At 36.6% G+C, this 41389-nt stretch carries 43 protein-coding genes and 2 pseudogenes; 6 read left to right on the forward strand and 39 right to left on the reverse strand.

Features of this window, described 5'->3' with window-relative positions; all coding sequences use genetic code 11:
- Window positions 1-166: 166 nt before the first annotated feature.
- From IV81_RS09630 to IV81_RS07055, 4 genes and pseudogenes are all read left to right on the forward strand, one after another.
- Window positions 167-274: pseudogene (locus IV81_RS09630) on the forward strand (hypothetical protein); the annotation flags it as partial.
- A 33-nt stretch (window positions 275-307) separates the two neighbouring features.
- The gene (locus IV81_RS07045) at window positions 308-1051 is read left to right on the forward strand and encodes a tyrosine-type recombinase/integrase (protein WP_057803691.1); all 744 of its coding nucleotides are present in this window, start codon (window positions 308-310) and stop codon (window positions 1049-1051) included.
- 1087 nt (window positions 1052-2138) lie between these two features.
- A complete protein-coding gene (locus IV81_RS07050; RefSeq protein WP_057803692.1) occupies window positions 2139-3533 on the forward strand; it encodes an SNIPE associated domain-containing protein in 1395 nt (464 codons plus the stop codon).
- A 179-nt stretch (window positions 3534-3712) separates the two neighbouring features.
- Entirely contained in the window at window positions 3713-4864 is a 1152-nt protein-coding gene (locus IV81_RS07055) for a DNA/RNA non-specific endonuclease (protein WP_057803694.1), read from the forward strand.
- Between the two features lie 310 nt (window positions 4865-5174).
- On the opposite strand, the gene IV81_RS07060 is transcribed toward IV81_RS07055, so the two are convergent.
- Complete coding sequence (locus IV81_RS07060; protein WP_057803696.1) at window positions 5175-5669, reverse strand: phosphatidylglycerophosphatase A family protein; 495 nt, start codon at window positions 5667-5669, stop codon at window positions 5175-5177.
- Window positions 5670-5756: 87 nt separating this feature from the next.
- Window positions 5757-6185 carry a MarR family winged helix-turn-helix transcriptional regulator gene (locus IV81_RS07065; protein WP_057803698.1) on the reverse strand — a complete coding sequence of 143 codons (429 nt, stop codon included), beginning with the start codon at window positions 6183-6185 and terminating at the stop codon, window positions 5757-5759.
- Between the two features lie 138 nt (window positions 6186-6323).
- Here IV81_RS07065 and IV81_RS07070 point away from each other — a divergent pair, with 138 nt between their 5' ends.
- On the forward strand, window positions 6324-7775 hold the full coding sequence (locus IV81_RS07070) for an MFS transporter (RefSeq protein WP_057803699.1): 1452 nt from the start codon (window positions 6324-6326) through the stop codon (window positions 7773-7775).
- Window positions 7776-7904: 129 nt separating this feature from the next.
- Here IV81_RS07070 and IV81_RS09595 read toward each other — a convergent pair whose 3' ends face one another.
- From IV81_RS09595 to IV81_RS07155, 20 genes and pseudogenes are all read right to left on the reverse strand, one after another.
- Complete coding sequence (locus IV81_RS09595) at window positions 7905-8036, reverse strand: hypothetical protein (RefSeq protein ID WP_269083942.1); 132 nt, start codon at window positions 8034-8036, stop codon at window positions 7905-7907.
- A gap of 204 nt (window positions 8037-8240) precedes the next feature.
- Window positions 8241-9533 (reverse strand): hypothetical protein, encoded by a 1293-nt coding sequence (locus IV81_RS07075; protein WP_157059760.1) that lies wholly within the window; start codon window positions 9531-9533, stop codon window positions 8241-8243.
- A 212-nt stretch (window positions 9534-9745) separates the two neighbouring features.
- A complete protein-coding gene (locus tag IV81_RS07080; RefSeq protein WP_269083943.1) occupies window positions 9746-10618 on the reverse strand; it encodes a WxLIP family cell surface protein in 873 nt (290 codons plus the stop codon).
- Window positions 10619-10793: 175 nt separating this feature from the next.
- On the reverse strand, window positions 10794-11048 hold the full coding sequence (locus IV81_RS09545; protein ID WP_236696844.1) for a hypothetical protein: 255 nt from the start codon (window positions 11046-11048) through the stop codon (window positions 10794-10796).
- Between the two features lie 117 nt (window positions 11049-11165).
- Entirely contained in the window at window positions 11166-11381 is a 216-nt protein-coding gene (locus IV81_RS09550) for a hypothetical protein (protein WP_236696845.1), read from the reverse strand.
- Window positions 11382-11536: 155 nt separating this feature from the next.
- Complete coding sequence (locus IV81_RS07090) at window positions 11537-12967, reverse strand: helix-turn-helix domain-containing protein (protein ID WP_057803704.1); 1431 nt, start codon at window positions 12965-12967, stop codon at window positions 11537-11539.
- 204 nt (window positions 12968-13171) lie between these two features.
- Window positions 13172-13327 (reverse strand): hypothetical protein, encoded by a 156-nt coding sequence (locus IV81_RS09635; protein ID WP_420848348.1) that lies wholly within the window; start codon window positions 13325-13327, stop codon window positions 13172-13174.
- Window positions 13328-13391: 64 nt separating this feature from the next.
- Window positions 13392-13622 (reverse strand): annotated as a pseudogene (locus tag IV81_RS09640) (pyridoxamine 5'-phosphate oxidase); the annotation flags it as partial.
- A 7-nt stretch (window positions 13623-13629) separates the two neighbouring features.
- Window positions 13630-14967 (reverse strand): Na+/H+ antiporter NhaC family protein, encoded by a 1338-nt coding sequence (locus IV81_RS07100; protein WP_236696847.1) that lies wholly within the window; start codon window positions 14965-14967, stop codon window positions 13630-13632.
- 106 nt (window positions 14968-15073) lie between these two features.
- On the reverse strand, window positions 15074-16489 hold the full coding sequence (locus IV81_RS07105) for a S41 family peptidase (protein ID WP_057803706.1): 1416 nt from the start codon (window positions 16487-16489) through the stop codon (window positions 15074-15076).
- Complete coding sequence (locus IV81_RS07110; protein WP_057803708.1) at window positions 16489-16713, reverse strand: YozE family protein; 225 nt, start codon at window positions 16711-16713, stop codon at window positions 16489-16491. Before IV81_RS07110 ends, IV81_RS07105 begins: the two co-directional genes overlap by 1 nt.
- A 13-nt stretch (window positions 16714-16726) precedes the next feature.
- Window positions 16727-17317 (reverse strand): YpmS family protein, encoded by a 591-nt coding sequence (locus IV81_RS07115; protein ID WP_057803711.1) that lies wholly within the window; start codon window positions 17315-17317, stop codon window positions 16727-16729.
- Between the two features lie 8 nt (window positions 17318-17325).
- Complete coding sequence (locus IV81_RS07120; protein ID WP_057803712.1) at window positions 17326-18249, reverse strand: SGNH/GDSL hydrolase family protein; 924 nt, start codon at window positions 18247-18249, stop codon at window positions 17326-17328.
- A gap of 59 nt (window positions 18250-18308) precedes the next feature.
- Entirely contained in the window at window positions 18309-19154 is an 846-nt protein-coding gene (locus tag IV81_RS07125) for a DegV family protein (protein ID WP_057803714.1), read from the reverse strand.
- A gap of 294 nt (window positions 19155-19448) precedes the next feature.
- A complete protein-coding gene (locus IV81_RS07130; protein ID WP_057803716.1) occupies window positions 19449-20186 on the reverse strand; it encodes an amino acid ABC transporter ATP-binding protein in 738 nt (245 codons plus the stop codon).
- The gene (locus IV81_RS07135; RefSeq protein WP_236696849.1) at window positions 20183-21580 is read right to left on the reverse strand and encodes an amino acid ABC transporter substrate-binding protein/permease; all 1398 of its coding nucleotides are present in this window, start codon (window positions 21578-21580) and stop codon (window positions 20183-20185) included. The genes IV81_RS07130 and IV81_RS07135 overlap by 4 nt, the downstream gene beginning before the upstream one ends.
- Before the next feature lie 210 nt (window positions 21581-21790).
- Complete coding sequence (locus tag IV81_RS07140; protein WP_057803758.1) at window positions 21791-22273, reverse strand: dihydrofolate reductase; 483 nt, start codon at window positions 22271-22273, stop codon at window positions 21791-21793.
- Between the two features lie 28 nt (window positions 22274-22301).
- Entirely contained in the window at window positions 22302-23252 is a 951-nt protein-coding gene (locus IV81_RS07145) for a thymidylate synthase (RefSeq protein ID WP_057803719.1), read from the reverse strand.
- 10 nt (window positions 23253-23262) lie between these two features.
- Window positions 23263-25140 carry a ribosomal protection-like ABC-F family protein gene (gene abc-f, locus IV81_RS07150; protein WP_057803721.1) on the reverse strand — a complete coding sequence of 626 codons (1878 nt, stop codon included), beginning with the start codon at window positions 25138-25140 and terminating at the stop codon, window positions 23263-23265.
- A complete protein-coding gene (locus IV81_RS07155) occupies window positions 25137-26351 on the reverse strand; it encodes a CCA tRNA nucleotidyltransferase (protein WP_057803723.1) in 1215 nt (404 codons plus the stop codon). The genes abc-f and IV81_RS07155 overlap by 4 nt, the downstream gene beginning before the upstream one ends.
- A 113-nt stretch (window positions 26352-26464) precedes the next feature.
- On the opposite strand from IV81_RS07155, the gene IV81_RS07160 reads away from it, so the two are divergent.
- Window positions 26465-27346, forward strand: a complete 882-nt coding sequence (locus IV81_RS07160; protein WP_057803725.1) for a YitT family protein — start codon at window positions 26465-26467, stop codon at window positions 27344-27346.
- 63 nt (window positions 27347-27409) lie between these two features.
- Here the strand turns inward: IV81_RS07160 and IV81_RS07165 are convergent, their stop codons facing one another.
- The 17 genes from IV81_RS07165 to IV81_RS07245 all read right to left on the reverse strand — a co-directional run bounded on the left by IV81_RS07165 (window position 27410) and on the right by IV81_RS07245 (window position 41234).
- Window positions 27410-27880 (reverse strand): nucleoside 2-deoxyribosyltransferase, encoded by a 471-nt coding sequence (locus tag IV81_RS07165; protein WP_057803726.1) that lies wholly within the window; start codon window positions 27878-27880, stop codon window positions 27410-27412.
- Window positions 27881-27938: 58 nt separating this feature from the next.
- A complete protein-coding gene (locus IV81_RS07170; protein ID WP_236696848.1) occupies window positions 27939-28190 on the reverse strand; it encodes a hypothetical protein in 252 nt (83 codons plus the stop codon).
- Between the two features lie 67 nt (window positions 28191-28257).
- Window positions 28258-29514: a tetratricopeptide repeat protein gene (locus IV81_RS07175; protein WP_338045634.1), complete on the reverse strand. Its 1257-nt coding sequence runs from the start codon at window positions 29512-29514 to the stop codon at window positions 28258-28260.
- Between the two features lie 82 nt (window positions 29515-29596).
- Window positions 29597-29872 carry an HU family DNA-binding protein gene (locus IV81_RS07180; protein ID WP_057803732.1) on the reverse strand — a complete coding sequence of 92 codons (276 nt, stop codon included), beginning with the start codon at window positions 29870-29872 and terminating at the stop codon, window positions 29597-29599.
- 172 nt (window positions 29873-30044) lie between these two features.
- Window positions 30045-31352, reverse strand: a complete 1308-nt coding sequence (der, locus tag IV81_RS07185) for a ribosome biogenesis GTPase Der (protein ID WP_057803734.1) — start codon at window positions 31350-31352, stop codon at window positions 30045-30047.
- Between the two features lie 132 nt (window positions 31353-31484).
- Window positions 31485-32693 (reverse strand): 30S ribosomal protein S1, encoded by a 1209-nt coding sequence (rpsA, locus tag IV81_RS07190; protein ID WP_057803736.1) that lies wholly within the window; start codon window positions 32691-32693, stop codon window positions 31485-31487.
- A gap of 74 nt (window positions 32694-32767) precedes the next feature.
- On the reverse strand, window positions 32768-33448 hold the full coding sequence (gene cmk / locus IV81_RS07195; RefSeq protein ID WP_057803738.1) for a (d)CMP kinase: 681 nt from the start codon (window positions 33446-33448) through the stop codon (window positions 32768-32770).
- A gap of 23 nt (window positions 33449-33471) precedes the next feature.
- Window positions 33472-34083, reverse strand: coding sequence for a LysM peptidoglycan-binding domain-containing protein (locus tag IV81_RS07200; protein WP_057803740.1), 612 nt, complete (start codon window positions 34081-34083; stop codon window positions 33472-33474).
- Window positions 34084-34157: 74 nt separating this feature from the next.
- Window positions 34158-35591 carry a RecQ family ATP-dependent DNA helicase gene (locus IV81_RS07205; protein WP_083484700.1) on the reverse strand — a complete coding sequence of 478 codons (1434 nt, stop codon included), beginning with the start codon at window positions 35589-35591 and terminating at the stop codon, window positions 34158-34160.
- On the reverse strand, window positions 35572-36540 hold the full coding sequence (locus IV81_RS07210) for a helix-turn-helix domain-containing protein (protein WP_162257322.1): 969 nt from the start codon (window positions 36538-36540) through the stop codon (window positions 35572-35574). The genes IV81_RS07205 and IV81_RS07210 overlap by 20 nt, the downstream gene beginning before the upstream one ends.
- Window positions 36541-36596: 56 nt before the next feature.
- Complete coding sequence (locus IV81_RS07215) at window positions 36597-37322, reverse strand: pseudouridine synthase (RefSeq protein ID WP_057803744.1); 726 nt, start codon at window positions 37320-37322, stop codon at window positions 36597-36599.
- Complete coding sequence (gene scpB, locus IV81_RS07220; RefSeq protein WP_057803746.1) at window positions 37322-37912, reverse strand: SMC-Scp complex subunit ScpB; 591 nt, start codon at window positions 37910-37912, stop codon at window positions 37322-37324. Before scpB ends, IV81_RS07215 begins: the two co-directional genes overlap by 1 nt.
- Complete coding sequence (locus IV81_RS07225) at window positions 37912-38640, reverse strand: segregation and condensation protein A (RefSeq protein ID WP_057803748.1); 729 nt, start codon at window positions 38638-38640, stop codon at window positions 37912-37914. The genes scpB and IV81_RS07225 overlap by 1 nt, the downstream gene beginning before the upstream one ends.
- Entirely contained in the window at window positions 38630-38989 is a 360-nt protein-coding gene (locus IV81_RS07230; RefSeq protein ID WP_057803749.1) for a hypothetical protein, read from the reverse strand. Before IV81_RS07230 ends, IV81_RS07225 begins: the two co-directional genes overlap by 11 nt.
- A gap of 16 nt (window positions 38990-39005) precedes the next feature.
- Entirely contained in the window at window positions 39006-39893 is an 888-nt protein-coding gene (xerD, locus tag IV81_RS07235; RefSeq protein ID WP_057803751.1) for a site-specific tyrosine recombinase XerD, read from the reverse strand.
- A 3-nt stretch (window positions 39894-39896) separates the two neighbouring features.
- Window positions 39897-40763, reverse strand: coding sequence for a CvfB family protein (locus IV81_RS07240; protein ID WP_057803752.1), 867 nt, complete (start codon window positions 40761-40763; stop codon window positions 39897-39899).
- Window positions 40764-40775: 12 nt separating this feature from the next.
- Window positions 40776-41234 (reverse strand): DUF441 domain-containing protein, encoded by a 459-nt coding sequence (locus IV81_RS07245; RefSeq protein ID WP_057803754.1) that lies wholly within the window; start codon window positions 41232-41234, stop codon window positions 40776-40778.
- Window positions 41235-41389 lie beyond the last annotated feature (155 nt).

Raw genomic sequence — 41389 nt, forward strand, 5'->3', positions numbered from 1 at the left:
ATCACACCAAATATTGTACAGCCATAATTAGAACGTATGCCGATTGGCTTATTTTTTTGAAATCAAAAAGAACACACGTTCGTAATGGATAATCAAGTACTAATTATGAAAGGATGATTTTTAATATGGAAGGATCAGTTAGAAAAAAGGTGAACGGTGGTATTATCAATTTGATACCGCTCGGATTGATGGTAAAAGGCACAAGATAGAAAGATACGGCGGACAATCAAAAAGTGAAGCACAAAACTCTCTTCGCGAGGCGTTGAATAGATATCACAATGGTCAGTCGGTGGGATTAGAATCGACTATGAGTCTACATGACTATTTAGAATTTTGGTTTACTAACTACGTTGAAGCCAAATTAAAATTTAATACTCAAGAAAATTACCGTAATGTTTTAAACAAATACTTAAGCCCCAAGATTGGGTACTATCCTCTAAAATCTCTTACAACTAGGATTCTGGAAGATTTTTCGCAATCGCTGCTTACAGACTATAATCTTAGCAATCATTCAATGACCATCATTATCGGTGTATTGAAAAAAGCATTACGTATGGCGGTCTTTCCTTATGAATTATTATCATCTAATCCAGCTCAACTTGTTTCCTACCCCAAACGACAAATGTCTGTTGACGAATTAATTGCCAACAAACATGACGATCTAAAAATCATATCCATTGATCAATATGAAAAGTTATTAAGTTTTATGGCAGAAGATGATGCTTTCTTTATTCCAGCACAACTATCGTTTTGGACTGGATTAAGGCGCGGCGAAGTTTGTGGATTAGAATGGAAAAACGTTGATTTGGTGGGTAAATCAATCAAGGTAACTCAACAGATGATTCAAATCTCCGCTAAAACTGTACAAATCACTACACCCAAAACAAAGAATAGTTATCGCACAATTCATATTAGTGATACTTTGGTTAGATTATTACATCGCCAAAAAACATTGCAGCAAAAAAGAAAATTAGCACTAGGAAACAAATATACTGACTCCGATTTTGTTTGTACTAAAATAAATGGTAAACCTGTCTCCTACATCAAATAGATGGTTAAACGGTGAGAAGATGAACTTCGCTTGCTTATCTGAATAGCGAACATTTTTAATAAACGTTTGCATTATTCATCTTCCTCCTCTGGTATAAGTTTCTTAGCCTTTTCTGTCATTGCAACAAGAATTAGGCTAAGTTCACACCCCTACCTTGCAATTCATTTAATTTAAATTGAGCAATTTAAGTATCGGTTTCGGCACGTTTAAAAAGTAAAGTCTAATTTTAGCCTATTTTGTTTCACCCTCAATTTCAATAGCATCTACTAAGCCTGCGTTGGTGTAGATTCGTAAATATTCTTGAATCGTTTCAAATACTTATTTTAATTCTTTTATGATAATTGAATGATCACCGGAAAAGCGAACTTGATGACACCCATATCCCCACGTTGAGTTATTAAAACATTGCAACGTAATCCCTACTTCAAACTAAGAAAAATTTCTTTCCCTCTTTTAACATCTTATGTGATAATAAGTTATAACTAACAATTATTCCTTTATTTTTCTGATTGAATTTTAAATAATAGCGAATATCGCGATGCGTGAGTATACAATCGCGACTATAAAAAGAATATTACAGAGTTACCTCAGGACAAAACCTTCGCATTTACGAGACCAACATTAGCTAAAGGACTAAGCATCTTCGTGCACGGAGAACGAATAAGCAAAAATGAAAACCACGGGCAATTAATCGATTTTGATGCGATATTTTAAAAAGAAAAAACCAAAAAAGATGTTAAAAGTTAGAACTCACAGCTGATCCATCATTTTATAATAGTCACCGTTAAATATTTCTAACACATGATCACTCATCATATCAATGATTTAACGCTTCCATTTCAGAGAATTGATAGAATTTTATTTTTAATAACAACATCCACTTATGTCGATAAATACAATTACGCATTATGTTATAGAAAATGATTAAAATTTTTTGTTATCTCACTATAAATTTTAGAATCAACCGATCTTAGATGATCTAATTTAAATCAGTAGTAATGATCTCGCTTCAGATATTTAGAGATTTCAACATAAATATTGTCCAAATACCGAAGACATTAAAAGCTGTATATTTTGGAGGGGACAAATGGGATTAACTGATATTTTTAAAACCAAAAAATTAAAAGACGAGCTTACTAAATTACAGGAAACAAATACGAAGCTTTCAAATAAAATTTTAAATTTAGAAAGCGAACTTACAACAGCAAATAAAAAAGCTGCAGAAAAACTATCAATAAAAGAAATGGTACCATTTGAGTTAGATGCATTAATTGAAGAAAAACACGTTGCTTTTTTAAAACAAGAATCTACTTTAAATGAACAATTATCCAATTTGCAAGAAAAAATTGAGGCGGTAAACAAAATTAAACGCTTGGCCAATCAAGAAATCGATAACCTTGAAACAAAAAAAGCGTCTTTAAAAAATGAAATAATTGACTTGAGTGAACAGATCGAAATAGAAAGTTTTGGTATCTATAAGCCTCGGTATGAGTTTACAACATCTTTAAATTATAAAGAAAAACTTGACGATGTACGTAAAAGTCAAAAAAAGGAAATCAAAAATAAAGTTGCTTTTAATATTACATTTCCAATGACCTTTAATAATTCTCAGGCAAAAGGTCGTACTATGCAAAATAAAAATGGAAAACAACTACTCCGCACATTTAATGGAGAATGCGAGGCCGCAATTAGTAAAGTTACCTATTCTAATTTTGACGGCGTTGAAAAACGTATAAATAAATCATTCGAGCAATTAAATAAATTAAATGAAAAAAATGGTGTTGAACTATCTTACTCATACCTTGAATTAAAACTTTCAGAGTTGCACCTAGCATTTGAATATGCGGAAAAGAAACAACAAGAAAAAGAAGAGCTTCGTGAACAACGTCAAAGAGAACGTGAAGAAAAAGCCCTTCAAAAAGAAATCAGTATTAAACGTAAAAAGATCGATAAGGACCTTTCACACTTTGAAAAAATGTATGCCGAACTTGAAGAAAAATTACAACTTACTCAAGATGAAAATGATCAATTAAAATTAAAAAACGACTTGGAAGGATTACAACAAAAAATTGACAGTGCTTCTTCTGAAAAAAGCGATTTAGATTATCGTGAAGCTAACGCAACGGCTGGATATGTTTACATAATTTCTAATATAGGATCATTTGGCAAAGATGTTTTTAAAATTGGTGTAACTCGGCGATTAGAACCTATGGATAGAATCGATGAACTTGGCAGCGCATCCGTTCCATTTAAATTTGACGTACATGCATTAATTTTTAGTTACGATGCATATAAATTAGAAAGCGAACTACATGAAAGATTCGCTAAAAATAGAATCAACAAGGTAAACAGTAGAAAAGAATACTTTAAAATCACAATTGATGATGTTAAAGAAGCATTAAAAAAATATTCTGATGTAACTATTGATTTTAAAGAGGTACCGGAAGCAATCGAATACAGAGATAGTTTGAAAGTTAATTAAATTATTGATCCGATCCAGACACTAAAGATTTAAACTGTGTTTATTGCAAACCAAAGCTCTAATATAGGTCGAATACAATATATAAAAACATACACGAACGTTGATGTAACAGTGCTTTCGAAGTAAGTCCAAACACTGAGGACTAAAAAAGCTGTAAATATGAAATGGGAGCCGTGGAAATGAAAAAAATTTCTACTTTAGGGTTAATTGCATTATCTGCATTTACTATAGCGACAGGTGGTTCAGCCGTATTTTCGCATATTCATACCGTCACGCCTGTAAATGCATCAACGAAGGTCATCAAAAAGGATACCGTCAAAGAAAGGCATAAAGCAATTCTCAAAAAGTTAGTAACATATACTACCAAAGAATCAGCAGGTCCTACTGGTGATTACTATTGGGATAATGGAAAAGCCGAACTTGTTGGATTTAAACATATGAAGGCTGGCGATTATCATTTTTCATCTGATAAAAAGGGTCGTTCGGCGAAGGCCAAAGCAGTTCTTACATATACCCAATATAAAGAATCCAAAGGAAGTCGGCAAGGTGAGCCCCTAGATCCACCGGCTTGGCCTGATATCAATGATAAAGTTGCCATTCAATATAAATTAACTGGTCGCATCTATCATGGGTACCTTTATAACCGTAGTCATTCGATCGGAGACAGTCTCTTAGGTAAGGATTCTTATGATTCAAAATATAACTTTACCACTGGTACGCGTCCGCAAAACGTTGGGGCAACCCAAAATGGTGGTATGCGACACGCCGAAGAGACCGTTGAAAAATATTGGGAAAGCCACGCAAATACCAAAAGTACTGTCTCGTATGAAACTACCCCGCTTTACAAAAGTAACGAAAAAATTCCTCGTGGATCAGTTGTAGATATTAAATCTTCTGATGGTAGTTTGAATAAAGAAATTGTTGTAATTAATTCTGTTGAAGGTACTAAAATTAAATATCTGACGGGATCTATAATATCAACCTTGAACTCTACTAAATTAGATCAATCCAGTGAGTCCAACACGCAAAAAGAAACTGGAAATAACGTTGCTAGTGAATCATCAGCGTCTGCAAAAGAAAGCTCGGAAACTCAGAGCACCGCAGAAAACTCAGTAGCACAGAGTAGCTCAACTGAAGATTCAACTGCCACCCCTACTTCTGATGCAAGTGGCTGGACTACTGCTCCGGCCGGAAAAGTTTTTGTTTCAAATAGTCAAAAGTATTATACAAGGGTTAAAAATCCCGGTAACTACGAATTAACCACCCTCTCAAATGCGCAAGCTGAAGGTGCTACGCAAGCAATTCGTGGTAACCAGTACGCTCAACCTTAAAATTAGCATCTCCCACTCCGGTGACTAGTTACAGTTCGACTCTGTATGTGGGAATTAATTCAACATTTGAAACTAATGGTAGCGAAAAAATGTAACTTTAAGAATTAACTAAAAACGAACCGATTTGTATATCAAACATAGTATAATTACGACCATCCAAAGTACGGATGTACGATGATTTGCTCATAACCAGAAAAAGTGAAAAATCGTTGTAAAACTAAGCCAAACAAAAAGACCAACTTTTTAAAGAAACCTGAACAGGTTCCTAAAAGCTGGTCTTTTTTGCAGAATTAATTCACTAACGATTATATTAACTGTATTTATGCGCAATCTTACCTGCAACCGCCGCCGCAATACCACCTACAATATCGTCAATAAAGGTATTGACCGACTTTTTTGAAGTATCCAAACGACTAATAACACCAGGTTTAATTCGATCCAGGTAGCCATAATTTGTGACGCCGATTGATCCATACATATTTGCAATTTGAAGTGCAAGCGTTTCATCCACACCAAAGACGCCAACGTCATGCGCGACAATTGACTGCAACGGTTCGTCCAGTTTCCCTTCTGTTGCCATTTTATCAAGATATAAACCAACCATCACATTGTTTAGAAGTTCTCGTTTATGCATTACATCAATCGTTGCTGCTTCGTATTCTTGAACATCCACCTCTGGTAAAAATCCTTTTTGAATTTCATAGGTAATTTGGGCAATATCATGCAAAGTAACGCCCTTCTTACGGAGTTCCGCTTCGACGTACTTAAACGCTTCTGTATCCGGATATTTAAAGTTATCCAACATCTATAATGCACCTTCCCTTTCCAGATAATTCTTATTATCAAATTACCACTAATCCAGTGATCACACAACAATCTTAGCGACGGAAAATTAATTGTTTTCTTTTTTGGTCGACAAATACATTTCGCTCATAATTTGAAAAAAATCTTCGGTTGGTATATCCAAAAACTTACCTAAATTATCCTTCCACCATTTTGTCAGCTTATCCCTTAAAACTGAAACAATTTTGATTCCTTCTTGTGAGAGAATTAAAACCCTAGAGCGCGAGTCTTGCGGATCGATTCTTCTTCGAACTAAATTTTTATCTTCCAGCTTGGAAATATCGCGGCCTATTAGGCTAGGATCTAATACCATGGCGGTCGCAAGTTGCTTTTGGTTTAATTCGGGATTATCTGCCAGATACAATAACATATCTGCCTGAGTAGAACTGAGTCCAAAATTGTGAACGGTCTTAGAGAGATTTCTCCGAGCTAGGCGATAAGTGACTGATAAAAATTTATTTAGCATATATAGTTCCATTTAATTTTTCACCCTTGTTTTAATTATTAAAATTATTTTTAGCTAAAATAATAGACTTGTCAAGTATTATTCAAAATGATATGCTCTCATCATGTAATATTACTAATAGCTTATAAAAACAATTGGAGGGATATAGTAATGATCAATGATAAAAATACAGATATAAAGACAAAACTGCTATGCGTTGCCATCTTTCTCGCAACGTTCATAACTGCGGTTGAGGCGACTATCGTGACGACTGCACTCCCAACAATTGCTTCCACTTTACATGGTGTAAATTCAATGAGCTGGATTTTATCAATTTATTTACTATCCAGCGCAGTTGTAACCCCCTTGTATGGAAAATTAACCGATCAGTTTGGCGTTAAACAGGTCTTTTTAGCAAGTTTAATTATTTTTTTGGTTGGATCAATTCTCTGCAGTATTTCGAATGATTTAAATTTACTAATTGCAAGTCGTTTTATTCAAGGTATTGGTGCTGGTGGCATTCAGCCCATTACATACATTCTAATCAACGAAATTTTTGAATATTCTAAGCGAGCCACCATTATTGCATGGAACAATACTGCATGGGCGCTGTCAGCAGTGACCGCCCCGACTTTAGGCGGTCTAATTGTTGATAAATTTTCATGGCGTTGGATTTTTATTATCAATGTTCCGGTGGTTATAATCATTCTTATCATTGTAATAACCAGTTTGAGCATCACGTCCAAAAAATCATTTCCTCGTATTAACGTTAGCTCCAACATCTTATTACTGCTAAGTTTATCAGTAATTATGTTCGGGTTCCAAAAAATGGGTGAACTAAAAAATATTGCGCTATCCTTTTTAATTTTGTTATTCGGATTGGGAATCTTAATTTTATTTTTCAAACATGAACGACAAGATCCAGACCCAGTCGTGCCTTTTGAAATATTTAAAAACACAACATACTTGTCGCAGTTTGTTTGTCTATCTTGCCTAAGCGGCGTCTTAATCTGTTATTCAGTCTACTTTCCAATTTGGCTACAAGGGCTTTACGCGATGCCCGTGTCGCAATCCGGAACCGTTATTATCCCAAGCGCCCTTACGTGGATTATCGGTTCCTCATTAGCGGCACATTTACTAAAAAAATACTCGGCTCGTCGTACTCTAATGCTCTTCATTGCACTAACATTTATATTATATGTAACTTTACCCTTACTTCCGTTATCAACTCCGACGTTGTTCTTTTATTTTTTCACCGCCATTTCTGGTTTATTGTTAGGAACCGTTGTGACAATTAATATGGTTGTTGGTCCACGTATGCTATCTGAAAATCAGAAAGGAGTTGGAACCGCCCTACTAACTTTGGGAAGATCTTTAAGTCAGTCAACAATGGTATCCGTTTATGGTTTAATTTTTAATTTAACGACTCAAAATATGCCAAAAAAAGATTTGAACTTAGTTTTAAATCATAAAAATGCCAATCAGATTCCAGCAAAAATGCTAAGCAAAATTAGATTCGACGTACTAACCGCAATTCATACGGTATTTATTTTTGCACTATGTCTAATAGTGATCGCCTTTATTTTTAACTACAGAGATAAGCTTCGTAAAATGCTCGATTAACTTAAAATAAAAAGGACGACTCTTTGTTGAAATTTCTAACAAAGAGTCGTTCTTTTGTATAATTTTACTTGAATTAATATTTTAATTTTAGCATTTTCTTAAAAAAAACTTTTTAACGTAAATTAGTGTTTACATTCCATTCACTACTGTCCAATCCACCACACCACTGTATTTACCAGCAGTTGCACGATTATTCGCACGGATTACTAGTCCAGCATCGTTACCAAAATCACTGGTGTATACTCCATTCTGTGCATGCATTTGGCTACCGTCCATGATGGTTTGCTCATTTGAATTTAATTGGGTAACTTTAGACACGTCTTCGGATGCACTATGCTTAAACCACATGGAATACGTTTGATTTTGATTAGGTTTGTACGCAGCAGTAATTCGAAATTTTGGTTTCGTATCTCGCGTATCGTTAACTTGGAAACGAATTTTATCTCCAGATGTTCTCGTTAAAAACTAATCTTTGTCAGGTGGTTGATCAATATCATAATTCCAATCATAGTTACCGTCTCCAATCAAGACCGGTGTTAATGTGGATGAAATCAAGACGCCTGAATCAAATGGATTGGTGATCGAGTTCGAGCTCACTTGGCTACCATTTTGAAGTAGTTTAGAATCATTTGGTATCAAAGAATCATAATCATCGGTATTTTTAGGAATCTTCGGGATGTTTGAGCGATTATAACCCTGAACCAAACTTGAACCTAAATAAGACAGTGGAATATCATGGTTAGGTGCATCGGTGATTCCACCACGCCCTGGTCCGCCACCATATGTGAGTAATTTAGCGCCAATAATTATTTGAATAATGCTACTTGGCCAACTTTTAGAATTGTTGAACGCTGCGGAATTAGTTGAGATGATGGCTGTTTTGGAGTTTGGCATTAGTGTTGCATTTACTCCAGCACTACTTACCATCTTGGTGCCATCAAATACTGGTCCCATAGCCTTTAAATTCGTTGTGGCTCCGATCTGTGCGTTTAAACTAATGCCTGTCTTTCCGCTTCCAAATAGCGGTGCATTAACCATGTTCGAAGTCATATTTAACACACCAGAATTATTGATTGCAATGGCATTACTAGTTCCATAGAATTGAAACATTGTAGCCGATCGATCATTATCAATAATGGATAGGGTTGATCCCGCGGCAACATCTATCTGGAATGTTTTATTGTTGAGTTGATTAAAATATGGTAAAAACATCCCCAGAGCTAACATTGAACTCTGCCCGTTGCCACCAATTATCGTCGTGTTACCAGAACTAACTTTAATATTTGGAATTTCACCCACCTGCCGCCCAGTCACGGCCGTGTTAATGTAATTTTCTCCTGTAAAGTTAATTGGAACATAGTAACTACAAAGGGGCTGATTAAATCCTAAATTATTTGGAACATTATAGTAAACGTTGTTATAGGTGATTTCTGCAGCACAATCTTTAACAAGGATGGCTGGCCCAAAGTCAGCTGAGAAAAGCATACCGAAGTACGTTGTATAATAACCACTTCCCGTTCCTGTCCCCGCCGTATTTGGAATTCCAGTTACATAATTACTTGTTGCATTAGTTTCAATATGAAGATTTGATACTTTAACTTTCGCTGTACTACTCGATGGAATCCGGATTATCGAACCGCCCTGATCAGCAACGTAAAATCCATGCCCCTCAAAATCAACCTCTACATTTTTAATTTTAGAATTAATATTATAAAGTCCAAAAGGTAAAGTTATTGCCTGGTTTACATTGATTTTCAAATCTGCAGGCGGACCTCCTCTTGAATTCCAGTACCCGCTAATACTATCAAGTAATTGAAACAGATCATTGCCACTGGTAACCGTATAGGTATTATAATTTTGCTGAATGATTGATGCCTTAATTTTGGTCTCATTGATAATAAAAAATCCCATTATAATCGAAAAAAAACATCAGTAAATGAACTATAAATTTTTTTAAAAATACTCCTCCGCTAATGTTTATTCTCATACCGACGCCACTTTCTCCACCATAAATACAGAGCTAAAACTATCACTAGCGCTAAAGCAATAAGTAATATCCATATCCACAAGTGATTATTATGCTGTATTGTAACGTCCTGCACGTTTTTACTGGTAATTACAAAGGATCTTTTCCAATGCCATATTTGATCAGGATTTTTTGAAATAAACTTTAAATCTAAAATATACTTTCCAGGCTTCAACTTTTGATTTTTCAAAGGAAGCTGATAATTAAAACTACTGTTGGGAGCAATCGATCGGTTGTCCAACTTTTGTCGAATAACAATCTTTTTTGGATTCTTAACAGGATAAATTTTAGCAGCAGTTTTGACATGTGAAAGATATGTTTTTGAAACATTTTGCGTGCTGGTTTCAACAGTCCTAGTCCAATTTAGATTATTGATTCGAACCTTGTTCAAATTCAACTCGGGCTTCACTTGCCGATTGTTTTGCCGGATTACAATCGCGGTTGCAAAATTAAACCGATTCGTAAATCCCGATTTAACCGATTTCTCGATTTGTTTTCGAACATAAATTCCACCTAATAACCGCCCATTGAATTGTTGATCCGGCATTTTTAATTTAAAAGCAATCTTTTTAGTGCCATTGGCCGGAACCTGGATGTTCTGAACTTTGGGAGAGATCATTTTATAAATATTTAGTGTACTAGGTAAATTCGGAGATTTTGTTATTTTTCTTGCCGAATAATCGATTATCATATTATTATTTGTAATTGCCTTATTCGCCCAAACAGTAAATTTGGCGGCCTTCTTGGATCGATTATAAATATTCAACGATAAATTTGTCCCACTGTTGGGTTGCATATTTAAATTAAAATATGGCAGCTGAGGATCTTATCTGTTGAGAATTATTATTAATCGAAACGCTGAATTTTGCCCCAGAATCTGCCTGGATTGCCCTGGGAGATATCACTCCAGCTATCACAAAAAAGATTGCTAACACTAAAATCAGCTCTAACCTGTTTCTTTTTTTATTACACATCTACCAACACCTTGTCCACTAAGGCTGGATGTTGGCAGCAATTGTATAATCAATCGTTCCGTTATATGTTGCACTTTTTACACCGGCCGGTCCTAGAGTTAATGAAGCACTAGTTTTCCCAGAAGTTAAGCGGCCGTTGGCGTTATTGTTACCCGTCGCGACCACGTTACTTTTTTTGTAGATGTTAAGATCCGTAGAACCTGTAATTTGGCCACCCGTAAGTTCATCCGGTGTACCATCAAGCGTCGTTGTTGTGAGCGACTTTATTGGCAAATCGGGAGCGTCCTTAGTAGTCATCGTGCTAGCCGAAGCAGTAATCGTATAACCCCATTACTATTTCCAGTCAGATTGGTGACATCATACGATGAGCTTCCATCTGCACTTAAGGGCTCATTTACTAGCAGACAAATCTTTATTACCAAAATCAAAACTTGGTACCGCATTTAAAATTAATTGGTCACCCTTGGGCGCGTTGAACGTCACGGTTGTCGTCCCCTGTCCAGTTCCCGCTGGGGTATCGTCAGCAAAAACACTCAATGGTAATATACTCATTGCCAATGTCGCCGCAAAAGCTATACCAATCGTTTTATTTCTTCCCTTACTCATAAAAAAATTCCTTTCCATTTGTAGTTGGATTAAGCATCCTCAATAATTCTACCATGTCCAATCTGCTTTAAATTCCCAATAAAAAGCATCTAGCATTCTAAATTCAGAGACTTTTCAATGTAATGATAAAACCTGAATATTAATATAGACCAATTTTATTGTTCTCGAGATAAAATACTAACATATTTTTTTAGAGCTAAACGATTAAGTAAAGTTGGCAAATCAGCTAAATCAGAATAAGAACCATGAAATGCCATAAATGAAGCAGAATTTTCAATAAGATGAAAATCATTTTGTTCTGAAATCACCAAGTCAACATTCTGCAAATCAGATGGCTCATTTAAAGCTTTAATTTGAACCTTATTATCCGTAAACAGTTTAACCGTTGCATGGATGTATTTAGATAACTTTCCCGCAGATTTAACATCTAAACCAATCGTTAAAGTCAATTGTGATTTAGGAAATAGCGTTAAAAGCATCCGGACGTATAAATAAATTAGAATTTGTTTTGCCGGATATGATAATTGATGTAAATGAAGTTGAGTTAATGATAAACGCTTTTTCAAAATTTCAACAACTCGTTTAATGAGCAAATCATTTTCAACGTCGAGATGTTTAAGCGTCATTGGACAGACACCACCCGGATTAAAATAATAAAAAGTATTTACCTTTAAAAAGTTATTTTCAATTTGAGATGTTAAATCAAAATGTTCTAGTAGCTGATGTTCCCACCACTGAATTCCTTCGTATAAATCGGGTAAATCCTTTTTTACAAATACATCCCAGTCTTGAATTAACTTCCCAGATGGGCTGGCAACGTGGCTAATAATAAAAATAAAGAGCATGTCATACACTTTGTGCTTCTTCTTTGCATCGTTAATATTTAAAACCGCCTGTAAAGTCGCCAGATATTTTGAAATTGGTTCTTGCCAATGAATCTCTTGATGTTCTCTTGATGGTGATGCTATTTGCTGTTTTACAATCCGATCTAAAACATAAATGTAAGTACTCAATTTTAACGTTTTTTTGTCGGTTAACGGCTCTCCGAAACGTTGTAAAATCGTTTTTGCATTTGAAATCGACGCCTCATCGGTTTCATTTATTAAAGAATAAAGTTCATCAAACAGAATAACCTTTTGACAATCCTGTCCCTCTAACCTTCCTTTCCGAATTTCAAGCTGAAGTAACTTCAAAATGTCATTTAGTTCTTTTGTTTGTCTGTAATATTCCGTTTTACTAATAAATAGTTGCGAGCATCCCGGCAAACTAAATACTTTATCCTTAAAAGCGAAGTCTAAAATCCGAAATTTTGTCGATCGTTTCGAATAGTGTGCAACCATTATTTGAAATTCAAATGCACTCGGATGGTCAAAAAAGACCTTTTTATGCGCAACTTGAATTGAAACATTATATTCTCCAAAAAAAGAATCTTGTTTAACATTTTTAATTAAAGTGTCCAGTGCTCGCGGTGTACAGTTAAGCCTGTCACATAATTCATATTTCGTAATGGTGGACTTATCTAGTAATATTTCAACAAATGCAACCACTTTTTGGTCACGGGGGGACAAAAGATTAATTATTTTCATCCACTTTTCACCTCCAACTCACAATTACTATTTATATCGGATTATGCATAACTTACGCAACCAATAACAAGTACCTTAATTAAGTTATAAGCCAACATTTTTGGGGACAAAAAAAGCAGAGAATCAGTATGCTTTATCCAGCATTTATCAGATACTCTGCTTTTTTAATAAAAATTATTAAATTTTAATTGTTTTAAAAAAATACTAAAATTGCAATATTTCCTTCTTTTGGCCTAACCCTGCATCAACATAAATCTGTTCTGGTATAAGCTCAAAAACCGTTAAAGTTGGTCCAATTGCGTCCCATACCTGCTGATAGTTTGGAACCGTCTGGAGGTAGAGTGGCAGCAATTCCGGCATCGTTTTGGGCGACTTTTTTTATTTTCACGTGGGTAGCTTTCAGATATGGATTACCTGACGCCCCATCATCTGGAATCGTAATAAATGCTACATCCGGATTTTTTGCATAAACTTTTAATGCAGGACCAGTTTTTACGGAAGAAAAATATAGCTTCCCTGGCGTTTCTTCTTGCCATACAAAATTTACAATGCGAACGTCCGCTTGGTCATTATATGATGTACTCAGTGCTAATTTATTTGTTTTTTGAATGATTTCCTTCATGAGTGTCAAATCCATCACTTTTCTTCCCTTCATTTTTTAATTAATAGCTACTATCGGTTGTCTTTTTTGATGAAATGAAATTAACAATAAAAGTTATACCGATCAAAAATACCGGGTAAACCATATATCGTATTAAATCTAAGTAGTTGGTTCCCTTCCCCGCAAGTTGTAAAGTCATCATCATTGCCGAATCTTGTGGGATTACCATTGATGCAGAAACCGCAAAAATTGAAATAATACCAGCTAATACTCTTTTTTCAACTTTATATTGTTCACCTAAATCTCTGGCAATTGGCGCCGTAATCAAAACTGAAATGTTGTTATTCACGATTGATCCCGTGACACAAAAACTTAAAATTCCAATTAATGCTTCGCAACTAGCCTTGCTTCGAATTCTTTTAGTAAAGATTCCAACCAGCCAGTCAATTCCACCGTAGTATCGCATTAAAGCAACCATTCCATTAACCATAATAGCAAAAATTGCTAACCAAAACATGCTTTCCATTCCGCTACCAACGGCTTTCGCACAAGCAAAAATGGTTACTTTTCCTAGGACCATTCCAATTGCTCCCGCTAATACAGTTCCAATGGCCAGTACCAAAACCACATCCATCCCTAATGCAGCTAATACCAATACCACAATGTACGGTAGAATCGTAATCACATTATAGCCTCCAGCAGCAACGGCGTGCGCGTTGTTGTTATGTAAACTCATTAACATATATGAAATAATTGTTAGAATTGCAGCTGGTGTAGCAATTTTTATCTGCCATAAAAATTTATCTTTCATCGGTGATCCAACGCCAGCTGCAGCAGAAATCGTTGTCCCGCCAATCATTGATAATCCGTCACCAAAATATGATCCTGTAATCACTGCCGCGCCTGCCATTCCGGCATTTAAATGTGCCGCCGCCACTAGAGAAAAGGTTACTGGAGCCATGGTAACGATTGTTCCAGTTGATGTCCCAATACATAGCGATATAATCGCCGAAATCAAGAAAATCCCTGGGACCAAAAATTGACTTGGAATCATTGAAATTCCAAGGTTAACAATTGAAGACTCACCACCAGAAATTGCTACGGCTGATGAAAATCCTCCGGCCATCATGACAATTAATGCAAGATTCATTACTCCAGCATTACCGGCGTTATTAAGATAAATATTCATCTTTTTGCTAAACTTGCCACGAGGCTCAAAAAAGATTAACGCAAACAAGAGCGCTATCAAAATTGCAACCTGACGCGGCATATATGACGAAGGATCTTTTGCCCCCTTAATTGTAAATGCGACCAAACAACCAACATATAACATTAAAAAAACCAATAGTGGAAGTAATCCAGCGGCTTTATAGTCTCGTGGTTTCTCTTTTTCCATCATCTTAAACACCCATCTTTTTCTATAATTTAATTCAAAGTACAATCTTTCCCATCATAAAAGCCCTTATAAAAGGGCTTTACTTTTAACATAATTCCGATAAAGATTCTTATCTTTTTGCTACTGAAACTTTTTCTGCCATTTTTAGAGCTGGATCATTCTTCGAAAGCTCTTCAATAACCTTTTGCTCAATTGAACGCATTGTTTTGGCATCAACCTGGCCATTAGCTGTAAGCTTATTCTCACTTTGGTAACGTTTGACCGCCGTCGCAAACTGATCAGTAAAGTCGGATGTTGGCGTACCGTCATAATAACCCAAATCTTTCAAAGCAATTTGTAAATTTTTAATATCGGTATTGCTTTGCCCTACGGTGTACGTCTTTTTCTCATCAAATGATGTGATATACGCCATTGCAGGGTAATCCGCCTTATAGTCGGGAATGATTCCCTTTTTATGAATCCACGTGCCATTTGGAGTTAACCATTTGGCGATGGTTAATTTCAATTCATCGCTGTCTGTATACTGCGTAATGTTTTGAACGGTTCCCTTTCCGTAGCTCTTAGAACCAACCAATGGAACATTGGCGGATTGATGGAGCGCAGCCGCAAAGATTTCTGCTGCACTGGCACTCTCACCATTAATCATAACCACAACCGGCTTTTTCACCTTGTATCCACCGTCTAACTTTTTAGAAGCTTTATAGCTCTCCTTATCACCATTACGATCTTCCACCTGCATAATCGTTTTACCGTTCTTTAAAAACATTGATGACATTTTCAAAGCTTGATCCATTAATCCACCCGGATTATTGCGAACATCAATAATGTATGATTTAGCCCCTGCCTTGTCTAAACGTTTTAAAGCGGCTTTTAGCTCTTTAGACGTTTTTTCCGCCACGGAAGAAATGGCAATGTAACCAACTTTTTGGCTCAACATTTTACTAGTTACCGTTTCGACTGGGATTTTAGCACGGGTAATGCTCTTAGTAAAAGTTGTGTTGCCTCGTTGGAGTCCCAGCTTAACTTTAGTTCCAACTTTTCCACGCATCAGCGTCATTGCTTTCGATAATGACTTCCCACTTAAAGATTTCCCGTCGACCGTATTGATTACGTCACCAGCCTTCAAACCGGCCTTTTGTGCCGGAGTACCATCAATTGTCGACATAACTTCAATTTTATTGTCTTTTTTAACAACTTGAATCCCAACTCCACCAAAAGACCCTGAAACGCTATCATTTAAATCGGTTGCATCATTATCGGTTAAGTAGTTTGAAAATGGATCATCCAAAGTTGAAAGCATTCCATCAATGGCACCAGTTGCTAGCTTAGAAGAATCGACTTTTCGATAATAATCATTATTAATCTGGTTAAATACACTAGCAACCCGATTAAAATTATTATTTGTTCCATCTCCTCGTAAAAAATTAAAAAAGAAAATCAAGCCGACTGCGATCGTAATCAAAATACCGGTGATGATTGAAAGAATCACCGTCCAATAGGGATGTTTATTAATTATTTTTTTCATCAAAATTGTTCACTTTCTAAATATCTTTGCCATGCAGCATCAAAAATCGACATGCTTTGCAAGTATCCGCCATTTAATTCTAAGTATTTACTAATTTGGTCAAAATCATGAGATTGTTTTGGAAACGACTGATCAAAAAAAGCTTGATTGGCAAATTCCTCTACTTCGTCATTTGGTTGTGGATTACGTTGTGTCATTAGAAATTGGAAAAACGTTCTTTTCATTTTTTCACTCCCATTAGTTGCCAGCCTTAGGGACATTAATAATAAACTGAAAATTATTATTAACGACGTCAATTTGAGCAGCCTCAAAGCTAACTTTATTTGTTGTCTTAATTTGATCCAGTCTCAAAAGTGCTTCATCACCATCGATGCTAACCCAATTGGGCAATTTATAGTTTCTCGAAATATATTTCAAAATAATTTTAGCCGATAATTTTAACGTTCCGACCGTTAACCCATGTGCTTTTAATTTGATATTGCCACTCTTAGTGACGGAAGGCACCATTGTGAGTGCGAACTGAATGTTTTTACCCAGCACCTCCGTTTGACCACTGAGAATCGCATAACGTTCTCCAATTCTAAAATCGTAAGAAAAATCAGTATTTTTTTGAAATTGTGATAAATATGCGGCACTGAGGTCGTTAATTTGGTTTTTCTTTAATTTAATTGGAATCTTATCATAGTTACGGATCGTTTTAACATTTTGATTGTCAACCTGATGAATTGGTTGGGAAGCTTTGAAAGTTACGTAAATTCCGCCAGCCAAAAAGATTGATAATAAGAGCAAGAAACCCCATTTCCAGAAACGATATAGATACTTGTTCATTCTACCACCTACTTTAAAAATCCGGCCTTATTAAGTCCTTTATATATTTTATCTGTCATCATATCATACCCCTTGTTGTTTGGATGAAAGTGATCCGCATCTGACAAATAGTTATTCTTTTCTTTAGTATCAAATTGTTTTTGTTCTAATTGGCTTTTTTCAACAACGGCAATATCATCTTCCGTGCTTTCCTTAGCTAATTTTGACTGTTGGCTACTTGTCTTATATTGGCCGACCGATAGCGCATTGATGTCCACGAATACTGCGTTTGTAAAATAATCAGTCGTTGCCTGTGCCGTTGCGTTAAATGTTGTAATCGCATTTGTAATTGCCGTCACGTTTGGAAAATACACGAAAAATGGATTATAAACACCCACCATCGCAATTTTTATTTTAGGATTTATTCTTCGCGCAATTTTAAAGATCTCCTGTAAATTCTTTTGGTACTCAAGACTGGCTTTATTTACGTTTACGGTAATTTGACTGGTGGAATCAGTAGCATCTTTTTGAAGTTTTTGAAAAAGGTCGTTACCACCGGCGGTCACAATTAAAATTTCACTTTTAGAAACTTCCTTTTGAATTTTAGATGACTTTTTTAGCCTTGCTAGAATTTGATCGCTTCTCTCACCACTAATTCCTTCATTATAAACCTGAACTTTTTTAATTTCAGACTTTTTACGGATATTCTTTGCTAACCGTTGTTGATAGCCATTTTGGTCCTTTAGATCGCCCACTCCTTGCGTCAATGAGTCTCCTAAAGCGAGAATATCGACCCTTTTTTGAACTTTTGTCGTTGGCGAACTTGAGGTGTTTTTTGCATCATTTGGCTCAGAGCTAGGGTTATTTTTAAAGAATCCCATTCCAGCTAAAATTAATACCGTAATGACCAAAATTCCAATAATGCTAAGTCCAACTTCTTTAATTATCTTCATTTTCTCCCACCTAAAAATAAATAGGGCTAAAACCGCGCTCGCCGATTTCAGCCCTAACACTAATCTTCAGTATAATATAGCAGACAAAATGCTCCCATACCAGTATGGGTTGCAATGATTGGTACCGTTTCTCGAACTACGATTTTATCCTCTGGGAAAAATTTTCCAACGTGCTCTTTCATTTCGTTTACCATGTCAAAAGCCTCGACATGTGAAATTCCAACGGCTCCGATTTGCTTGCTTTCCTGCATTTTTTGATAAATATCCAGCCAGATTTTTTTCATGGCTTTCATTCCCCGAACCTTATTAACCACGTTCAGTTTACCATCTTTCACCTGTAGCAGTAATTTTATATTTAATAAGCCACCAAGCATTCCGCTAATTTTACTTAAGCGACCACCTTTAACCAGATTTTCTAGATTAACAACACTTAAATACAAAGTCGTATGATCTCGGATATGCTCGGCTCTAGCTAAGATTTCTGCTTTACTAGCCCCGTTTAAAGCCATTTTTGCTGCCTCTAAAACTTGAAATGCTAGTGCACGATCAGTAAATTGACTGTCGACTACCGTTACATCACTCTTGCTTAACTTAGCCGCTTGTTCTGCCGTATGGACCGTACCACTAATTGCCTCCAGCATGTTAAAACTGATGACTTGGCTACCATCTTCACCTAGTTTATCGAACACTTCTACAAACTTGCCTAATGGTGGTTGACTGGTTTTAGGCAATGATTTCGAGGTTGCCATTTTTTTAATAAACTGATCATTGCTGATTGTTTCTCCTTCAACGTAAACTGTATCATCAATCATCACGCTTAAAGGAACAATTGAAATGTTATACTTTTTAATTTCCTCTTCAGTAACACCACATGAAGAGTCAGTTACAATTTTAATCTGGGTCATCTTCTCACACTTTCCCTTATTTCTAATATTATTATTTACATAATACCGTCTTAACGAAGAATTTTTCTAGTAGGTTAAGCATCCACACTATTATAAAATATTCATCTAATTCCACAAGTCTATTATAGCAATCCAAATTCATTTTTTGTTCGCTATTAAAAACTTTTATTCAAAATAATTTTTATCTTGTGCAGACGGCCAGTACTTTTTATTTTCTGTGCCATCAGAGACCTCCCAAAAATCACTAAATATACAAAAAAGTGACTGAGTTCTAACATCAGTCACTCTTTAAAACTAAACATTCAAAACCTTATTTAGAAATTCTTTGGTTCGTTTGTTTTGTGGATTACTAAAAATTTCGTTTGGAGTGCCTTCTTCCATGATATAACCGTCCGCCATAAAAATTACGCGATCGGCTACTTCCTTGGCAAAGCCCATCTCATGCGTAACTACAATCATGGTCATCCCGTCTTTTGCTAAGTCTTTCATTACCGCAAGCACATCTCCAACCATCTCGGGATCAAGCGCCGAAGTTGGCTCATCAAACAGTATCATATCCGGTTTCATTGCTAATGTTCTCGCGATCGCAACCCGCTGCTTTTGACCTCCGGACAGTGACTTGGGATTAGCATCAAACTTGTCTTCCAATCCTACCCTTTTCAACAAATCTTTTGCCTCAACTTTGGCATCCTGCTTGTTTAGCTTTCCCAATTCAACCGGCGAAAGCATCACATTCTCCCCCACGGTTAAGTTGTTAAACAAATTAAAATGTTGAAACACCATTCCAATTTTTTCGCGGACATGGTTCATATTAATCTTTGCATCGTTTAAATCGTGACCATCGACAATTATTTGACCAGCGGTGGGTTCTTCCAATTTATTTAACGTTCGAAGAAAGGTGCTCTTACCAGATCCAGATGGGCCAATCATAACCACCACTTCATTTTCTTGGACAGTTAAGTCTAGTCCTTTTAGAACTTCATTTGTTCCGTATGATTTTTGTAATTGATTTACCTGAATTTTAGCACTCATGATTTCATCCTCCGTTCAACCCATTTTGATAGCCACGTCAGAAGCGTAATGATTATTAAGTAGATCAGGGCTACCATGGTCCAAATTTTAAATCCTTCTAAGTTTCTAGCAATTATAATTTTACCGGTTTGTGTCAGTTCCAAAATACCAATAATCGACAGAATTGACGTGTCTTTCAGGGTAATAATGAATTGATTAATAAATGAAGGAACCATTATTTTCAATCCCTGCGGTAAAATAACGCGGCGCATGGCCTTCCCATATGGTAACCCTAGTGAACGGGCCGCTTCCATTTGTCCATCATCGACAGCTTCAATACCACCTTTAACAAAAGCAGCGGTATATGCACCTTCGTTCAAGGTTAGTGTAATAATCCCCGCGATGAAAGCCGGAATTTTTTCACCAAGCAAATTGGGAACACCAGTATAAATAAACAAAGCTAAAACAAGTAAAGGTAGTCCTCTAAAAACGTAAATAACTGTTGTTGAAAAGCCATTCGCCAATTTATTCGGCACGACACCCAATAGACCGATTAAAACTCCAAATATTGTTGCAAAAATGATTGAAAGCACGGTCAAAATAATTGTTTGGCCTAAGCCACCCATTAATGCGTCCTTGTTTTGATTCCAAAGATCAACAAAGGTATTTTGAGATTTGTCCTTCTTTTCGGAAGCCATCGCTGAGGCACCCAAATATTTTGTAACAATCTTTTCGTATTGCCCGTTGGCCTTAATTTCTTTTAAACCGGCATTAAATTTTTTTAGAAGTTCTTGATTTTTACCACGTTTAACGGCAAATCCATAGTAACCACCTTCTGCCGGTTTTGTAACAATTTTTAACTTTGCACCAGTTTTTATCGCATATTGCATAACAGGTTGATCTTCAAAACAGGCGACGGAATTTCCGGTTGAGACATCATCATACATGTTATTTGAATCATCGAAAGTTACGGTCGTAAAACCGTATTTTTTCTGAATACTTTTAGCGTAATCTCCCGCAGCCGTTCCAGTTTTTATCGCCACCCGCTTCCCTTTTAAATCACTATAAGATTTGATTGACGAATTCTTTGCAACCGCCATAACTACGCCGGTCTTGAAGTATGAGTCTGAAAAATCCATTTTTTGTTTACGCTCGTTTGTGATGGTTGTACCCGCAATCATTCCATCAATTTGGCCCGCATCAAGTGCTTGAACCGCGGCGTTAAATCCGATTGGTTTAATGTCCACTTTAAACCCTTCGTTTTTTGCAATTGTCTTCATGATATCGATATCAATTCCAACGTATTTATTTTGATCATTGGCAAACTCAAAGGGTGGGTATGTAACATCCGTTCCAATTTCGTATACCTTTTCAGCAGCATTCACATTAACAGGCTTGCTAAAAGCTAATCCCATTATAAAAATCACACCACAGATGATACTTAATAATCCAATTCTTGCTCTCTTCATGGCGCCCTCCGTCCATGTTATAAAATATAACATTAAAAATTAAAATAAATATATCATATTTTTTTAATTTTGAGAAGCATTAACTAATATTACAAAAAAGAGGCCGTGTAAATAAACACGAACCTCTGAATAGATCTATTTTAAATTAGAATACAATTAATCAATAATTCGACGCCAGACTTGGAAGCTGTGTTTGGGGGCGGCCTCCGTTTTATCTACCAATTTTTCTGAAACTAGTTTAAAAATTTTTTCCGGAATTGCTGGTGCAAAAACATCGCAATTGTAATCACCATCTACACGAGTAACTAATAATTCATCCGCGTATTTCAAAAGATGATTATACAAAAACGCCCCACCAATCACGTAGTACTTGTTTTCAGAGTGATTATCAGTGATCTTTTCTAGTTCTTCAAAAGAACTGACCCCTACAATCCCATTCGGTAGGGTGTCTGTGTGATGCGTTAAAACGATGTTGTCACGATTAGGTAGCGGTTTTCCAATCGAATTAAAAGTTTTTCTTCCCATAACGACCGTATTTCCGGTTGTTGTTTTTTTAAAAAACAGCATATCGTCTGGAATTTTCCAGGGAATTGTTTGTGACTTGCCAATTCCGTGCTTTGAATCTTCGGCCCAAATCATTGAAATCAAGATAACATCCTCCTAAAATTTAAACTGCTACGGGAGCCTTAATTGCCGGATAAGGATCATAGCCTTCAATCGCGATGTCTTCTGGCTCATAGTCAAAAATACTATCATGGACATTATTGAATTTTAGTTTGGGTGTTGCATGTGGTGTTCGAGTAAGCTGCTCTTTTACTTGTTCAATATGATTCGAATAAATGTGCGCATCGCCTAAGGTATGCACAAATTCACCAACTTCAAGTCCCGTTGCCTTTGCAATCAAAGACGTTAGCAAAGCATAGCTCGCAATGTTAAAAGGAACTCCTAAGAAAATATCACCACTACGCTGATACAACTGACAGCTTAATTTGCCATCGGCAACATAAAATTGAAACAACGTATGACATGGTGGTAGAGCTGCAGTTGGTACATCTTCTGGATTCCAAGCGGTAACGATCATGCGCCTTGAATCAGGATTATTCTTAATCATTTCAATTACGTCTGAAATTTGATCAATCGTTTCACCCGTGCTCGTTTTCCAAGCCCGCCATTGTTTACCGTAGACATTACCTAAATCGCCATATTTCTGTGCAAATTGATCATTTTCTAAAATTTGGTTATTGAATCGTTCTTTTTCAATTTTATATAATGCATTAAAATCTGCATCAATTATTGCTCGGTGTCCAAAGTCAGTCATATCTGGGCCCTTATATTCGTCACTCTCAATCCATTTTTTAAAAGCCCACTCATCCCAAATATGGTTATTGTGTTGAAGCAAATATTTAATGTTTGTATCACCCTTTAAAAACCACAACAACTCGCTTTTAATTAGTCCAAATGGTACTCGTTTTGTCGTTAGTAAAGGAAATCCCTCACTTAAATCAAAACGCATTTGATATCCAAAAGTGCTTAGTGTCCCGGTATTAGTCCGATCACCTTTTTGATGCCCATTTTCTAAAACGTATCTTTCTAAATCAAGGTATTGATCTTCAAGCATTATCATTCTCCTATTCTTCAAAACTTTCTAAATACTCCCACCGTTCCATCTTTTCTTCCAGTTGAGCTGATATATCGTTTAATTCTTTTTGTAACTCCGATAGTTTACCATAATCTGCCGAATTTTCGTTCATTTGGTTGCTAACATGCGTAGATTGTCGCTCTAATTGGTCGATTTCAGACTCAATGGTTTGCCACTCTTTTTCTTCAGAATAAGTTCTTTTTTTCTTTTTAATTTGCTCTATTTTAACATTATTTTTTTCAGGAGATTTGGGTTTTGTCGTCGTCGTGCTTTGGCGGTTCAAATAATCACTTATCGACCCCGTAAACTGCTCAATTTGACCGTCGCCATCGAAAATTAGCAGCTGGTCGCTCACTTTATCTAGGAAGTAGCGATCATGTGAAACCGTGATGATGGTTCCTTTGAAACTATTTAAATAACCCTCTAAAACAGTCAGCGTTGCAATATCAAGATCATTAGTTGGTTCGTCCAGAAGTAAAACGTTCGGCTGCTCCATCAAAATTTTAATTAAATATAACCGCCGCTTTTCTCCTCCCGATAACTTTTTAATTAAGCTTCCATGCATAAAGCTTGGAAAGAGGAATTGTTCCAATAAACTGGTCACGCTGACCTTTTCGCCATCTTTGTTGGTAACCTCTTGACCAATTTCCTTCAGATAATTAATCACGCGCTTATCTTCAGGAATTGGTTCCATTTTTTGAGTGTAATACCCAATTTTAACGGTTTCGCCAATATCAATGGTGCCACTTTGGATTGGTAGTAGACCCGCAATTGCATTTAAAAACGATGACTTTCCAGCTCCATTTGCTCCAGTAATGCCAATTCGGTCGCCAGCTTGAATTAGTTTTGAAAAATTGTTTGTAATCTGATGTTTCCCGACCATTAAACTAAGTTGGTTGATTTCGATTACCTTTTTTCCTAAACGCTGTTGAGTAAGTCCGATTTCAATGTTTTGCTCCACTTCTTTAGGAGCGTGCACTGACTGATCTAATTTTTCAAAGTTATTAATTCGAGCCTGTTGTTTAGTTCCACGAGCTTGTGGTCCACGTTTCATCCACTCTAACTCTTGCTTGTATAATTTATATTCCTTTTGCTTGCTAGCCTCATTTTGCTGCTCACGAAGCGCCTTTTGTTCAACATATTTTTGATAGTTACCTTCATATTCAATTAACTCGCCAAAGCTAAGTTCCCAGATTCGGTTAGTTACCCTATCCAAAAAGTAGCGATCATGTGTAACAAGCAATAATGATCCCTTATAATCAGCTAAATATTTTTCCAGCCATTCAATTGAATCAAAGTCTAAATGATTAGTTGGCTCGTCTAAAATCAATAAATCAGCCGGTTCCAACAACGCCTGAGCCAAGGCAACTCGTTTAACCTGACCACCCGAGAGTTCATTGATGTTCGAATCCAACATATCAACATGTAATTGAGTTAGTATAGTTTTAATATTACTCTCAGTATTCCACGCATCCAATTGGTTCATTTCGTTTTCCAATTTAGAAAATTTTTCAAAAAGCCCATCGGCTGTTGGATCAGCCGTATACTTCTCCAAAATTTCTTCATAACGCTTAATTACCTGAAAAACGCGTAAATCACCGCTGTATATAAAATCACGCACGGTTTTAAACTGACTAATTTCTTCGCTTTGTTTCAAGTAAGCAATTCGATAATCATTGGGAGTCTCAATTTGTCCTGAATCGGCCGGATCAATATTCGAAATTGCATTGAGTAGATTGGTCTTTCCAGAGCCATTTGTTCCAATTAAACCGATACGATCACGTTCATTAATCACAAAATCGATTGATTTAAAAAGCTTTTTTTCGCCATATGTTTTGGTTAACTGCTTACCTTTTAATATTTTCATGCTCGACTATCTTTCTGTATTGTATTTGCTAATTTTAATAATTGCGTATGCTCGTTTTGAACTTGATCATTAATGATCATTTCTTTAATTCTATTTAAAATTATTCCCATTTCTGGACCTGGTTTAACGACTCCAGCTTTAATTAAGTCTTTTCCAGTAATTGCGACTTCATTTGCGTTCTTTACTTGAAGTTGACTGTAGACTGTCATCCATTTTGTTTGATCTTTCCCTAAAATTCCGGAAACTTGAATGGCATTTTGAACGTTAATTTTTCCCGCTTTAAATAGGCGCATACGATCCACTTTTACATCATTTTGCATTTCTAAAACTGAAGTGGTTGCAATTACACTTTTAATTACATCATTTGAAGTTTTCCATTGTTTTAAAAAGCTCGTGATTTGAGTCTGGTCGATTTCTAATAACCAAGTAATCAAAGTCCAAACCTGCTCTTCATTTGCTAGTTGATTAAGCTTTAAATCAGTTAGTTTTCTTAATTTGTTTTTCTGATTCTTAAAACCTGGACAATACTCGCTTAGTCCCGTTCCCAGCATATCAATTAAACCACGATTTGGATTTTGACCAAGCATCATTTTTTGAAACTCTACGAGGGTTCTTTCAACCGATATTTTAGCCAAAAGATAATTATTTTCACTGATAGCACTCAGCGTTTGCTTATTGATTACAAAATCTAATTGGCTTGCAAAACGAACCGCTCGCATCATTCGTAATGCATCTTCATGGAAACGCTCATGCGGATCGCCAACAGCTTTGATTATTTTTTTATTTAAATCATCAACACCATCAAAAATATCGATAATCGTTCGATCTTCTCGTAAGGCCAACGCATTAATTGTAAAATCGCGACGCATCAGATCTTCTTTTAGCGATCTGACAAAGGTTACCTTATCTGGACGGCGAAAATCTTGATAACCACTTTCAGTTCTAAACGTGGTTACTTCATATCCATTTCCATCATGAATTACCATAACCGTGCCATGCTCAATTCCAGTATCAATTGTTTTTTTAAAAATTTGTTTTATTTCTGCAGGATACGCGCTGGAAGCAATATCGACATCATGAATTTTCTTATTTAAAAGCGTATCACGTACGCTTCCACCAACAAAGTATGCTTCATAACCCGCGTTTTCAATTTGTTGTAAAACGGTTCGAGCATCTTCAAACTCTTGGGGCATTTTTTCTATTTGCACCATTCTCACATCCATTCTACTTTTAATATTAACAGAATTAAGTCTTGTTTTGAAAAGGAACTTACCGCCTATGGTATGATTATTTCAGACATGTTAGAAATATAAGGAGGTTCATTATGCAAAAAGATGAATCTGTTCGCTTCTTAGATTTTATAATGATTACATTGGGATGTTCTTTATACGGTTTAGGACTTGCAGTTGTTAACATTCCTAATAACTTGGCTGAGGGTGGCGTTACTGGTATTACCTTAATTATCCGAGCACTATTGGGCGTCGACCCGGCCCTCTCAACCATTTTAATTAACATACCGTTAATTTTCATTGGTTATCGTTTTTTGGGTAAACGAGCTTTAATTTACACTATATTCGGGACTTTTGCACTTTCGTTTTGGTTATACGTTTGGCAACGAGTACCAATTGCATTAAATATTCACCATGATATGTTTATTGCTGGTATTTTAGCCGGAATTGCTGGTGGATTAGGAAGTGGTTTGGTTTATCGCTTCGGCGGTACAACCGGCGGTACCGACGTTGTTGCTCGAATTCTAGAGAAACGCCGTGGAATTCCAATGGGACATACCTTATTTGCCCTTGACGCCGTTGTTTTAACCATCTCACTATGCTATATCGATGTCTTACACATGATGTATACGCTACTGGCCGCGTACGTCTTCTCACGCTTGGTTTCACTTACTCAAGTTGGTGCATATGCTGGCCACGGTTTACTGATTATTAGCAGTAAAAATCATGAAATTGCCGACGCGTTGATGGATGAATTAGAACGAGGCGCAAGCTATCTTCATATGTCAGGAGCATATTCAAAAGAAGAACGCGACATGGTCTATTGCGTGATTGGACCGAATGAATTAAATGTGGCGAAACGCATTATCGATCGAATCGACCCCCACGCATTCACTTCCGTTATCGACGTTCACGAAGCAATTGGCGAAGGTTTCACGTACGATTCACCAAGTTCTAGCAATAAAATTAGACTTTAAAAAACATGGGACTTTTGCCTTAAGTAATGAATGGCAAAATCCCATGTTTTTGTTTTTATTTAATTAAAAAACCGTTAAGTCAGAGTACATTGGTGGTAAAATGTCAAAATTATAAGTTGCTAATTCATCAATTTTTTTACCATTGAAAAAGGCAGTATGACTACGAGCAAGCATTAAATTAATCTTATTCGTATCGTCAAATTGAACCAATACAACCGGCGTGCCATGTTCAAAGGCCGTTCCGATCTCAAACACGGTTCCAGGATCTGAAATAACTTCTTTATCTTGCGTTGTATAGTCTAGAATTGCAACAACAATGTCTGCCTTCCGAACTTGGCGTACATCAGTCTCAAACACGCCTACTTGCCATTTAAAGCTTCCAAACTCTTCTTCCTCGTACTGGTGATCCATTGGAACAAAGATTCCTTCTGAGTCAATCGTTGAGTTTTTTTTCAAAAGCTCCTCAACTTTTCGAACTCGTTCAATCTGTAAATCACTAAAAAAAGGTGCTGCCAAATATACGGTATTTGCCATTATCTCTAACCACTCCTTCAACTTATGTGTAACTACTATAACATAAAATTCAGTAATCTTAGAGTAAAGCTTTCAATTCTTCAACCGAAATTTGACCTAAGGCATTTTTATCAATGGCATAAAAATAGTTACCGTTTACGTCTTTCCCAACAACCGCAAAAACGGTTCGTTCATTAAAGCTAGTTAAAATTATGATCGAGTACATTTTTGAAATGATATTTTTCATTGTTTCCTGTTGGTGAACGAAATCTTGTTGATTAAATTCCTGAAAGTCAGTAATTACATCAGCCTTAAAATGATTTTTTCGCATCACTTCAACCATTTTTTTATTAAACTTTGGCGACCATTTTTTAATCTTAAATTCTTCACTTAAATTATTAATAGCCTTGTTCCTCCAATTGCTCTAATTCATCTTGCATACTAACATCTGTAGGTACTAATTTAACGTATCTACGGATAACATCCACTGCTTGCTCCAGTTGCCCATTTTCCCGCAAGAAGTGGTAATAATCGTTCAAAAAGTTAGGACTATCCTGCAAGTCAGTAAATGCAGGTTCGAAATATGCCTTGGCATTTTTAAAATCGTCTTTCTTCCAAAATGCTAAAGCGATATTCCAATTCAGTTGTGCATCTGTTATTTCTTGATTTGCAAAGTTCAACACATCATCATAGCGACCTAATCTATTATAAAAATCAGTGATTCGAATTAAAGTCTCCGTATTTTCTGGAGCAAGTTCAACAGCCTCTGACAGATATTTTTCCACCAGTTCGTCATCATGGGCGTGTTCAGCCATTTCTGCCGCTTGAAGGTATAATTCAGGATTGTATTGATCAACCGCTAGCCCCTCTTGCGCAGCAGTCAGTCCTTTATCCCATTGTTCATCTTTGCCATATGCAGTAATCAAGTACGGATAGGCGCTACTGTACGTTGGATCTTGTTCAATTACTTTTTCAAGAACTTCTTGAGCTTTTTCATTTTCATCAATTTGTAGATACGTAATTCCTTCTTGCATTAAAATATCGGATGTTAGATCTTCTTCGTGAATTTGTTCGAAATAAGCAATGGCTTTTTCAAACTTACCATAGGAAGCGTACGATACTGCCAATCTTTCAACAACGTTAATTTGAGAAATACTGGAGATTCCACTCTTAATCAGTGCTAAATAATATTTAACTGCCTTGGAGTAGTCTTGCGTCGTATAATATAACTCGCCCAACGCCAATAGAATGGCTGGCTCTTTTGGTGAGATTTTAACGGCCTCTTTTAACTTTTCTTCGGAGACTTCGTACAATTCTTCTGTTTGATACAAATCTGCTTGAACCATTAAAGAAGAAAGATAAAAATCGGAATCAGGGCGTACTTTATTTAAGTCAGCCAAAGCCTTATCATTTTCTCCCTGATCGACCAAAATTTCGGCACTTAATACTAGCAATTCATCGTCATCAGGATATTCTTTAAGAAGTTTTTCATATATTCGAAGCGCCTTACCATCAAAGCCGAGCGCAAATAATTCACCCGCAAGATTGTATAGTGTTTCATCATCATCTTTTCTTAAAGCCCAGCTGTAGAGTCGATTTGATTCTTCAATCTGTCCGGATTCTAATGCTTCCAATGCTTTTTGTGAATATGACATGTTATTATCCATAATTATTTTACAGGGCAAACAAAAAGCCAGCATAACAATAAGCCATGCTGACTAAAGTTCAGAAATCCGCTTATTTAACGGCGTCCTTCAATGCCTTACCAGGCTTAAATGCAGGAACCTTACTTGCTGCGATTTCGATTTCTTTACCAGTTTGTGGGTTACGGCCCTTACGAGCTGCACGATTACGTACTTCAAAAGTACCAAAACCGATCAATTGAACTTTTTCGCCCTTCTTCAAGTCGTCTTGAACTGAGCTAAATACAGCGTCAACTGCTGCAGTTGCATCCTTCTTGGTTAAACCAGTTTTCTTTGCAACGTTATCAACTAATTCTGCTTTGTTTGCCATGTAATTCACCTCCTGAAAATTAATTATCAAAACTAAAATGTTTTGTCATTTCTGAAAGGATCAAAAATGTTGAAACAATAATCTGATATTATTTCAACTTGAAATATATCACACAAACGCTGATGTGACAAGCTTTTTTACCCTTTTGCTATCTTTTGAAGGATAAAAATACTTATTTTCTTCTTCGTTCGATTAAATGAACGGGTGTCCCCTCAAAATCAAATGCTTCACGAATCTTATTTTCTAAAAATCGTTCATACGAAAAATGCATTAAATCGGGGTCATTAACAAAGATTACGAATGTTGGTGGCTCAGTGCTAACTTGCGTACCGTAGTACACTCTCAAACGTTTTCCGTTCTCGCTTGGAGTTGGATTCACAGCAATCGCGTCCATTAAAACATCGTTCAACGCAGAAGATTGAATCCGACGGCGATGATTATGGTCCACCTTTTTAATTAATTCGGGAAGTTGCGATAGTCTTTGCTTTGTAACAGCCGAAACAAAAATAATTGGCGCATAACTCAAGTAGGCGAATTCTTGACGAATTGCCTGTTCAAAGTTAGATAAACTATGATTATCTTTTTTCAAGGTATCCCATTTATTGACGACAATTATGATACCGCGGCCTGCCTCGTGTGCATACCCGGCAATCCGCTTATCTTGTTCGCGAATTCCCTCTTCAGCGTTTAAAACGACTAATACGACGTTACTGTTATCAATCGCCTTCATCGCACGCATCACACTGTAACGTTCGGTATTTTCATAAATTTTACCTTTTTTGCGCATTCCGGCCGTATCAACCATGACAAATTCGTCATCACCATCCGTAAATCTTGTGTCGATGGCATCGCGCGTTGTTCCGGCAATATCTGAAACAATCACCCGATGTTCACCTAGAATAGCGTTAACCAAAGATGATTTCCCAACGTTTGGCCGACCAATCAAACTAAATCGAATCGCATCATCTTCTTCATTTGCTTGATCTTCGGGGAATTTAGAAATTATCTCATCTAACAAGTCTCCAAGACCTAGTCCATGACTTCCTGAAATTGGAAACGGTTCACCAAAACCAAGACTATAGAAATCATAAATATCTTGTCTTAATTCAGGGTTGTCCACCTTATTTACGGCTAAAATAACCGGTTTATCCGCCTTGTACAGGATTTTAGCAACGACTTCATCGGCATCGCTAACGCCTTCTCGAGCGCTGACAAGGAAGACGATAACGTCCGCCTCATCGATTGCTAATTCAGCTTGATCACGAATTTCCTCTAAAAATGGCTCATCACCAATTTGAATCCCACCCGTATCAATTAAATTAAAATTATGTCCTAACCACTCGCTATGAGTGTAAATTCTATCTCTTGTGACACCGGGAGTATCTTCCACAATTGAAATTCTCTCTCCCGCAATTCTGTTAAAAATAGTTGATTTTCCGACATTAGGGCGACCAACTATTGCTACTGTTGGGTTACTCATTTTTAGCCCCCTTTCTTTCCAAAGAAAAAGGTCTTGGACAGACTATCATTCTCCGCCAAGGCCTCTCTAACTGAGTTGATAGGCATAATTTAGCACAGAAACATGTTAAATTATTAATCCTAACAATTGTAATTATTTATTTGAATCGTCTAAGCTTTTACCAATAATATCACCCAAAGTGAAACCAGTTGTCTCTTCAGGCATATCCTTGCTAAAATCTGCAGCAGGTGCGGCAGGCTTCTTTTCACTCTTAGGAGCTTCTTCTAAAGCTTTAATTGACAATGCCAAACGACGTTCTTCTGGATGAACTTCAAGAACTTTAACTTTAATGTCTTGTCCTTCTTCCAAAACATCTGCCGGCGTTGCAATATGCTTGTGAGAAATTTGTGAAATATGAACTAAACCTTCTACTCCAGGGAACACTTCAACAAAGGCACCAAAGTCTGTTAGACGTTTAACTTTACCATCTAAAACAGCACCTTCTGGAGCTTTTTCAGCGATATCATCCCAAGGACCAGGTTGAGTTTGCTTGATTGAAAGTGAAACACGTTCCTTTTCAGGATCCACTGAAAGGACCTTAACTTGGACTTCTTCGCCTGCTTTAAGAACGTCAGATGGTTTTTCAACGCGTTCATACGAAATTTCTGAAATATGAACAAGTCCGTCGATTCCACCAAGATCCACAAAGGCACCAAAGTTTGTTAAACGTGCAACTTTACCAGTTACAACATCGCCTTCTTTTAGAGAAGCAAGTACTTCGCCGCGTTTTTCTTCACGTTCAGCGTTTAAAACAGCCTTGTGTGAAAGAATTAAACGGTTGTCTTCGGGTTTAACTTCAATAATTTGAACTTTAAGAGTTTGTCCCTTATAAGCATTAAGATCATCCACAAAGCGGTTTTCAATCATTGAAGCTGGAATAAATCCACGAACACCAGCGTCAACAACTAATCCACCTTTAACAACTTGAGTTACAGGAACATCAAGAGTTTCATTATTTGCAGCTTTTTCTTCAATATCTTTCCATACTTTACGGGCTAATAGACGCTTGCGTGAAAGAAGGTAACTTCCACCTTCTTTGTCATCTCCAATTCTAGAAATAACAACAAGTTCTAATTCATCACCAACTTTTACTTCATCGTTGATGTTGTCGATGTGTTGAGTTGAAAGTTCGCGTAAAGGTACGACACCTTCTACACCAGCTCCTTGAATTCCAACGATCACTTGACGATCGTCATCAATATCCAATACTTCACCGGTAACTACATCACCAACTTTTACTTCTTCAACGCTATTAATTGCGTTGAGTAAATCACTGTTTTGATTAACATCATTTTCGGCCATCCGAATAATCCCCCTTTTACAGCACTTATACATATATGATATCGAAAAACTCCTCTAATTGCTAGTAATAGTTATCACTTTCTCATTGAGACGCTATCAACGATTTCTAAGATCTTATTTACTACGTCGTCAATGGTCATTGAAGTTGTATCTACCTCTACCGCGTCCGCGGCCTTCGTAAGTGGAGAAATCTTTCGAGTTGAATCTTTTTGGTCTCGAATTTCAATTTCTTTTTTTAGCTGATCGAGACTAACATTCATTCCCTTAGCTAAATTTTCTTTGTAGCGCCGTTCAGCACGCTCATCTACGCTAGCAATCAAAAAAATTTTAACTTCAGCTTTGGGTAGCACGGATGAACCGATGTCACGACCGTCCATAACGATTCCACCGTCGCTTGCAAGCTGACGTTGCCAATCTGTCAAAACTTCACGGACCCGCTTTTGAGCGGCAACTGTTGAAACCAAGTTAGTAACGTTTGTTTGACGAATCTTTTCTGTGACTTCCGTTCCGTCCAAAAACACTTTTTGAACGGGGTCCCCTGGCTTAAAGGTGATTTTAGTATCATCCAGCATTTTACCAATTTTAATTTCATCGTTAACGTCGATACCATTTTCCATTGCTTTCAGCGTCACTGCACGATACATTGCACCCGTATCGCAATAAACGTATTGTAAATCTTTTGCCACAATTTTTGCAACAGTACTTTTTCCTGCAGAAGCGGGACCATCGATTGCAATTTGATATTTTTCATTCATATAATTAATAACGTCCCTTTTTATTATTTAACTCGCAATTGTTGTCCTGGTTTAATATCCGAACCACTTGATAGTCCATTTAATTCCATCAATTTTTGGACACTAATTCCATTATTTACGGCCACTCGGTATAATCCTTGTCCCGATTGCACGGTTGCATAAGAGTTACCCTGTGCGGAATTATTATCACTTACTGATGATGAAGATGAAATAACGGCACTTGAGCTGCTCGTTTCAACCGAAGAGGTTTCGGCAGCACTTGAACTTGTGGCACTTGAACTTGTTTCAGAAGATTTAGATTTTGCTGAACTAGACTCTGAACTCTTGCTACTTGCCTTAGAAGATTTCTTCTTATCCGATTTCTCTTTGCTAGTAGAAGACTTAGCAACTTGAGTCGTAGTTGTGTTTGCCGTCTTTTGTTGAAAATCTTGTCGTTGGGTCATGTAATATGCTAGCGATGCAATTGCTAAAATAATAATTACCCAAATTAGAGAGCCCATTAAATTTTTGGGACCCCGTTTCTTTTTATGAAACTGTCCTCGACCTGCAGCACTCGAAGCATCAGATTTCGGCGAACCTTGATTCTCGTCTGGTGTTTGATCATCTTTTAAGCTGTCGTCTTTTTTTTCGCTCATGTTTAATCCTCCCAAATACATACCAATAAAATGTATTTTACAATATTTTTTTTTGAATGACTACGAAAAATCGCCTATCTGTCGGCAAAAATTTTATTTAAGCGTTCCTTCCAGGGTTCAATTTCAGGTTTCCTAACGTTATGCGTATCTGTATCAATTCTAATCCCCAATTTTTCAAAGTGATCAATTGACCCACAACATTGATCTTGATGTCCATCGAATTGCTCATCAAAGTATTCTAATAACACTTTTCGATGACATTCCTTTTCGTGAATAAGACGGAGCATCGATCCAATTTGAAAATTATTTTGTTTACTTTGTTTTTCAAATAAAGCTTTTAATTCGGTATTCGTTAATCCATAATCCCGATAATATTTTATTAAACTTTTTTGCTCATCATTCAAGTTTTCAGCCAATTGGTCGGACACTAGTGCTTCCGTACTGGGAACTGAAAAGCTATTTAAAATTGATGGAATTGCTTCATCCCCTGGGGTATATAGCATGATTGCGACACTTTGTTGTCCATCTCGTCCGGCCCGCCCAAGCTCTTGAACATAACTTTCAACGTCGCCGGGCATATGGTAGTGAATAACAAATCTGATATCAGGTTTGTCGATCCCCATTCCAAATGCGCTAGTAGCACAAATTACATTTAGTTGATTATGTTGAAATTGACTTTGAACTTGGAATCGATCAATCGTACTCATTCCTGCATGGTACGGAGCTGAATTGAGATTTAAATTATTATTAATCATGTCACTAACTTGATTAGCAACTTTACGACTTGAAAAATAAATAATTCCGGATCCTGGCAACTCTTCGAGAATATCCAGTAACAGCTCGTCCTTATCATTTCTTGTCTCAGCTTCCAAAAAGTCTAAATAAATGTTTTTTCTATCAACTGATCCAACATATTCGGTATAACTTCTTACCTCAAGGTACTTGATAATCTCTAGCCGTGTTTCTCGACTTGCGGTGGCCGTTAACATCAGTATTAAGGGATTTCCTAGTTGTTTGCGAGCTTGTCCAACTCGTAAATAATCTGGACGAAACGATTTTCCCCATTGGACCACACAATGCGCCTCATCGACCACAAAAAGACTAATTTTGATTTGCTGTAATGCTTGTTTTACATCTTCTCTTTGTAAGCTTTCAGGCGACATAAATACAAATTTATATTTATGTAAATTTTTAAGAACTTGATATTGGTCACTATACCGCACTTGGGATGTTATTTCTGCCACACGTCTTTCGCCACTAAGTCTTAGTCGATTAATTTGATCTTTAATTAACGAAAGCAAAGGCGAAACAATAACCACTGTCCCCTTTGCTAAAAAGCCATACATTTGATAGATAAGCGTTTTACCAGCACCCGTTGGTAAAACTGCTAACGTATTTTTATCGTCCAGGAGCTGTCGAAGTACTTCTAATTGACCGGGTTTGAATTTTGAGAATCCAAATTGAGTATTTAATTGTTGATAAATATCTTTATCTGAAACTTCTATCATTTTGTAAATCCTTAATTTTTTTAATTTGAATTAATCTAAAATCAAAAAAAGTTAATCGAGAGTCAAATTTTTGTGCGTCCTCAAATTTCCAAGTTTCGGGCCTTCCCGGAAGTTCAAAAGACATTATTGTAAATTTTTCATATGGAAATTGGTCTTTTAAAATTGCAACCGTTAAAATATGCTCCTTAACGGTGTTCTCCTTAATATTTTTAACCTTTGCAACTTGTTGTATCGACATTCCCTTTTGTAGTAATTTCCAAGATTGTAATACACTGTCTGGTAAAATACTCTCTCGCAATAAAGGTCTTATTAAATCAAAGAGGGGATAAATTTCTTTTGATAAGATCACATCGAATATCTTTTTAAAGATTATTCGCAGTTTCAGTTCTGTTTGAAATTGAGTTAGATTTAAGTTTCTGGCTAATTGAGCAATTGTCATTCCAGAATCAGCATGGTTGGGTAAATAATTAATAAATAGATCTGCATCTTGATCGCTTAATTCACTCAGAACATTTTTAAGAGCATCTTTGTATGCCAATACCATCTTTCGATTCTCAACAAAATCACCCTTCAAACTTTTAAACCATCTTTTGACCAAGAAATTGATTCGATTATCATCATTTATCGGAACATAAAGGCTGTTTTTAAAACTCAATTCTGACATTACTTGTGATGATAGTAAAAATAAGTCGAGGGCCTCGTCCAATTTTAATTCTAGCGCGTTCGATGAAAGGTCACCCAGGGAAATTTGCTTTTGTTGCCCCGCATTAGTTAAAAAAATTTTATCATCTTGGGTTATCAATAGTCCTAATTTATTTGCTTCTTTAACCATCTTTAAAAATTGAGTCTGATCGATTTGTTTCCACAGATCAATGTAACTCAACATCTCATAATTCAATCCCCAAAATAGAGACGAAACCGTTTCTTTTCCAACCATCAGATTAATCAATACTTTTGGGCGTCTCCCCTGATTAACATCAAAAAATGATAATACATCTTCTGGGATCATTTGTTTTCAATTTGGCGTTTCAAACGATTAACCTCGTTGACTTTAAGTGCACGCCATTTTCCAGATTGAACGCCATCAATAGTCAAAAAGGAATAGCTATCCCGACGTAGTTTTGCTACAGGGTGACCGATTGCCATAAACATATTTTTCACTTGGTGATTTCTACCTTCATGAATGGTAAGTTGTACTAAAGATGTCTTTTTTTCGTCATCAGTGCTGATTAGTTTTGCCTTTGCCTTAGCGGTCTTTTTATGGTCAATTACGATTCCGTTTTCAAGCTTTTTAAGATCAGCACCATTCACGATACCCTTTACCTTTGCAGTATAGTTCTTTTCAAACTTAAATTTGGGGTGTGTCAGTCCATTCGCTAGAGCACCATCGTTCGTCATTAAAACTGCCCCCGATGTATCGTAATCCAGTCTTCCTACTGGATAAATGCGTTCCGTTACATCTGGGAAAAAGTCCATTACTGTTTTTCGATTTTTATCATCGCGGGCAGAAGTAATAACTCCGCGTGGTTTGTTTAATAGAAAATACACAACCTTCTCACGCTGAACAGGAACCCCATCGACTTCAATTTCATCATGGTTAGAAACCTTCGTACCTAATTGCTTAATAACCTCACCATTAACTCGAACATGCCCTTCACTAATGAGCTTTTCTGATTTTCTGCGAGACGCTACACCAGCTTCCGCCATAACTTTTTGCAATCTTTCTTCCATTAATTTTCTCCATCATTTATATTCATTTTCGACTCGAACTCTTTTAAAAATAAGTCCTCTTCTTGATCCTGATCACTTGAAACTGAGTTTTCCAACTTTGGTAACTCATCAATATTTTTCAATCCGAAGTAATCTAGAAACTCCGCGGTTGTTGCATATGTTTTAGGTCGACCGGGCTCGTTTAAACGCCCAGCAACCTTAATTAGGTTTCTTAAAACTAAATTTTGGATTGTTGTACCGCTATGCACCCCCCGAACCTCATCAATTTCAATCCGGGTAATTGGTTGACGATAAGCAATAATTGCTAGAATTTCCAAAGCGGCAGCTGAAAGACCTGATCTGTTAGATTGATCAAAATATTTTTTTAAAACTTTAGACAGCTCAGGTTTAGTCACTAATTTATACGTGCCACCCGTTTGAATTAACATTAAAGCCGTTCGTTTATCTTTCGCATATCGCTCAGCTAGATCGTCTAATATGGTTGAAATCGCAGGCCGAGCATAGCCAGTAATCTCTGCAAGACTTTCAACTGACACTCCTTCAGAACCTACGATAAAAAGAAGTGCCTCAACTTGTTGTTCATTGTTCATTAAACTTCACCCAACTTAACTTTTATCGATTGTTCAGATGCCTCTTGCTCTAGTAAAATTTGATGGTTTTTAGCAAGTTCTAAAATTGCCATAAAGGTTGTTACGATTAATTCCTTATCTGCCTGGAATTTGAATAGGTCCTCAAAAAGACACGTCCCTAGCTCCTGAAGTTTTGCTTTTATTTCAATAATTCGCTCTTCAATTGAAATTCCTTCGGCACGAACCTTTTTAAACGCTGGTTCCATCAATGCCTGACGCGCTAAAACCTTTTGCAAGGCTCCTTGCAGATCATCAACTGTAATCCCCGGTGCTAACCGAGATGACGTTGACGGATCTTCATCCATCGCAGGTCGAGAAAAAGATTTTTGACGATCGTTTTCCAATAATTTCAGTTCTTCAGAAGCTTCCTTAAAAATTTGATATTCAAGTAGACGATCGACTAAATCAGTTCTTGGATCATCTTCTTCAATTAATTCTTCGTCATTTGGTAATAGCATTTTCCCTTTAATTTCAGTTAATTTAGCAGCCATTACTAAGTATTCTCCCGCAATATTCAGTAATAGTAACTTTTGTGAGTGTAGATATTCCAAATATTGGCTGGTTATTTCTGAAATTTTGATATCATAAATGCTCATTTTTGATTGACGAATTAGGTGCAGTAACAAGTCTAACGGTCCTTCGAACTCATCGAGTTTTACACTGGGTAAGTTATACGCTTTAGTCTTCATTTACCTGCCCCATTTCAAAACGTTCAATAATTGCGCTTGTTTTTAAGGATCCCATTATCCGACGATCAGGATAGATCGATTTTAAAGAACGTATTATTTCATTTTCATTAAAAACTGTCTCTTCGTTAGCAATAAAAGCCATCCGTTCAATGACCAAACAGTCCTCTTCTAGAATAATCATAACAATTCCAATATAGGTACCATTTCTACGTTCTAAGTAAATTTGCCGATTTTTTTTACTAAATCGCCCCAATACCAGTTGAACGACCTCAATCGTATTGAACTCCTTAACCATTGAAAGAAGCCCCATTGCAATTTGCTTTTTTGATTCAGAATACTTTACTAACATACTGCTCCTTAATAACTTATGCTCTTGGATGATACTTATCATACACATCGACCAACCGTTGACGTGTGATATGTGTATAAATTTGAGTTGTTGAAATGTCCGCATGTCCTAATAGCTCTTGTACAATCCTTAAATCAGCGCCATTTTCAAGTAAATGCGTTGCAAATGAATGTCGAAGAGTATGCGGTGTTATATTTTTTTCAATCCCAGCCTTTTTAACCTGATTTTTTAAGTTTTTCCAAACTCCTTGTCGAGTTAGTGGCCTTCCGTGCTGATTCAAAAATATCTCATTATAATTTTTATTTCCTAACAATTCTTGCCGAGCACCATTAATGTAACGATTAAGCCACTTTATTGCAACATCTCCAATTGGAATAATCCTCTTCTTATTTCCTTTTCCGAGAGTCTCGATTAATCCCATTTCCAAATGTAGTTCATTTAAATTTAGAGAAATTAATTCACTAACCCGTAAACCGGTCGCATACATCACTTCTAAGATCGTCCGATCCCTGATCCCAAGAGGTTCATTCGTATTCGGAACTTGAAGTAATTTTTCAACTTCCGCCGTTGTAAGAACCGAGGGAAGATGATGTGCACTTTTAGGCGGATCTATATTAGTCATCGGATCAAATTCAATTTGTTCAGTAATCAATAAATACTTAAAAAATTTTCTCAAACTCGAAATTGTATGAATTGAAGAGCTTCTCGCTCGACCAGCTTTTTTTAAATCGTTTAGATAATCTAAAATAGTATAGCGATCAACATCCGTTATATTTTCAATACTAACTTGATTTAAATAATCTGCTAGTCTTTTTAATTCCTGACGATAGCTAATGATTGTATTATCTGACAAACCCCTCTCAACTTTTAGAGAATGGAGATAATCATTTATCAGATCATTCATCTCCTACTTCTCCTTTAGGAAAATTCCATCAGCCGTTTGCTTAATTACGCCTGCTTTTAAAAGATGTCCTAAAGCCATTTTAAAACGACCTTTGCTAATGCCAAACTGTTTCTTAATTGACTCAGGGTTACTTTTATCGTTAAACGGCAATGATTTTTCGGTGGTATGCTCTACCATTGCTAAAATCATCGCTGCATCATCGCCCAGAGCTTCATAATTTCGTGGCTTTAAGGACAAGTTCAGCGTCCCATCTGGATGAACACCGATTACACGAGCATTTAATTGTTCCCCGAGACGTGGTTCACGATCCCTCTCAGAAGCGTGGATGAAGCCCAGATTAAAATTAGTTGTCAGTACTAAAGTTCCAGCCATCTTTAACCTGAAAGCCGTGGCTTTTACGTTTTTATTAACCATCGACTTCGAAGCACGAACTGAAATAGCTTTAAAGACTTCAGAATCCGCAGGGTGAGCCCACATTCGCTCTTTTTTATCAACTGATAAATACACTAAAATTTGATCACCAGAATGTGGCCAAATGCTAGTTTCGGTTGGTAATTCATCAAGTGAAATCACAACGTCCTTGTCTGGTAATCCGACATCCACAAAAACACCTAAATCTTTTCGTGTTTTAACCACAGTCCCCCAACCGTACTTTCCTGAAGTAGCTTTTGGTTGAACCCGCGTCATTTGTCGTTCGTGATTAGCATTTTCATACACAAAGCCACCAAATAAACTTCCATTTTTAAGAGGCTTTTTAATTTCTTTTTTATCTAACTTATAGGTTAAGCCATCTTCTAGCTGAACAAAATAAAAATTGCTATTCTCATCGATAACCTTACCTTTTGCAACTTGTCCTAATAATGTACTCATTTTTTCACCCATTTATTTAATTTGAATTTGAAGAAGCTGAATAATAATATATGCAATTCCCGATGCAATAATTGGTCCTGCAGCGATACCATTCATAAATACCACACCGATGATGGTTCCCATAACTAACGCAACGGTCACTTCGGGACTTGCCGATAAGAAACCTACACCTTGATACGAAAGCAATGATACCAAGATTCCACAGGCAACCGCAATCCAACCGACCGGTGATTTAAAGGCACTTATTAGATCCATGATTCCAACCCTACCAGTAGCAATCGGAATTAAAATCGTAATTGAAATCAGCGTTACACCCCAATTAATTCCTTGTTTCTCAATAAGAGGAAAAAGACGTTGTGAATATGGCAATATTTTTAAAATTAAGACGACAACCGCCGCAATAATCAAGGATTGATTTTTCCCCAAAAAAGCGACCACTAAAATCCCAATTAAAAATAACCAGCTCTCCATTTTAATTCCTCCTGCACTTGGTTTACATAAAACCATTATAAGCGAAATTTACTCGTTTTGCATTAACATTAGCGAATCAAAACAATTAAAACGTTTCATTGCAAAGAAACACCGTTGCCCATAAAAAAAGGGCTGTACAATATTTGGTGTGATAG

The sequence above is a fragment of the Pediococcus stilesii genome, assembly GCF_001437075.1.
Taxonomy (GTDB): domain Bacteria; phylum Bacillota; class Bacilli; order Lactobacillales; family Lactobacillaceae; genus Pediococcus; species Pediococcus stilesii.

What these genes read in the sequence shown, in the direction of transcription:
- IV81_RS07045 (WP_057803691.1), top strand. Translation starts at nt 308, where the DNA reads ATGAGTCTACATGACTATTTAGAATTTTGGTTTACTAACTACGTTGAA.
- IV81_RS07050 (WP_057803692.1), top strand. Translation starts at nt 2,139, where the DNA reads ATGGGATTAACTGATATTTTTAAAACCAAAAAATTAAAAGACGAGCTT.
- IV81_RS07055 (WP_057803694.1), top strand. Translation starts at nt 3,713, where the DNA reads ATGAAAAAAATTTCTACTTTAGGGTTAATTGCATTATCTGCATTTACT.
- IV81_RS07060 (WP_057803696.1), bottom strand. Translation starts at nt 5,669, where the DNA reads ATGTTGGATAACTTTAAATATCCGGATACAGAAGCGTTTAAGTACGTC.
- IV81_RS07065 (WP_057803698.1), bottom strand. Translation starts at nt 6,185, where the DNA reads ATGGAACTATATATGCTAAATAAATTTTTATCAGTCACTTATCGCCTA.
- IV81_RS07070 (WP_057803699.1), top strand. Translation starts at nt 6,324, where the DNA reads ATGATCAATGATAAAAATACAGATATAAAGACAAAACTGCTATGCGTT.
- IV81_RS09595 (WP_269083942.1), bottom strand. Translation starts at nt 8,036, where the DNA reads ATGCATGCACAGAATGGAGTATACACCAGTGATTTTGGTAACGATGCT.
- IV81_RS09550 (WP_236696845.1), bottom strand. Translation starts at nt 11,381, where the DNA reads ATGAGTAAGGGAAGAAATAAAACGATTGGTATAGCTTTTGCGGCGACA.
- IV81_RS07090 (WP_057803704.1), bottom strand. Translation starts at nt 12,967, where the DNA reads ATGAAAATAATTAATCTTTTGTCCCCCCGTGACCAAAAAGTGGTTGCA.
- IV81_RS09635 (WP_420848348.1), bottom strand. Translation starts at nt 13,327, where the DNA reads ATGCCGGAATTGCTGCCACTCTACCTCCAGACGGTTCCAAACTATCAG.
- IV81_RS07100 (WP_236696847.1), bottom strand. Translation starts at nt 14,967, where the DNA reads ATGATGGAAAAAGAGAAACCACGAGACTATAAAGCCGCTGGATTACTT.
- IV81_RS07105 (WP_057803706.1), bottom strand. Translation starts at nt 16,489, where the DNA reads ATGAAAAAAATAATTAATAAACATCCCTATTGGACGGTGATTCTTTCA.
- IV81_RS07110 (WP_057803708.1), bottom strand. Translation starts at nt 16,713, where the DNA reads ATGAAAAGAACGTTTTTCCAATTTCTAATGACACAACGTAATCCACAA.
- IV81_RS07115 (WP_057803711.1), bottom strand. Translation starts at nt 17,317, where the DNA reads ATGAACAAGTATCTATATCGTTTCTGGAAATGGGGTTTCTTGCTCTTA.
- IV81_RS07120 (WP_057803712.1), bottom strand. Translation starts at nt 18,249, where the DNA reads ATGAAGATAATTAAAGAAGTTGGACTTAGCATTATTGGAATTTTGGTC.
- IV81_RS07125 (WP_057803714.1), bottom strand. Translation starts at nt 19,154, where the DNA reads ATGACCCAGATTAAAATTGTAACTGACTCTTCATGTGGTGTTACTGAA.
- IV81_RS07130 (WP_057803716.1), bottom strand. Translation starts at nt 20,186, where the DNA reads ATGAGTGCTAAAATTCAGGTAAATCAATTACAAAAATCATACGGAACA.
- IV81_RS07135 (WP_236696849.1), bottom strand. Translation starts at nt 21,580, where the DNA reads ATGGGATTAGCTTTTAGCAAGCCTGTTAATGTGAATGCTGCTGAAAAG.
- IV81_RS07140 (WP_057803758.1), bottom strand. Translation starts at nt 22,273, where the DNA reads ATGATTTGGGCCGAAGATTCAAAGCACGGAATTGGCAAGTCACAAACA.
- IV81_RS07145 (WP_057803719.1), bottom strand. Translation starts at nt 23,252, where the DNA reads ATGCTTGAAGATCAATACCTTGATTTAGAAAGATACGTTTTAGAAAAT.
- abc-f (WP_057803721.1), bottom strand. Translation starts at nt 25,140, where the DNA reads ATGAAAATATTAAAAGGTAAGCAGTTAACCAAAACATATGGCGAAAAA.
- IV81_RS07155 (WP_057803723.1), bottom strand. Translation starts at nt 26,351, where the DNA reads ATGGTGCAAATAGAAAAAATGCCCCAAGAGTTTGAAGATGCTCGAACC.
- IV81_RS07160 (WP_057803725.1), top strand. Translation starts at nt 26,465, where the DNA reads ATGCAAAAAGATGAATCTGTTCGCTTCTTAGATTTTATAATGATTACA.
- IV81_RS07165 (WP_057803726.1), bottom strand. Translation starts at nt 27,880, where the DNA reads ATGGCAAATACCGTATATTTGGCAGCACCTTTTTTTAGTGATTTACAG.
- IV81_RS07170 (WP_236696848.1), bottom strand. Translation starts at nt 28,190, where the DNA reads ATGCGAAAAAATCATTTTAAGGCTGATGTAATTACTGACTTTCAGGAA.
- IV81_RS07175 (WP_338045634.1), bottom strand. Translation starts at nt 29,514, where the DNA reads ATGTCATATTCACAAAAAGCATTGGAAGCATTAGAATCCGGACAGATT.
- IV81_RS07180 (WP_057803732.1), bottom strand. Translation starts at nt 29,872, where the DNA reads ATGGCAAACAAAGCAGAATTAGTTGATAACGTTGCAAAGAAAACTGGT.
- der (WP_057803734.1), bottom strand. Translation starts at nt 31,352, where the DNA reads ATGAGTAACCCAACAGTAGCAATAGTTGGTCGCCCTAATGTCGGAAAA.
- rpsA (WP_057803736.1), bottom strand. Translation starts at nt 32,693, where the DNA reads ATGGCCGAAAATGATGTTAATCAAAACAGTGATTTACTCAACGCAATT.
- cmk (WP_057803738.1), bottom strand. Translation starts at nt 33,448, where the DNA reads ATGAATGAAAAATATCAAATTGCAATCGATGGTCCCGCTTCTGCAGGA.
- IV81_RS07200 (WP_057803740.1), bottom strand. Translation starts at nt 34,083, where the DNA reads ATGAGCGAAAAAAAAGACGACAGCTTAAAAGATGATCAAACACCAGAC.
- IV81_RS07205 (WP_083484700.1), bottom strand. Translation starts at nt 35,591, where the DNA reads ATGATAGAAGTTTCAGATAAAGATATTTATCAACAATTAAATACTCAA.
- IV81_RS07215 (WP_057803744.1), bottom strand. Translation starts at nt 37,322, where the DNA reads ATGGAAGAAAGATTGCAAAAAGTTATGGCGGAAGCTGGTGTAGCGTCT.
- scpB (WP_057803746.1), bottom strand. Translation starts at nt 37,912, where the DNA reads ATGAACAATGAACAACAAGTTGAGGCACTTCTTTTTATCGTAGGTTCT.
- IV81_RS07225 (WP_057803748.1), bottom strand. Translation starts at nt 38,640, where the DNA reads ATGAAGACTAAAGCGTATAACTTACCCAGTGTAAAACTCGATGAGTTC.
- IV81_RS07230 (WP_057803749.1), bottom strand. Translation starts at nt 38,989, where the DNA reads ATGTTAGTAAAGTATTCTGAATCAAAAAAGCAAATTGCAATGGGGCTT.
- xerD (WP_057803751.1), bottom strand. Translation starts at nt 39,893, where the DNA reads ATGAATGATCTGATAAATGATTATCTCCATTCTCTAAAAGTTGAGAGG.
- IV81_RS07240 (WP_057803752.1), bottom strand. Translation starts at nt 40,763, where the DNA reads ATGAGTACATTATTAGGACAAGTTGCAAAAGGTAAGGTTATCGATGAG.
- IV81_RS07245 (WP_057803754.1), bottom strand. Translation starts at nt 41,234, where the DNA reads ATGGAGAGCTGGTTATTTTTAATTGGGATTTTAGTGGTCGCTTTTTTG.